This window comes from Lewinella sp. W8, assembly GCF_004375085.3.
Classification (GTDB): Bacteria; Bacteroidota; Bacteroidia; order Chitinophagales; family Saprospiraceae; genus Neolewinella.
The window spans coordinates 115344-173014 of record NZ_SNAQ03000012.1 but is presented as its reverse complement, the minus strand read 5'-3'; the positions used below and the strand labels follow the sequence as shown (position 1 = coordinate 173014).

Below are 57671 nucleotides of genomic sequence, written 5' to 3'. Positions count from 1 at the left end.
TTCCCCATCCCAGCATCCCGCAAGAACATATCCCACGAACCATGCAGCAGCATTACTCCCGTTTATTCCCTGGCCTAGTTGTACTGTTCTTTCTGCCGGCATTGATCAGCGCCCAGAATATCCGAATTTCTCAGGGTGGCCAGGAAAATGCCTGTTCCGGCACCTTTTTTGATACGGGCGGCCCCAACGGGAATACGGTGGGTAACGGACAATTTCAGGAGATCACCCTCTGTGCGGACGGTTCCGGGGCGACCCATATGCAGCTGTTTTTTACGGAACTGAACATTGACGGAGAGATGATCATCTATAATGGTCAGGACGCTACGGCCCCGGAAATCACCCGCATCAACGGAAGTTCCAACGGGCAGAGCTTCTTTGTCGAGGCAAAACTACCCAACACTTCCGGCTGCCTGTTTATTCGCTACAACAGTACGGGCATTGCACCGGGCTGGGCGGCCAACATCAACTGTGTGCCGGCCTGTCAGCCCATTGAAGCCATTCTCGACAGTGCCATCCCCGCTCCGGTGCCCGCCGTTGACGGCTACATCGACATTTGTCCGGGCGAACCAATTACGCTTACGGGCCGCGGCATCTACGACGCCAACAATTCGGTATACGCCCAGAGTGATGCCACCTCCATTTTCACCTGGAACATGCAGGACGGAACCATCCTGACCGGGCAGACCATCACCCACACCTACGAGGAGCCCGGAGGCTACGTCGTGCAGCTCACCATCGAAGACGTTCAGGGGTGCACTAACAGCAACCGCATCAGCCAGCGCATTCGCGTATCTCCTCCCCCAAATTTTAACCTCACGCCTGACTTCCCGACCGAAATATGTTCCGACGAAGCCGTTTCCCTCACGGTAAAAACGACGGGCAATGGCTCCACCGGCGTGGTTACCGAGCCCCAGGAGCTTTCCTTCAACACCAGTCAGACCCTGACGGAACTTACCCTGTTACCGGACGGAGACGGTGCCGAGTACAGTAGTCCGCTGACCTTCTCCAATTTTCGTCCCGGACAAACCCTCGAACGGGGCTCGGACATCGTGCGCATTTGTGCCCGCATGGAACACAGCTACCTGGGGGACCTGGACATGTGGATTGAATGCCCGGACGGCAGCCGGCTCGATCTCCACCGCTACGACGGTAACGACAATGTAGACCGGCAACTGCTCGGACAGGGACGCGAAAACACCACCACGCCAGACCCTCCGGAGACCTACTGCTGGACGGCTACCGCCCCCCGCACGATGGCCGAGCACGTCACGTTCTTCAACGTCGGTGATAACCAAAGTATGCCCGGCATCGATTACGCCGCGGAAGAATCCTTCAACACCCTGATCGGATGTCCCCTGAATGGCGAGTGGACGCTAAACATCCGGGACAACATCCCCCGGGACAATGGCTCGATTTACGAGTGGACGATTGAGTTTGAAAACAGTGTTTACCCCGATCAGGAGACCTTTACCGTCCCCGTATCCACGGTTTCCTTCGTCCCAAACTCTGCCTACCCATTCTACAGTACGGACAGCATTGTGGTGCAGCAGAGCAATCCCGGCAACGTTCCCATCAGAATAGGCTCCGAAGATGATTTCGGGTGTACGTACGATACGACCATTTTTCTTTCGGTGCTTCCGCCCATGGCTCCCCAGTGCGTCAACTGTACCGCTTTGGTGGACCGTCCCCGCCTGGATACCGCCATCTGTGAGGGTTCTTCCTTCGAACCCAACGTGGCCAGTTTACGGTCGGACACGATGATCACCTGGGAGGTGACCGCCGAAGACGAATTCAGCAACGCGCTGTACGAAAGCCTGCTGTCTCCCTACACGAACACCATCATGGTGGATTACCACAATCCAGCGGTGATTTCCGACGCCAGCACCGACATCGTCAGTGTTTGTGTTGACCTGGAAAACAACGGCGATTTACGCGATATTTCTCTGCAACTCGTCGGGCCCAATGGCCGTAGCCTCACCCTGATGGAGGGGGATGGCGGTCCCGGAGAAAGCCTGACCAGTACCTGTTTCAGCCCCACGGCCACCAACCCCATCAGTAGCGGCACGGCCCCGTATACGGGAACCTTCCGGTCGCAGGGCAGCGGATGGACGGGATTCAATACCGCGCCGATTAACGGTGCCTGGACCCTCCGCGCCTGGGACCGCCTGGGCAACGACGTTGGCGAGTTTATCAAGTGGTCCATCACCTTCCGGCACGATCCGGGATACACCTACTCCTGGACGCCCGCTAATGGTGACCTTTCCTGCACGGACTGTCCCAATCCAACCATTACGCCCAGTGCCGCCGGGACCTACACCCTGACCGTAAGCACCCTGGATGGTTGTACCGATCAGGCGAGCGTGGAGGTGACCTTCAATTCCCTGCAGGCTACGGTGGCGGACGACCTAACCAACCCCGACTGTAACGGCAACAGCACCGGAGCCATCGACCTGACGGTTACCGGTCCGGCCGCCAGCTATACCTACCGCTGGAGTACCGGAGCGGTCACCGAAGATATTTCCGGTCTGTCGGCCGGTCCTTACTCGGTGGAGGTGATCAACGCGGATGGATGTTCGGAAACCTTCAATTATACCCTCACCGACCCTCCGGCCCTGACCGTCAGGTTGGATTCCGTGCGTGATGTGAGTTGCTTCGGAGGCTCCAACGGGGAAATTTTTGTGACCACCGCCGGCGGAACCGGTCCCTACACCTACCTCTGGGACGATCCGAACGCGCAGATTGACGAAGACGCCGGCGCCCTGACCGTAGGTACCTACCGGCTGGTGGTGACCGACGCCAATATGTGTACGGCCACCCTGACGGCCATGGTGGCAGAGCCCACTCCGCTGGGCAATTCATTCCGAACCACTGACGTGGCCTGTTTCAACGGCAGCGACGGACGAATTGTCGCCCTCCCTACCGGTGGCAACGGCGGGTACCAGTTCAACTGGTCCAACGGGGGTACCCAGGACAGCATCGTCGACGTTCCCGCCGGAACCTACGAACTGACCATCACCGACCGGCGGGGTTGCCAGACCACCGATATGGTGACCATCACCGAACCGGCCACGGCCATTACGGCAACCATTACCCAGGATCAACAGGGGTGCTTCGGGGCTTCGGCTAATGTGGCGACCGTCATGGCCAGCGGCGGAGCGGGCAGCTTCACCTACGAATGGAACAGTGGAGAAACGGCAGCCACGGCCGTCGCCCTGCCAAACGGCACGGCCACCGTTTCGGTGACCGACACCCGCGGATGTACCCAAGTATTTACCGAAACGGTAAATGACCTCCCGGAGGTCACCGTAAACATCCTGGCCACCCAGCCGACCTGTAGCAACCGGGACGACGGTCAGCTGGGCGTGGTTCCCGGCGGTGGCGCCGGACAGCAAGATTCGGACTACTCCTTCAACTGGTCCACCGGTGCAACGGGCATCGTCATCACGAATTTACCCGGCAACGTCAACTACGGCGTGACGGTGACCGACCCCCGGGGATGTCAGGGAACCGGAGAGCGGTTCCTGCCCGCTCCGCCCCCCATCACCTTCACGGCAACGGAGGACCCCGTCGATTGCTTCGGCAACAGTACGGGCGGGCTCAGCCTCAGCAATATTGACGGGCCCAATCCCGGTACCTTCATGATTCAGTGGGGAGCAAATGCCGGTTTCAGCCAGGCCAACACCATCAGTAACCTGCCGGCCGGAAACTACGGCCTGCAAATCACGGACGTAGACAATTGCCGCCTGGATACCACCCTGGTCATCACCCAGCCCAATCGCCTGCAGGCCGACATCAACCGCCTGGACGTCTCCTGCTTCGGCGAAGCGGATGGACGAATTTCCGCGCTGGGAACCGGTGGGGTTGGTGGCTACCAGTACCTCTGGTCCACGGGCAGCACGGACAACCAGATCACCGGACTGGTGGCCGGAAGCTACGACCTGCAACTCACGGACGCGAACAACTGCGTAAACGACACCACCATCGTGATCGCGGAGCCCACGCCGGTAGGCATCGCCACCTCGGCTCAGGCCGCCCTCTGTGCGGGCGAGGCCACCGGCACCATCTCCATCATGGGGAGTGGTGGTAGGCCGCCCTTCGTGTACGGCCTGGAAAACCGTGGATTTACGCGGAGCCCGGATTTCCTCGGCCTTCCCGCCGGAGAATACATTGCCTTCGTCCGCGATAGTGCGGGTTGCCAGATCAGTGAAAACGTTATCGTCAATGACGGTCCCTTCTTCAGCCTGGACCTGGGGCAGGACACGACCATAATCTTCGGTGACAGCCTGCAACTACAGCCCAGCATTGTTGGTGGAATTGGCATGCTGGAATACCGCTGGCGGGGCGCCTTTGACGGCACCCTTGATTGTACGGATTGCCCGGCACCTACGGCCAAGCCAGAATTTGAGATTGACTACACCCTTTCCCTGACCGACGACAATGGATGTGAGGCCGAAGACCGGGTGCGCGTCAGCGTCCGGAAGATTCGTGAGGTGGCCGTACCGACGGCCTTTAGTCCTAACGGAGACAGCCGCAACGACCGCCTGCTGGTGCACGGAAGGCCGGGTACTCAGGTCATTGACATGATGATCCTGGATCGCTGGGGCAACGTCCTCTTTCATGATGGCCAGTGGGAAGTCAACGATCCGAACCGGGGCTGGGACGGCACCCACGAGGGCAAGGTGCTGAACGCCGGCGTTTACCTCTTCAAAGTAGTCATTGAATACGAAGACCGGTCACAGGAAACCATTGCCGGCGAAACGACCCTAATCCGCTAATTCCTATGAAACGCGTATTCCCCCAGATTATCATTTTTTGCCTGGCGCTGGCTACCTCTTTTTGGACGCAAGCGCAGGATGCCAGGTACGCCCAGATGGCCGCGGCTCCTCAGTTGATGAACCCCGCCATGACGGGCGTCATGAGTGGTCAGCTGCGCATCACGGCCAACTATCGGGAGTTGTACACCTCCCTGCTGAGCACGGAAGGCTACCGGAGTGTGGGTGCGGGCGCCGAATTCCGGCTGCCGGCGGGCAACGGCAATTATTTTGGGCTCGGGCTCCAGCTGCAACGCGACGAAATGGGCTCCAGCGACTTCGTGCGCACCCAGGGGCTCGTGGGACTCAGTTACCAGCAGCAAGTGGGGGGCTCCCGCCGGCGGGGAACCGGGCACTTCCTCGTCGGGGGTGGACAGGTTGGCTTTGGCCAGCGAGGTTTCGACCTGAACAAGGTCTGGTTCTCCCAGCAGTATTTCGTGGATCCACTTACCCGGGAAGCTTACCTGGACCAAACCCTACCCACCGGCGAACCAATCGCCGGCAGTGGCAGTAATCTTTACCTGGACGTGAACGCCGGGATCGGTTGGTTTGCTAACCTCGGCGACCGGACGGGCGCTTATTTCGGTGGCGCCGTGTATCACCTCACCACGCCAAACGTTTCGCCCGTACAGGGAAATGAGGACCGCCTCGACCGCCGCTACGTGATCCACGGCGGCGGAGAATTGCCCCTCGGCCGGGGAGACATGAGCCTGCTGCCCGCCGCCCGGGTGATGTTGCAGGGGCCCTCACAGGAAATTCTCTTTGGCACTAACCTGCGGTATACGGAACGCGCCTGGCGGGAAGTTGCCCTGCGGGTAGGCTTATGGGGGCAAATGAGCAACCAAACCGGTGGCAGCCCCGGCCTAAACGCCCTCATCGTTTCGGCGGCCCTGGAAACCGAGCGTTTGCAGTTTGGCGTGAGTTACGACATTTCCGCCGGCGCACTGAATACCGTATCCGATGGTCGCGGGGGTTGGGAGTTAAGCGTGATTTACGTTCAGCCCGCTTCCTACCGGGAGCGCGTTATTTGTCCAACCTTTTAGGCCTAGGCGGGGGCTTTGCCCCTGCTAATCAGAGGATTGATGGCATCCTGCGCTCCGTCGCCCCCACGACGATACCCTACCGACCCTTTCCGCCCTTAACGGAAATGGGGTGTAAAAACCGTGTTACGCTTGGTATATTTGCCCAATACTTTGAACAACACATCGGGACGACCCCACGACTCACTTTTTGTTGAGGCCAGAATGACTTTTGGTCTCTGTTTTGCGTCTTAAGGCCGAAGTTTCCGGACTAAGCCCCCATGACATGAAATATTCGATCTTCTTTACGTTGCTTTTCGGCAGCTTTACTGCCGTTTTGGGGCAATCCTTTTCACTGAAGGCCTTTGACAAGCCGGATCGGTTCGAACTCACCGTGACCGGACAGGAAGAAATCCAGCTGCGACTGGAAAATCTTGCTTTAGGCGATCAGTACGAGATTTTTATCGCTAACGACCGCCGCGAAAACCGCTATGAAGTAGGCAACTATCCGGCCGGCACCACCCTCATCAATCCCGACCACATTCAGGGCGTCTACGATGGCCGCCCGGTGGAAGTTTGTCTGGTGAATCGGTTACGGATACCCGGCCCACTCCTGGTTTCGGTCCGCAAAAAATCGTCGGCAACCGCAAGTGCGGCCAAGCGCAACGCCCTGACCATCGTCAACAGCAGCAACCTGGATTCTCTGCTGAATACCGTCTTCCGGGACGAAAGTTGTTTTACCCTGGACCCCGTCCAACTGGTGGGCGGCGACCGGATGCTGGGCGGCAACCGCCGGGTATCCCAGACGGGAGTTTTTGGTAACGGCCGGGATTTCGTCGGCATCGAAGACGGCATTATTCTCTCCACGGGATTTGTGGACGACGCTCCCGGACCCAATGACCCCTTCTTCCCGGCCGGTGGCTCTTATCCGGGTCCGACCTACAACGATCCCGATGCCGTAGCGCTCGTCGGAGCAGGTAACACTCCCTTTGACGTCGGCATCATTGAATTCAAGTTCGTGCCCACCACGGACACCATCAGTTTTGATTACGTGTTCTTTTCGGAAGAATACTGTTTCGCCATCGATGCCGCCTTCGGCAATGATGCCTTCGCTTTCTTCCTGGAAGGCCCCAACGTACAGCCAAACGGTCGCAGAAATATTGCCCGTTTGCCCAACGGAGACATCATCACGGCAGCCACCCTGAACCACGTAACCACGCCGGGGCTATTCGTGGACAACAGTCCACCGGGAGGCTTCTCCCCCTGCACCAATGACCCCATTCCGCCAGAGCGGCTGGCGGCGGTGAACTACGACGGGTTTTCCGTCAAATTAACGGCCAAGGCCGCCGTGACGCCCTGCGACACCCACACCCTGAAAATGATTGTGGTCGATGCCGGTGATCCGACCTTTGATTCGGGCGTCATGCTGGAAGCGGGCTCCTTCACGGCTGGTCTGATTGCCGAGCCCGTCCCTTCCACGACGGCCGTGGCCGGAGGCGTTACCCCCGTGGAGGGATGTGACACCGCCACGCTGACCTTTTCGCGCTTATTTTTTGACTCCACGGATCTGGCCGTCCCCCTTTCCGTAGAATACAGCGTAATCACGACTACGGGCCTGAACCGGGCCATTAATGGTGTGGATTACGACCTTCCCCCTTCCCCCTTCGTCATTCCCGCCGGAGACACCACCGGGGTGCTGAAAATCCCGATCAACGCCGACGCCGACCCCAACGAGGGCGTGGAGGCCTTCGTCATCCGGTACGAAGGGACCTGTAATTGCGACGTCAACCGGGATACCTTTTACATTCAGGACGCAACGGCGCTGGAAGTCGAGCTTGGCCCCGACATCGGTACCTGTGCGGGAGCCGAGATCCAGCTCTCTCCTAACGTAATGGGCGGTAACGGGGAATATTCCTACCAGTGGCCGGACAATCAGGATACCAGCACCATCACCTACGTGAGCGACGGGCGGGACACGAGCATCATCGTGATCATTGAAGACGGGTGTGGACTGGTGGGTAGGGACACCATCAACATCGGAGCCCCCACATTTTCCGCCGGAATCGGGGGGACCTATGCCCTCTGTAACGATCCCAGCGTAGACGTTCCCATTACGGTGACCGGTGCCAGTCGGTACGAGTTGACCATCCGGATAGACTCCGCCGGAATTTCGGATACCAACACCTACGTCATCACGGGAGACTCAATCCTGACGATCGACCAGGCGGCTACTCTGGAGATACTGTCGGTGGAGGACGAAAATGGTTGCGGAGGCGGCGTCTCCGGTACGGCGCAGGTAACCGAAACCAGCGTGGTATTTGACTTTGATCTCGTCAACCCGGATTGCCCGGGCGACAACACGGGCTCCATACAACTAATGGGGGCGCCATCAGATGCCGACTATCAATTTGTCTGGGATGACGGATTTAACGGGCCGACAAGAAACGGTCTCGTGGCGGGCACTTACACGGTCAGCATTATCCCCAACGCGGACCCGAGCTGTCCGCAAGACACTACCTTCTCCCTGGTGGACCCCGCCGCACTGCGTCTGGATTCCATCGTATTTGAGGAGCCCCAGTGTCCCGGGGAAATCCTTACGTTGAGCCCGGCAGTTTCTGGGGGACAAGCGCCCTACCGGTTTTCCTGGCCCGACAGTATGGTTACGGACAGCCAGTTGGTTATCACCTCCACCTTCGGCAACCACCAGTATCCGGTCATCATCCGTGATGCCTGTGACGTGGAAGTCTCGGGAAGCGTAACCATCAACCTGCCGATATTCAGCGCCAACGTAGCGGGACGGTATTCGCTCTGCAACCAAAACTCCGTAGACGTTCCACTGATCATCGGCGGACCCGGCGGAACTTACTTTCTGGAAGTGGCCTTTGAGACTTCCTCGGGAATTGATACGACCACCGTGACGCTTAGTCCCGGCACCCTGAATTTGCCCGTTAGTGAAGCCGCTGCCATCCGGTTGCTGGGTATCACCAACGAAGACGGTTGTTCCGGCCTCATCACGGACAGCCTGGCCACGGTCGTGGACCCCCGGATCAATTTTAGCGCTACGGTGAATCAGATTGACTGTCGTGGAGCAGCCACCGGCAGTATTTCACTAACGAATCCCGGCAATGTTCCCCTGACCTTTAGCTGGAGTGACGGAGGGCCAGCGACTGCCACCCGAACGGGACTGACGGCGGGAACCTACGGCCTGACCATCACGGATGCGGCCGACCCGGGATGTAGTCGGGATACCACCTTTACGCTTGCCGAACCCGACGCGCTGACGGGGAGCGCAAATGCGGACAACGTTACTTGCGGCAACCAGCCCCTACGGTTGTTTGCCACGGTGAGCGGTGGCACCCCACCCTATAACTTTGACTGGTCCAACGGTACTTCGACGGACAGCATCCTTAGCGGGATGACCCAGACGGGAATGTCCGTTTATCCTCTGCTCATCACGGATGCCTGTGGAGATACGGTGCGGGATACGGTGCGCTTCGACTTCCCCGACGTACGGGCCTCCATCGGGGGAAGTTATTCGGTGTGTAATCAGCCAACGGTCGACGTTCCCCTTCAGGTCAGCGGCTCTAACCGTTACGAGGTAGTGCTGCTGGAAGACGGTGTGGCCAGGACACTCACCATCAGTCAGGATACCCTCCTCACCTACGATACCGGCGTTTCCCTGACCCTGCAATCCGTAAGCGGAGCAGACGGTTGTCCCGGAGTAGCCACCGGAACCGCCACCATTACGGATGCTGACTGGGAAGTGGCCGTTACGGTAACCAACGTCAGTTGCAATGGTCGGCCGGAAGGGGCCATTACGGTCGTCCCCAACGGGAACGCCGCGGCCTACGATTACCAGTGGAGTCGGCCGGGCGTGAGCGGCTCACAACCTTCCGGCCTGACGGCCGGAACGTATGGATTAACCATCACCGACCGTAGCCCCGATGCCTGTACCTGGGACACCTTAATCCAGATCACCGAACCCGCTACGGCCATCACCCTGGTGGAGGACAGTACGCGGGTGCAGGATTGCGTAGCACCGGCCTACGCCTCCGTCAGCTACACCGGCGGAACGGGTAACCTGACCTATGCCTGGAGTAACGGAACCACCGGCAACGTCCTCGGTGACGTGGATGCGGGAAATTATGAAGTCTCCGTTACCGACGAGAACGGCTGCGAAATCGTGCAGACCTTCAATTTGCCCGATCAGCGCAGTACGGTAGTGGCCCGAATCTCTGCTTCGGCCACGGAATTGAGTTGTAACCTTCCGATGATCACCCTCAGTGCCCAGCAGAACGTCCAGCCGGTGAATTACCAATGGACGGATGAGACCGGCAATGACCTAGGGGCTACGAGGAGTATTCAGATTAGCAGTCCGGGGAAATACTACGTCTCGGCGACGGACCCGGCTAGTGGGTGTAGTGCTTTGGACTCCATCACCATTCAGCGGAGCGACGATCTGCTGGATTTAGAATTGCCCGCAGTGTATACCATTATTTGCGGCATGTCCAGCGTCGACCTACTGGTCAGCCATCCGACCTACACGGATCCGGTTGATTATGAGTGGCGGCTGGGGCCCAATACGGTTGGAGGCAATGCTGCTTCTCTTCCAGGAATTGACGCGGCCGGAACCTACGAAGTCACGGTAACCCGGCGAGACAATGGATGCCCCACCACCATTTCCACCCAGGTGATCATTGACCAGGTGCCCCCGACTGTTTCTGTGCCCAACAGCGTAGTAAATCTCAATTGCCTTTCGCCCGAAGTGGAGCTTCGCGTGCTGTCCTCACCGGACGTCCAGTACGCCTGGTCCACCACCAACGGCAACCTGACGGGAGACGTTTCCGCTGCTACCACGACGGCAGACCAGGAAGGCATTTACGTGGTGACGGTCACCGACACCAGCAACAATTGCTTCGCAACGCAAACCATTACGGTGGTTCCCGATGGTGCTCAGCTGACGCCGGACGCTGGCCCGGACCAAACCCTGGTATGTGACGGCATCGGTAACACCTTAAGGGGTAGCTTCTCGCCCCAACTGGGAGGAGCCACGGGACGGTGGATTGGTCCGGACGGAGTTACCGTATCCGAAGGGTTCACGGCCTTTGGCCGTGAGGCGGGACAGTACGTTTTTGAGGTAATTCACCCGCAATCTGGTTGTTCCAGCTTTGATACGCTGGAATTAATTCTGGAGGCTCCCCGCAGCGTAACCTATTCGCTGCAGCAACCGCCCTGTCCGGAAGTTGGTGGCCGACTTACCATTCTGGACGTTGACGGTGATAACGGTCCGTTTACCTTCAGCAGCCCTTCCGCTACGTCCAGTCCTACGGGCGACGGGCTCCGGGACATATTCACCGGCACCCACGCCCTGGTGGTAACCGATGCCCTGGGTTGCCAGCTGGTGGATACCTTCCAAATGTTCGACCCTGATGTCTTCGTCGGAGAAGCGGATGAGATCACGGTAAGACTCGGTGACGAGGCCGAACTGGGCGTTAATACGAACCGGGATCCGGACGCGCTCATGACCTGGGAGTGGGCCAATCTTCCGGACAGCATGAGTTGTGTTGATTGTCCAAACCCGATGGTACGGCCCCTTGAATCCTTCATTGCGGCCCTCACCGTAACGGATTCAAATGGATGCGTACTGCAACTACGGCAGAATGTACTGGTTGATGAACGTGAACTGGTCTACCTGCCAACTGCCTTCAGTCCCGGAAATCAGGACGGAGTGAACGATCGTTTTGTCGTATTTGGCCGGGAAGACTTCGTACAGCAGGTGAACTTCCTCCGCATATTTGATCGGTGGGGGAACCTGCTCTTTGAGAACGACAACTTCCCCGTCAACGAGGAATCCAGCGGCTGGGACGGGACCATCCGCGGAAAGTCTGCTCCACCGGCAGTGTACGTTTTCAGTGTATCCGTCACCCTATACGACGGCACGACGGAAGTTATTCAGGGAAGCTTCGTGTTGGTGATGTAAATCATTTGTTAGAAGAAAAATTTATTAAATAAGTCATTTTCCAAATTTTTAACTGTTTTCCAGGGAACAAATCCCTATTTTAGGTAGTAGAGAGGATAAAGCCCTTAACCATGGAAACCATCAATCTACAGAACCTGTCCCAGATGGTGTCGTACGCCAATTACGACCCGGGAACCAATGAGTTATTGCTCACCTACCAAAGCGGAAAAACCGTTATTGCCTACCAGGGAGTAGAGCAAAAGTTATTTGAGGAATTGTGTTCCAGTAGTTTTCCGGATGCCTGCATTCGCTTTAAAATTCAGGCCCGACACCCCTTCCGGAGGTTGAATCAATCGGCCGAATAGGTACGAATAAACCACCCGGAGGAATTCCCCTAAAATTACCGAGTAATTGACTTTGCTTCGGGTACTCCCTTGGCACCTGCACCGGCTGAGCCGAGTATTCCGCTGCGCTTCACGCTTGCGACAAAAAGATCAGGTCCCTAGTGCTCTGTATCCGGCTACGCCGAAAGGCCCTGCCCCCAGGAACAAACGTCCGAATCAAACGTCCTCCCACGGCATCACCACCCCAGCACCCACGACCCAACCCCTACATCAAACGTCAAACGTCCTCCCACGGCATCATCTCCCCAGTACTCACGACCCAACCTCTACATCAAACGTCAAACGTCCTCCCACCAGCATCACCTCCCCAGTACTCACGGCCCAACCTCTACGTCAAACGTCCCCATTGACACGCTCCCTAAGCGAAATCGGATTACTCACGTCCGCTTGGAACTGACATTGTACCTTTGCCAGCGAAAGTAATGCAAGCTGTGATGCGCAAAGTATTTTGGATTGTCAGTCTGCTGGGAGGACTCCTGTCTGGCTGTACCGGTGATCAAGCACCCAAGGAGGAAATTCTCTCCGTAGAGGAGACGGGAGGGGAAGAACAAACCAATACCCTGGAACTCAACTACGAAGAGGTTATGCTTCCCGAAAGACATTATCTCGTCTTTCAACAGGAATTATCCTTACTCGACATGGAGGGTTTTCTGGCGGAAGAAAGCAGTGCTCTCCGGCAGGCCGCCAGGGCGGCGGGCGTTGCCCCGCTGGGACCACCCACCAGTCTGTTCTACAAATGGGACACCGACACCGGCCGGGGGGAAGCTGCGGTGGCCCTTCCAGTGACGGCAGAAACGAAGTTACCGCCCTACGTTACCATTTCCCTGCCCGCCACCAAAGCCCTCAGCCTGGAATTTGCGGGTTCCTACGATCGCCTCAGTGCGATGCACTTCGCGCTGGACGCCGAAATGCAACGGCGCGGCTACCGGGCCCAGATGCCCTCGATTGAGGAATACCCCGTTGGGCCCCAGGATTCGGTCGAAGAAGCCGAGTTCCGCACCCGAATCCTCTACCCTATTCAAGCCCCCGTAGAATGACCCGCCAGGAACTTTTTGCCCAGATCAAGCACAAGAACTCCTTTCTGTGCGTAGGCCTGGACCCCGACCCCAGCCGGATGCCGGCTCACCTGAACGGTGACGTACTGGCCTTCAACAAGGCCATCATTGACGCTACCCGAGATCTCTGTGTGGCCTACAAGCCCAACACCGCCTTTTACGAGGCACTCGGGCTGAATGGCATGACCATTCTGAAGGAAACGATTGATTACATCGGCGACGAACACTTCGTCATTGCCGACGCCAAGCGCGGCGACATCGGCAACACCAGTCGGTATTACGCCAGCTCCGCCTTCCACACCCTCGGTGCCGACGCGGTGACGGTGGCTCCCTACATGGGCGAAGATTCCGTGGGGCCGTTTCTGGAATACGACGGCAAGTGGGTGATTCTGCTGGCCCTGACCAGCAATCGGGGCAGCCACGATTTCCAGCACGCGACCCAGGACGGGGGCGCCCCGCTCTACGCCAAGGTCATGCAGAAGGCCGCCCAGTGGGGCAGCCCGGAACAATTGATGTTCGTCTGTGGCGCCACCCAGGCGGAGAAATTTTCGGAACTTCGGAGCCTTGCTCCGGACCACTTCTTCCTCGTGCCCGGCATCGGTGCCCAGGGAGGCGATCTGGAGGGTGTTTGCCGCTACGGAATGAACGACCACTGCGGACTGCTGGTCAACAGCAGTCGGGGAATCCTCTACGCCGGCTCCGGGGAAGATTTCGCGGAAGCCGCCCGAGCTTCCGCCCAGTCGCTGAGCGATAAAATGGCGAAAGCACTAGAAAAATATTTATCCTGATTTTTGCAATTCAGGGGAACTATTTACCTTTGCCGCGCTTTACTACTAAAGTGCTCGAAACTTTGGTTTTTCAAGCTAATCTGGTGGTTGTAGCTCAGTTGGTTAGAGCGCTGGATTGTGATTCCAGAGGTCGCCGGTTCGAACCCGGTCTTCCACCCCAAAACGAAGGCGTCCGTCAATCTTGACGGACGCCTTTTCTTTTTCCCAGAAGGCTCGGCAACCATTATTCCTTTCCCTTGCCCGCATTATTTGCGGGTGCCTCCGCTGGCGTCCCTTCCGCATAAACGAGGCGCTTGATGCAGATATCGTGGAAGTTGCTCAGGCGGCCGGTGGCGGCGGAAACGCCCCAGTAGACGACGGGATTGCCGCCGAAGACGTTGTTAACCAGATCGATGGTGTAGGCTGCCTGTCGTTCCTGATCCAGGTAAATTTCGAGCAACTGGTTGCCGGGGTCCCAGGTAATGGAAAGGGGGTGCTTCTTGCAATCCTCAAGATTGGGCAGCTTCAGCGGCCCCAGGAGGCTCCCGGCGTGGTGGGTCCGGCCGTTGGGCATGATGGCCAGGTGGTCCTCTTCGGGATCGGCCAGGTGGTAGTTGCGGTAGGTATCGAACTCGATGCCCAGGGCCGGCCGCAGGCCGGCGAACCCCATTCCTTCTCCCCGCCAGCCCGTCAGCATCCGGGGGTGGAAGATGAATACCATACCGTCCGCACCGTCGTCGTCCTTGCAGCCCAGCACCAGACATAATTCCATACTGAAGGGGCGGTTGAGATCGATGGGCGTTTTGTACCAGGCCGAGCCGCTGACGTAGGGGGCATCCGGAACCAGACGAATGCACTCCTCGTTTAAGATGCGCGCACTCATGCCCAGGGCGAAGTCCTGGGGACTGGACTGGGCGGTGATCCATCCGGAACAAAAAATGAGTGGAAGCAACAGGAGTAAAGGACGGAGCTGGGTCATGAAATTCGATTTTTCGGGGTACGTGGTTGCTCCTAAAATAGGGTTTACCGCACCGCAGTTCAAGTGCCCACCGAAATTAACCTATTCCTCTTCGCTTTCGGGTCGGTAGACCCGATGGAACTTGGCGGCGGGCATAAACCAGGGATCGTCGTAATCCGGTGCACCTTCCGGGGTGGAATTGTACAGGACGAAGCCATCAGCCGAAGGGTTATCGTAGGTCATCGGTCCGTCGAGGGTGGTCAGCCGGATGGAGGTTTCGCTGCGTTGTTCGGCCCACACCAGGTCTTTTTCAAAGTACTCTCCCTCCACGTGGTGCCAACCCACCGGAGCCTTGCCAGTGCTATTGGCCTGCACGCCGTGGGTCACTTCTCCACGGTCGTTAAGCTGTAGAAAACAGCCCTTCGGAAAATGTTGCACGTTCCCCGGGCCCCAACTACTGCTCTTGTCGAGGGTCATGGGGTGAGGGCAGTAGATGTGCCGGATTCGTCCTTTGCGGGAAACAGCTTTGAACATAAGGAAGTCAGATTTGGGGCAAGATAGGGTAAAGCGAATTTGGCGCAAGCGCAGGTGCAGTGGAATACTCGGCTATGCCGGTGCGGGCCTTTCCCCGTCCATCTGGCCGGGCAAGCCCGAAAGGCGACCGCACCACCAAAGATGGTAAGAGTACAAGATCGATTGGCTACACTTTTTCGCGGAAAGTTAGTTAGTTACCCCAGTCCGATGGGGTTCTCTTTAGGTAGGTAAGCACATTGATTTTTCATAATAACAGCATCGTTTTGCGAAGTTTTTTTACCGGGGAAGGGGTTCCATATCTATGCTGTTCCGTGAATTAATCACCTGGCAATCAAGTCCTTGAATGTTTTAGTAGCGGCAAGGCATGTGTGGGATGGCGTAGAATTATACCTTTTCAATATCTGTAGCTTATCCAGGAATGGTTTCATCCAACTCTCTTAGGTTGTGGGATTTACGAAAATCATGATCACCTTACAGTAGAGATCACTCATCCGAGCGGTAAGTATCTGGTGTCGCCTTTCCCCGAAAGGCGACCACTCCATCAAAGAAGGAAGAATTGTACAAGATCGATTGGCCACATTCTTTCGCGGAAGGTCCTTTAGTTATCCCAGTCTGATTCGGTTTCCTTTCGTGGAAAGGAAACACCACCTGCCTCCAATCATTTGATATTTCCTTAAGTGGGAGTCAGGATAAGTATGTAGTCTGTCAGACTACTGGCCACAAAACTAAAGGTGAAAAAAGGTATTCGTGGGGCACAGAATACAAAGCGTACTACGGTCGTAACTCTACGCCACCGTAAGAGTTACAACTTTGCGCTAACCCACACATGCCTTGCCGCTACCGTTTGCCTCACTGAACTGCCGCGATTCCGCAGGAATCGCTGATGAAACCTGAAGGAATAGCCTAGTCCTAGATACCGTACCATTAGGCGGGAGGTGAAACTCCTTCATCGGCTGAAAAATGAAAGGTCTATTTTGCTATCTAGAGCAAATCTTTTCCGGAAAGATGTTCGGCTTGAAGAATGGCTCGGCGTGGAACGCCTCGACCGGTTTGGGGTGCGTTTCCCCGGGACTTCGAAGCGTGCGACATGCGCAGCGCATAGTTAGTAATCCCAGTCCGATGGGGTACCCTTTCCGAGAAAGGAAACACCATTTCATGTTATACCTATCGGCGTTCCTTCGGCTGGATGCCCAGGCGGACGCTGACGATGTGGCTGTAGGTACTCCGGCCGTCGTCTTCGCCGAGGTCGGTGTATGCGTAGTCTACGAAGAGTTTGCCCACCTTCAGGCCCAGCCCGAGGGCGGGGCGCGAATTGAGGCGTTCTACCTGATCAAAATCCTGGATGCGCTGGAGCTGGGACACTCCGGCGCGGACGAAAATAAAATCATCGTAGCTGGCTTCCAGCCCCAGAGCCGGATCGAGGCTGAAGGGGTCACCGGAGATCAGGGTGTTGCGGCGGCCGTCGGTGGTGGCAATGAGGTTAAACTCAGCGTTGAGTCCGATTTGCTCCGTGATGGAGAAGTTCCGGGCCAGGCCGAGCACCAGGGTTGGGTTGGTGGTTTCCACGCTGTTGATCGGCACCGAATTATTCGTCAATTCCAGCACTTCCCGTTCTTCCTCGGTGAAGTTGAAGGACCATGCGTTGAAGGTGGTGGTGATGTCGCGGGCCAGGAAGGCGAAGGTCCAGTCGCCCCGCTCCAGTTGGGCACCGAGGTCCAGGCCGAAGCCCCAGCTGGTGGCAAACTGGCCAATGGCCCGGTGCACGATCTTGACGTTGCCCCCCAGCCGGAGGTTACCCTTGGCCTTCGGGAAGCTGCGGGCGTAGGTACCCAGGAAGGCATAGTCGGCCGAGGAAAATTCGGTAACGTTATCAAAGTTTATCGTACCGTCGGCTTCGTAGAGGGAAAGGGTGTTGGGTATCTGATCGATGCCGAAGCGGATGAGGCTCACCCCGATGCGTTGGTTTTTGCTGGACAGGGGCAGGGTAAAACCCAGGAAGTCGTAGTTCCCTACCCCACCGAACCATTCGGCGTGCATGGCGCCAATTTCCAGGCCGGCTTCTGCCGGCAGCCCCGCCAGTCCGGCGGGATTCCAGGCCGCAGCGTAGACGTCCTGCTGGCTCGCCACCACGGCGGTGCCCATGGCGTGCGCCCGGGCCCCCACCCCAATGGTCAGGAATTCATTGCTGTACTTTTGGGACACGGCATCCTGCGGTAACGCCAAAAAGAAAAGGGTAAAAAGGAAGAAGTAGTACTTTGGGGACATAAGCATGGGCCGGAGAACGATTTTCGGCTTCTTGGTAGGAACGCCTCAAGTGCGTTCAGCGTCTTTGCGGCGCTAAAATAATGATACCCCGAAGCACGAAGACGTTATCTTGCGACAGAAATCGAATAGTATGACCGAAGCGGTAGTGGACTTAAGGGGAGCAAGCATTCAACAGGGCGATCTGACGATCATCCCTAAGGCTGATCTTCGCATTGCTGCCGGAGAGTTCGTTTACCTCATTGGGAAAACGGGGGCGGGAAAGTCCAGCCTCCTCAAAACGCTCTACGCGGCCCTCCCCCTCCAGCGCGGACAGGGCACCGTGGCCGGTCACGACCTCCGCAAACTCAACCGGCGGCGCATCCCGAAGCTTCGCCGCCAGCTGGGCATCGTCTTTCAGGACTTTAACCTGCTCATGGACCGCTCCGTGGGCGACAACCTCCGGTTTGCGCTGCGGGCCACCGGCTGGAAGAAGGGCAAGGAGGCCGAACAGCGGATCACGGAAGTCCTCACCGCCGTGGGCCTGGCGGACCGCGTGCGCTCCATGCCCCACACCCTCAGCGGTGGAGAGAAACAGCGGATTGCCTTCGCCCGGGCCCTCCTGAACCACCCCTCCCTGCTGATCGCGGACGAGGTGACCGGTAACCTGGACCCCGAAACCAGTCGTGAAATCCTCATGCTCATGCGGCAGCTCGGCCAGGAACACGGCAGCGCCGTGCTGTTCGCCACCCACGACTACCGGCTCATCGACACCTTTCAGGCCCGGGTGGTCAAGTGCGAAGCGGGGAAACTGTTTAATGTGTAGGGAGGATCACGCCCCAATACGCGACCGGCAGATTTTTTTGTACCTGCGGTAAGATTTCCTCGCCGTCCGTAATCGGGAAATGAATACTGGTGGCTAGCGCCCCCCAGCCGGGACTGCTAGCCCCACAAAAACCCGATTACCATGAAAAGCTTTCCCTTCAAATCCCTGTTTCTTCTGAGCGTACCTTTTATCGCCCTGCTGACGCTGAGTTCCTGTATCGACGGATTTATCGGCGATGTCCAATCGATGAACAGTTTACACGACAGCCTGCAGCTGGCTTTCCCCGAGGAAAAGATCGGCGTAAAGATCTCCAACGGAACCCACATCCGCGTATCCTTCACTAATTCGGAACGAAGCGAAAGCAGCAAGTCCGACAAGGATCAAACGGCAATCCGCGTCGGGGAGATCACCCAGCATTTCTTTCCCTCCGATAAGTGGAAAGAGGGCCAGCTCACCTTCGTCACCGACAAAAATTATGGTGTGGTGCAGTACACCGAGGAGAAAAGTGTCCACCCGTTGTGGCCGGTGCGGTAGGGAATGGGTTTCGACGGACTAAAGTCGGTTCCTCATCCTTCGCCTTGCGACCGGCTTGCGGAGCAAGCCTTTTCCGGGCACTTCTCCTCAGCCTGAGCCTTCTCCTCAGCCTTGCGACCGGCTTGCGGAGCAAGCCTTTTCCGGGCACTTCTCCTCAGCCTGAGCCTTCTCCTCAGCCTTGCGACCAGCTTGCGGAGCAAGCCTTTTCCGGGCACTTCTCCTTAGCCTTTCCTGAATCCTCCGGCCTAAATCCTCCATCCTAGTATATATTTGCCGCGAACCATACATCGCGTCCATGACCACCCCCGATTCCCTGAACGACGTTGCGGAATTTCACCGCACCTTTCATCTGCCCGTGCTCGACCATCCGCAAATTCCCGACGCCGACCGCTGTCGCTTACGGATCAATTTGCTGCGGGAAGAACTTAAGGAATTGGAGGAGGCCATCGCGGACAATGATCTCGTGGAAGCTGCGGATGCCTTCGCGGATTTGCAGTACGTCCTCAGCGGCGCCATCCTCGAATTTGGACTGGGGGAAAAATTCAAGGCGCTGTTCGACGAGGTGCACCGCTCCAACATGAGCAAGACCTGCGCCACCATGGAAGAAGCCGAAGCGACCCTCGCACACTATCGTGAGCGCGGTCAGGAAGGCATGATCGAAGCCTCCGGCGACGTCTTTCTGGTCTACCGCCAGGCCGACCGGAAAGTGCTGAAAAACGTACATTACAGTCCGGCAGATCTTGCCGGTCAACTTCAGTAGCGCCAGCAGGCAACTATCCTGCAGTACAATCGAAAGACACGGAATGGACGAATTTCACTTTCGGGGAAAACGCCGACAACTCATCGAGAGCCTGCGCCAGACGGGCCGCTTTGACGAGAAGGTACTTCAGGTTATGGAGAACCTCCCCCGGCACGTTTTCCTGGAATCCGGTTTTCACGCCTACGCCTACCAGGACGAAGCCTTTCCCATTGATTGCGAGCAAACCATCTCTCAGCCCCGGACCGTAGCCTGGCAGACCACCGAACTGGAGGTGCTGCCCCGTCAGCACGTGCTGGAAATCGGCACCGGATCGGGCTACCAGGCGGCCGTCCTTTCCCTTCTGGGCGCCAGGGTATTTACGGTGGAGCGGCACAAGCCCCTTTACCAGAAGGCCAAACTGACCTTCAAGCGGCTCAAGCTGGACCGTCGCATCCGCACCTACCTGCGTGACGGCTCCAAGGGGCTGGCGGAAATGGCTCCCTTTGATCGGATCATCGCTACGGCCGGCGCGGCGGCCGTGCCGCCGGCCCTGCGGGAACAACTCAAGGTGGGTGGGATTATGGTCATTCCCGTCGGTCCCGAAGACGCCGACCAGACCCTCCTTAAAATTCGGCGGGTTTCGGAATCGGAATGGACGGAAGAGGATTTAGGAACTTGCCGGTTTGTGCCGTTGGTGGAGGAGTAGATCGCCTATTCCTAAAGCGTCATCCCCCAACTTCCCAACGCACCATATACCGCCCGGTGGGTCCGTCCGCGGACGTTCATTTTGTTGAAGCGTTCATTCTTGGGGTCGGGGTGAATCCGGTTGGTCAGCAGCACAAAGACCAGGTCATTATCCGGATCGGCCCACACCGCGGTACCGGAAAAGCCCAGGTGACCGAAGGTATTCGGCGAAGCCCCCGACCGTACAACGGAGCGCCAGCCCCCGACAAGTCGATCGAAGCCCAGGGCCCGGTAATTGTAGGTATTCTTGCGGGTAAAGCGTGCGATCGTTTCGGGGGAAAGCAGTTGCTGACCGGCAAACTCTCCTTCGTCTACGAGGAGCTGAAACAGCCGCCCGAGGTCGTGGGCGTTGGCGAACAGCCCCGCGTGGCCGGCAACGCCGCCCATCAGCGCGGCTCCCTCATCGTGCACGTAGCCCCGCACCACGCCGCCACGCATCCAGGTATCCCGGGCCGTGGGAACGGTCTGTACGTCCGGATACTTCTCGTGCGGCCGGAACGTCAGGCGCTGCAATCCAAGGGGCTCGTAGAACTCTCGGCTAACGAAATCGTCCAGGGTTTCTCCCGTAATGCCCTCCACCACGTACTGCAGCAGTACGTAATTGATGTCGCTGTACTGGTACTTCAGTCGCCGGGTATACTGCAGTCGGCGGCCCAGCTGGCCGCGAATGAGGTTGGGCACGGTACGGTCCAACCAACGATCCGCCGCAATGGGCAACAGAAAATCCCCGTTCTCCGTAGTGGATACGTACTGGCGGCCCAGGTAATCGTAGAGGGGCAGGTCCGACTGCAACCCCGTATGGTGGGCCAACAGGTGTTCAATTTTATAGCGCCCGACGATGGACTCCGCAAATTCCGGAAGATAATCCTTTACCTTGGCGTCAAGTTCAATCCGCTGCTGATCGTAGAGTTTCATGACCGCCAGCGTGGTAGCGGCCGCCTTCGTCACCGAGGCGAGGTCATAGAGATCACCGGGATCAACGGCCTGGGAGCGGTAGCGATGGTGCCCGTAGGCCCGTTCGTACACCAGATGGCCGTCCTTGAAGATGGCCAACTGGGCTCCCGGCGTAGCGCGGTACCGGATGGCCCGGTTAACCTGATAGTCGACCCGCTCCAGATTCATTCGGTCGATCCCGACTTCCTCGGGCATCCGAAAGCCATCCCGGACGGCATCGAGACGCTCTCCTTCCCCCGCCGAGAAGAGGGCCGTGCCGGTTTCCAGGCGACCGTCAATGGTCTGGGCACCAAAGAGCGCCTGGGCGGTAAGGTGCTCCGTTTCCGGGGTACGCATGGGGGTATTGAGCACCGCCCAGGAAGAACGCAGTTCCTTCAGGAGGGCGGGATCACCGAAATGGACCAGACTGGTCTCGCTACCGGTCCGGCTTTTCAGTACCCGGTACCAATCGGCGTTGAAGGGCGACTGGTTTGGGGGATCGTCGACCATGATGATCGTCGGCAACTCCGCTGCAATGGCAAACAGCGGAAGCACGGATTCGTCAAAGGCCACTTCCTGAACGTCGGCAAATCGCCGGGCCATCCGCAGAAAATGCACCGGCCGCTGGTCGTATCGGTACACCACCCGCACCGCCGGCACCCCGAAATAAGGGAGCTGATCGGCGGGGTTACGCAGCAGCACCGTCTGGGAAAGCATCCGGTTGTGCCGTTCCAGGGTTCCGGCCACATCGACGGTAGCCCGGGGCCAGTTTGCCCCGATCAGCAGCGTATCGGAAAGGGGTATCTCCAGGAGGTTAGCCCCCTGCGGCGTTAGCCGCAGGCTATCCATCTGCCGATCGGTATATTCTTCCGTATAGACTGCATCCTCCCGACCAAAAAGTCCGGAAAACCAGTCCCATAGCGTATCCGCCCAGCCCTCCGCCGCAAGCGGGGAGCTGAATAGAAACAGCACCAGTACGATAACTGAGGTTACTTTAGTTTTCATGGAGTTGGGGTAAAAACTCGCGGGTCCCAGGCTAATATCCGTCAAAAAAGGTCCAAGTGTAACGGCCCAAATAACCCGGTATTGTACGTAAAGTTTAATTCAATCTCCTAAAGTCCAGTGCCTTGTCTGCCCTCAGGCAAGGAAGCACCCGAGTATTTATTTGTTTTATTTTAACCAAGTAAAAACAAATTTGTATTTTGGCGCAAGCGCAGGTGCCGCGGTTTTTCCGCTAAGCCGTGCTACCGTACGTTTGATTCGGCCCCGTATCCACCCCTTGACAAACGATGGGTGCACTGGGCCACAAGATAGCGTACTATTCCTCCACTATCCCTTCTGAAGGCAAGCCGCTGCAAACACCCAATATGTCGCTCGAGCTCGTTTTGCTACTGTTCCTGATTGCGCTGGTGCTCGGCGGACTACTCAGTTGGCTATTCCTGCAACTCCGCCTCCGCAAGACCCACCTTCCTCTGGAGCAGATCAAGTCAGACTACGTGCTGCGGGAGCTCTACCAAAAACTGGAACGTGACGCGGACCTGCACTACGAGAACCTGCAGGAAAAACTGGTGGCCGAAAACCGACTAAACGCCGAACTTTCTGCGACCAGAAAAGACCTGGAACACCTCCGGGAAAAGCTTGATGGGCAGCGGGAAGAAATGGCCCGGCTGCAACAGGCGAGTTTGGCGCAGTTCGAGCAAACGGCCAACCGCTTGCTTCAGGAAAAGAGTCAGCACTTTACCGCCCAGAACGCCACCCAGATCGGCAATCTACTTACCCCCCTGCGGGAGCGCATTGAAGGGTTCGAAAAGCAGGTCGAAAGGCGTTTCTTGGAGGAAACGCGTGATCGGGTGAGCCTGCGCCAGGAAATCAAGCATTTGCAACAACTCAACGTGCAGATCAGCGCGGAGGCCAATAACCTGGCCGGGGCACTCCGGGGCAGCAGCAAAACCCAGGGAGACTGGGGAGAATGGCAGCTGCTCACCCTCCTGGAAGCCAGCGGACTGCAGGAGGGTATCCACTTCACCAGTCAGGGAAGTTTCCGGGATGAAGACGGCCGTCAAAAGCGCCCCGACTTCATCGTCAACCTTCCCGAAAAGAAGCACCTCATTATTGACGCAAAGGTTTCCCTGACGGCCTACGAACGCTTTTGTGGTCTGCCCGAGTCTGACCCCGGGCGTCAGCTTGCCCTTAAAGAGCATCTACGCTCCGTTCGTCAGCACATTCTTGATCTGGCGGGCAAAAATTACACCCGGCTCTACCAGATAAATTCTCCCGACTACCTCCTCCTCTTTATCCCCATCGAGCCGGCCTTCGGCCTGGCCCTTAATCAGGACAAGAACCTTTTCCTCGAAGCCCTGGAGCGCAACGTGGTGCTCGTGACGGCCTCTACCCTGCTGGCCACTCTGCGCACCGTCAACTACATCTGGAAACAGGAAAATCAGAAGCGCAACGTCCTCGAAATCGCCCGCCAGAGTGGGTTACTGTACGATAAGTTCGTGGCCTTCACCGAAGACCTGCAAAAGGTGGGCCATCAATTGGACCGGGCACAACAGGTCTATGGGGAAGCCATGGATAAACTACACACTGGTGCCAAAAAGGGGGCAACTCTGGTCGGCAGAGCCGAACGCCTACGGACCCTGGGGGCCAGAACGCGCAAGCAACTTCCCAAATATTTACTGGAGGAAGAATAAGCAGGCCCATCCATCAAAAGGTGCTTCCTTCCGGGGAGGTGACTTCCCATCCCGGTCAACGTCTAAAGCTGTATCTTCATCGCTGGTGTAAATCCCCTGGATTTCCCCGGTATGTTTTCTTTTGTTGTCAGAACTGCTCAGAATATGAAAGGCATTGTTTTTACCGAATTCTTGGACATGGTCGAACGGGAGTTCGGCGAGATCACCGTTGAGGAAGTGATCGACGGGGCCGAAGTACCCAGTGGCGGTGCCTACACCGCCGTCGGATCCTATCCCGCTTCGGAAATGGTTCAGCTGGTTTCGACCCTGAGTAAACACCAACAAATTCCCGTATCTACCCTCCTGGAAAAGTTCGGCCACTCCCTCTTCCTCGGCTTGCACCGTAACTATCCTCACTTCTTTGAATCCGGTGACTTGTTTGAGTTTCTGGCTTCCATCCACACCTACATTCACGTTGAGGTGAAAAAGTTATATCGGGATGCTGAGCTTCCGAGCCTGGTCGTACTGGATCACCAACCCAACCGCCTGGTGCTGCTCTACGAATCCCCCAGGAAAATGGCGGATCTCGCCCGCGGCTTGCTGCAGGCCTCCATTGACCACTATCCGGAGCAGGAGGTACAATTGGAAGAAGAATGGCTCGATGATACTGGTGGAAAGGTACAGTTTACCCTAATCCGATAAGCCCAAATGGAGGAAGCTGATATTTTTCGTCGGAAAATTGCGCGGGAAAGAGCCGCCAGGCAGGAAGCCGAAAGGCTACTGGAAGAGCGGGCGCTCGAACTCTACAACGCCAATCAGGCCCTCCTTCGACTTAACACGAACCTTGAGGACGAAGTCCGCAAAAAAACGGCCGAATTAGCCCAGCAACACCAGCGCTACCAAATGCTGGTCAATTCCGCGCAGGACATCATTTTCGTGATTTCCCGGGAGGGTTATTTCAAATACGTCAACCCCATCGCCATGAAGGTGACGGGCTACGCAGAAGCGACCCTGAAGCGTCTGCACTTCAAAGAAATTATCCGCCCGGATCATCTGGAGCGGGTTACGGATTTCTACCGGCATCAGGTCGCCCAAAAGACCGAGATTTCCTATCTGGAATTCCCCATCCAGACGGCTTCCGGCGAGTCCATCTGGATTGGGCAAAACGTCAGCTTACAGAGTGCCGAAGGGGAAGTCATGGAATGGACCGCCATTGCCCGCGACATCTCCGATCGCGTAATCAGTGACCGGAAGATTGCCGAGCTCAACCTTCGCCTCAGCACCATCCTGCAGAATCTTCAGGAAGGCATCCTGGTGGTGGACGAAAACCAGGTCATCATCCTGGCCAATCAGCTGTTCTGCGAGCTCTTTCAGATTGAGGAAACCCCCGCTACCCTCATCGGAAAGCCCATCATTGATCTGGCTCCGGACGTACAGCGGCATTTCCGGGAACCCCTGGCATTCGTGCAACGGGAAGCCGCCATTTTGAAGGATCGGAAGGTCATCACCGGTGATCTCCTGGAATTCAGGAATGGTTCCCTGATCGAACGCGACTTCATCCCCATCTTCGAGGGAGACCGCTACGTGGGGCACGTTTGGAGGTACCAGGACGTCACCCAGCAACGTCAGGCCAACTTAAAGATTCAGCAAAGCGAAGAAAAGTACCGGGGCATTATCGAAAACATGCGATTGGGCCTCATGGAGGTTGACCCCGATGGCGTGATCGTCAAGCCCTACCCCAGATTCTGCGAAATGACGGGCTACGCCCCCGAAGAACTGATCGGCAAAAAAGCTAACGACGTATTTCTTACGCCCGAGTTCCTGGCCCTTATGCAGGAGCAGGACAGCAACCGGATGGAAGGTCAGGGGGATGTCTACGAGATCAAACTAAAGCTTAAAGACGGGCAATTCAAGTGGGTAATGATCAGCGGAGCTCCCTTTTACAACATTGAGGGCGAAGTAGCCGGGTCCATCGGAATTCACTACGACATTACCCACCAGAAAGAGCTGCAGGAACAACTGGAGCTCGCCCGCGAAGAAGCCGAACGCGCCCGCGACGCTGAGAAGGGTTTCCTGGCGAACATGAGTCACGAAATCCGTAATCCGATTAATGCCGTGGTCGGCATGACCAACTTGCTGTTCGATACTCCCCTGAATCCCGAACAAAAGGAGTACCTCAATACCATCAAATATTCATCGGACTTGCTCCTGGCCCTCATCTCCGACATCCTTGACATTTCAAAAATCACGGCCGGACAACTCGAAGTAAACCTGCAGACTTTCGATCTGGAAGGGCTGGTGACTGCGATCAGCAATGCCACCAAGTTCAGATTATCGTCCTCTGAGGTAGACTTTAAACTGGATTACGACCATCGAATACCCTCTCCGCTCCTCACGGACACCACCATGGTTAATCAAATTCTGATGAATCTTTTGGGGAACGCCACGAAATTCACTCACCAGGGTGAAGTCGGGCTTCGAACCGAGCTGATCGAACAGAACGATTCGGCCGTAGTGGTCGGCTTCGAAATCTGGGATACGGGCATCGGCATCGCCCAGGATCAGCTTCCCCACATTTTTGATCGTTTCAATCAGGCCGGAAAAGCTACCGCCAGTCAGTACGGCGGGACCGGTCTTGGCCTGCCCATCACCAAAGAGTTGATTGAGCTCCTGGGTGGGGAAATTTCGGTCAAAAGTGAACCCGGGCAGTACACGCGCTTCAACTTCGCCCTGGAGTTCAACCTAAGTCAGGAACAGGTGTACGCCAGGCAACTCCCCGGCATCCCGTCACCCAACGGCAGTGAGGAAAATCTTTCCTTCCTCATCGTGGAGGACAACGACATGAACCGGCTCTACCTCGAACGTACCCTTTCCCGTTGGGGCTACCGTTTTCACTCCACTAAAAATGGACAGGAAGCTCTCGATGCCCTCGATCGGCATAAGTACCATATGATTCTTATGGACATCCGTATGCCCGTCATGGACGGCTACGAAGCAACCATCAGGTTGCGGAGTAAGTCCGAAAACCCTAACCAGCAAGTCCCGATCATTGCCCTGACGGCCTCGGCCCTTACGGATGAAAAAGCCAAAGCCCTGAAGGCTGGCATGAATTACCATCTGACCAAACCTTTTAGTCCCGAACAACTCAAAGAAGCCATTCGGGAAGTTACTTCCCTCCCGGAGGAGACTACTCCAGTAAACGAAGTTGGTTTCTCCTGCCCACCCATTCTGAACGAGGAAGAGCTGCGGGAACTCTACGACGATGATCAGGAACACGCCATGATGATGTTGGAAATGTTTGCGGAGGAGATGCCCGAGCAACTTGAAAGTCTGACCGCATACATCAAAGCACAAGACCAGGAAGCCCTGGGCAGTCTCCTGCATCAGATCAAACCGCACTTCAGCATGGTAGGGAGAAAGGACCTTACGGAGATGGTCCAGCAACTGGAAGATCATTGCCGTGGGGGCAAGCCGTTGGAGGAAGCCCCCTTTCCCGGAATGTTCGAACAATTACTGACCGTATCAGCCGAGATTACTTCCGGCATTAACGAATTCGTGCAAGAAAAAAATACCCCATGAACCTAAAAGGACTGATTGTCGACGATGACAAACTTTCACGGGCTTCCCTGCAGAAGTTCTGTGAAAAAATTGATGACCTGACGATCGTTGGCACCTGCGCTGACGGCCTGGAGGCACTGAAATTCCTTAAGGACAATGACGTTGACGTACTTTTCCTGGACGTAGAAATGCCCGGTCTGACCGGAGTGGACCTGATGCAAAGCTCCCGGAACCTGCCCATCATTATTTTTATCAGTTCAAAAAGGGAATACGCCGCCGAAGCCTTCTCTTATCGCGAGTTGGTGGCCGACTACATCCCCAAGCCCGCTACCCTGCCCCGCTTGCTCAAGGCCATGGAAAGGGTCCGCAAAAAACTACAACCGGAAGAGGGTATGCAATCCATGATTAAGGATTATATCTTCATTCGCTCTGACGGACGGTTTATTCGGATCAACCTACCGGAACTTCTCTACGTGGAAAACGTCGGCGATTACGTACTATTCAAAACCGAGAGCAATCAGTATCTGGTGCACGCTACCCTTCGGAGTATCGCCGAAAAACTCCAACACCCCAATTTTCTGAAGGTCCACCGTTCCTACATCATCAATCTGGCCAAGATTGTGGACATTGAAGACAACAGTGTACTGATCGAAAAAAAAATCATTCCAGTGAGCAGAGCTCACCGGAATGCCTTATTAGAAAAAATAGATCCGCTATAAAAATACCTGTATCCCAATACACTAAACTCTAAGCGACACTTTAATGCACCCTAAAGGTTTTGCTTCGGGTTTACACCCGAAAATTTCTTCTAGCGAGCGGCACTCATCATTATCTTTCCGGAAAGCAAATTTCCGTCCGACAAACTGACCCGGTAGTAGTATACCCCCGGCAAGTAATCATCATTCTGAAGAAGGATCTGGTGATTGCCGGCAGCACAAGCCCCGGTTTTTGATTGTAACACCCTTCCCCGGGGATCAATAAGTTGGAAATGATAGGTTCCGGCGGTATTCGCCTGGAAAAAGAGGGAGCCCTGAGCTTCCATTGGGTTAGGAAAAACCCAGGACTCCTCTGAACCCATTTCCATCAATTCAAAAAACCGCTCTTCCTTATGCGAGAAGGTTGCTTCTTCAATATTCAGGAGTAACTGTTGCCGATCCTGACCGTTTCCCTCCTGAGTAAAAACGATCATCGTTACGTCCGACCAGTCCAGTTCCGCCGTTTCGCCGGCTGAAAAGGCCCGGAGGGGCAGGGAAATGTCCCGGGCATCCGGTTCCAGCCGGACCCGCGTTTTCATTTGCTTATCCCAGTCCTGAATGCCGGCGCGAACCAGGGTGACCGTCAGGTCTCCCACTCCACTGGCCCGGAAGGATAATTCGTTGAAGGCGCTAAGGTCTACGGAACTAAAGGCCGGATTAAAGGACCGGTACACATTTACGTAGTCCCTCAATTGTCCCATGAGGTGGACGTTGCGCTCCACCGTAAATTCTCCCTCTTCCCAGGACGTTTTCCCCGGAGAAACCTCGTAGTCGTAAATCATGGCACCCCCAACGGGATAATCTACCGCCCAGGTCCCATCCGCTACAAAAATCCCGTCGTACACCACGTCCACTACGTCCGTGCTTACCTTCAGGCCGGCATTGTACAGTCCATTGATGGGCACCGTCACGGTCTCCTGCTCCCGCCCACTTAGGGCAATGGTTTCGAACATCCAGTTGGGCTGTTCCGTCTCCGTTGGCAAGTATTCTCCACTCAGGATAAGTTCTTTAGCCCCGGAACGATTCAGGACTTTCAATCTGAGTTCCTCACCCAGATAATCCATACGCTTGATGAGTACCCGGGGAGCTTCCGAAAATCGAAAGGCTTTGACGTTACCCTGCTCCATCAGCAGTTCCTTCAGCTCCATCACGAGTGCCTCCAGATTGGCCAGGTTATTGGACCACAGCTGAAAATTTCCGTAAGTCATGTCCGGCGTGTAGTCCGAAAGGTTCCAGTGGCTCTCGACCTGAAAGGATCCGTCAGCGTACCGGAAGAAGGAAAAGTTCGTCGCGTATTCTACGGTACCGTCGGCACGGGAGAACCGGGTAATGAGGTATTTTTCGTCTCCGCCGATGGGGTGCTCCCACACGGCATCAATACTCGCGCCGTGCAACCGGTCACAGACCAGCTTGGTGTGCTCATAAACACCATCAGTAGATTTTGTCGCAAAGACTGAACCTACTCTCAGATCCCGGCGGAACACATCCACACTTAAAACTTCCACGGCGTTGGTGATGTCCACGATATCGTCGGGGGTACTCACGTACGTTTGGGTTTCCGCGATGGCTCCTTCGGGGATAAAGTCCGCTAACGAAAAGTCGTTGGATTTGGTTACCACTCCCCGCTTCAGCCGCTCGTGATCGCGTTCGAAAAGTCGTTCGTTTACGTTGATTGCCCGTGGGGAAGCATTCCGGCTACGCTGGTAATTTCTCCGGGCGATTTTCTGGGATAACCGACGGTTACTCTCTAACCCGCCGTCCTCTCCACTGGAGGTGGTGGTGTACTGGGCACTGCAATTGGTATCCAGGCTACAATCCGCATCGTCGCAGTCAATGAAGCCATCCAGATTGTCGTCGATGGCATTAAGACAATTTTCCACGCTGGAACAACTAACCCCGAAGGAAAAGTCCCGCCGACCGGCATTACCGCCGTTCTTACAAACCATCACCTCGAATTGACCGGAACTCGGAAACCCACTGATGGCTCCGCCACCGGTAATGACGAAATCGGGATTGCCGCAATCGGTCAGGTCACAGCCGGCTTCCAGTAAATAGATGGAAAAATTACCGGATTCCTGGGTGGAAAAAATCAGGCTACACGACGGATCGTTCGGATCAAAATAAGGGTTAAGCGTCATGTCAATCTCCACGTAGGCACACGCTCCCCGGATTTCCTGACCACAGCCGCAGTTCCGGGAGGTCTGCACGCCGTCCGCGGGAGATCCATCGTCACAGGCATTGCCGTCACAAACCATGACGTTACAGCCGTCACACTGCGCACTAGCACGATCACTCGCTCCCAAAAGGAAGAAAACGAGCAGCAGGCAGGTATGGAGAATTGAGTTTTTCATCATTTAATTTTCATCAAAATTGGGGGGTTCCGTCCGGGCATTCCCCTTTTTTCGATTTTTGGTTGCCCCTATTCGGTTTTTGACCGATCCAGCCCGTTTTTCTGCTTTTTCGTTACGGGCAAGTGGTAGCGCAAGGCCAGGCCGAAGCGCTGGTAAGCGTAGCCCGAAGCGACGGATTGCACCGTATTGCCTACCGAAGCTTGCGCCAGCAGCTCAAGCGTTTGGGTGGGCCGGAAGCCCAGGTCCAGATTCCCGCGAACGGCCATTTCTGCAGCATTTTCTTCCACCCGTTGGTTCCCGGCAGCCAGCAAGAGATCAAAGAAGAAGCGCTTACCCGGAGCTTTGTCGCTATTCAACTGCAGGAAAATCTCTGCTCCCCGGGCTGCCCGGGGGCTGAAGTACAGACTTGGCACCTGTTCTTTGAACCCAAATTGGTTGTAGTTCAGTCCCACCTTAAGCCAGGGAGACTCCATGACCTGCCAGTAGAGCGAAAGGAACAACAGGGAGCGCTGGTTTCCGTCCGATTGAGCCGTGCGGATGTACTGGGCGTACAGCCCCAGGGGCCCCTGGCTGGAGAAATTGTAGGTTGCCGTCAGGTGATTACGCAATATTCCCGCCCGCACCAGACTGGCCGTATAGTTGTGCAGATCACGACTCGCGGCTACGTCCAGCGAATGGTATTTTCCCAGCCGGAAGTTTACCCCCGCTTCTCCCCGAAGGACGGATTGCCGCAGGCTATCTGCAACGGCAAAATTGGTCACTCCTCCACTTATCCGGGCTTCGGTAGTGGCGTTCACGCGGTACCTTCCTCCCGCCTCGATGGTCAGTTGATCGGCGGGAGGGCCATCGCCGTTTATACTCTGGGCTTCCCACTGATCCACCCCGAAGTGGGGACGAAATTTCCCGTAGCGAGCAAAGGTGATCCGGGCGTTTTTGCCCAATCCACGGTTTCCACCGTTGTCTTCCAACATATTGGCCCCCAACGCTACGGTTGGCCGGTCCTCCTGCAGCAGTTGCCGCCACACCCGGAAGGCATCAGGTGATTCCGGACGGAGGTTTCTGGCCTCCGTCAGCAGGTCGATGGCCCGGTCCAGCTCGTGATTAGCCCGCTGGGCGTCCGCCGCCCCCATCAGGAGGTCGAAGTCAGGTTTGGTGGCGAGCAGAAGGGAATCATACAGCCCCTTGCTGTCCCGAATTTCCCGGCTCCAGAGCAGCATCCTGGCCCGGGCGAGGCGGACCTTTTCCAGTGCCTCGGTGGTACTTTCCAATGAATCCAGCAGGGCAAAAGCTTCCCTGAACCGCCCCGCAAAACCCAGGGCGTTGACCAGTTGCAGCTGTGGAGATACGTCGTCCCCCTGATGATGCTCCAGGGCCAAACGGGCAAACTTGATGGCCTGTTTTTTCTGCCGCTTCAGCATACTGGTGTAGGACAATCCTCCGTAGGCGCGGTCGAGCGCCGTGCTGTCCGCAACCATGGTAGAAAAATGCCGGGCGGCGGCCCCAATCTTTTGCTCCGCTAGCAAGACGTCACCCCGAATAAGCAGGGTATTCAACTCCCCCGGATAGAGCAACTCCAGGGAATCGAGAATGCGGTGCGCCGCCCGATAATTCCAGTCTTCCTTTGCCTTTCCCGCTCGCCCGAACAGGATAAATTTTCGTGATCGCAACGCACTTTCATGGCGAGGACGCAGGTGCAGTGCCCGACCAATCAGGTGCCACGCCTGTGGGTAGTTCCTGACCGAAGCCTGGGCGTTAGCGCCCCCCAGAATCGCCGTAAAATTATCGGGGTGGGAAGCGATGAGTTCTTCGTAATGCGTAACCGCAGTACCGTAATCCTTTTTCCACATGAAAGCTTCCGCCAGGTTCAGGGCCACTTCCAGGTTCTCCGGATGTACCTCCCGCAGCTTTTTGAATCGGTCAACGGCTACGTCTGCCCGACCATTAAGCCCAACCGCCCGGCCGTAACAGATGTTGGCCGTCAGGTTATCGGGCTCCTTTCGAAGGACCTCACCAAAGAAGGTTTCGGCCTCCGCTACCTCGCCGGCTTCCAGCATCGCGAAGCCAGGCTCCAGCGCAAGCTGAGCGAATAAACCCGAGTAAATCAGGGTAAATGCGAAAAGAAAAATGAAAGGTTTCATGCTAGTGTCTTGCGGATACGTCCACAAAACTACCGGCACTTATTGGCTCCGATTGCAGCGGAACAACCAGTTAACCGCCCTCAATAACCAAAAAACGAAGCCATTGGCCCAAACTCAGAATTTCTGCTGCCAAACGCATAATTTCCTGCCCGTTCCCCACCTCATTCCACCGTCAGCTCTTCCCGGACCACCTGGGCAGCGGGCTTCTCGTGTTGCCGGTCTTCCAGCAACCCGAAGCGCTGTTGTATCCGTTTACGCCAGAAAGGCCCGCTGAATACTCCATCGGGCAATCGCGGGAAATCATACAGGGTCCAGCAGGCAAAACTTACTCCGGGAGTTTGCTGCATAACCTCCAGTCCCCGCCGGTAATAGACGGCCTGATCCTCCCGGGAGTGACCGTAGGGGAACCAGAACGGGTTATAGGTTGACATTCCGAACTCACTCACCATAATGGGTCGTCCGGGCACTTTCTCCTTTACGTTTTCAAGCACTGCGGGCAGGTCATCAATGGCCTCGTAGTAGTGGAAGGACGGGAAGTCGACACCCGCAGACAGTAAATCAGCTTCCCCGGCGGTAGACCAACCAATGGTTACGGGGTGCCCGCCATCGTAATGCCGAACCCGCCCCAGCATGTAGTCCAGCCAGTTGATTACGTTACGCCGCCCCTGTCGTTCGAAATCCAGGTCGGGTTCGTTTTTGAGGTCCCACGCAAAAAGTGCCGGGTGATCCCTGAGCTCCAGAATGATGCTCCGTAAGTGCCTTTCGTGTGCTCCGTAGTGCAGCAATCGGTATTCCGGCAGAAAGTCGAAAAGCGTGACCATAACCATGACTCCCTGGTCCTCAGCGGCGTCCAGCAGGTCCCGGAGTTTGGCTAATTCGCCAGGAAGTACCTCCGCCCCGCCGAACAATTCATACTGCACAAAAATCCGGACCACATTAAATCCGAGGCCGCGAATGATGGCCAGGTCCTCCCGCACCGTACCCGGATCATATGCTTCCCAGAACTCAAACCAGGCCGCATCCTGCGCGTAGTAGTTGATGCCTTGGGGCTCAAACCGATTGCCGTTCAGGTAAAAGGACTGACCGTCGAGGGTTACCGGACCAGTTAGGGAGTCCTGCTGAGCCATCGGAGCAGACGCCACGTTTTTCCGCCAGTGGCGGATACGCCAGCGGCCATCATCAAGAGTCATGACCACCTCGTAGTCAGCCGTATCCTGGGCGCGATGGAGCAGGCTTTGGGTCTCAGAATCCCGGACCTCCCGGACAACCTTGACGCCCACGTCCTTCAGCGCCACCGTCTGCTTATCGAAGGCAATGGTGTGCAGGTCCAGGGCGTGGTTCAGGTCAACCTGCTCAACGGTATAGTCTTCTTCCGCCGCCAGCATAAGGTTTAAGGATGGCCATAAATTCTCCGCAAAATGGTCCTTCAGCAGGGCAGAATCCCGCTGGACCGTCGCCAGATTTAGCGCGGACCAGGCCCGGAGATACTCCTCCTTGATTTCCCGCAGCACGTAGTTTCCCGGCCGGGGCTCTCCGTTTTCCGGCACCGTATCCACCCAGGTGGTCACCGGAGAAAATTCCAGTAGATAACTGCCCGATTGTCCAAAAGGGATTCCCCAGGTGGCCCCACTTCGGAAGTACACCAGCACCATACTCATTACCCAGATGGTGAGGGCCAGCAACAGGGCCGTGCCCAGTGCCATCAGGGTCCTTCGCCCCGCAATATTTCTTGCTCTAGAATCCATTCCGCGGGATTTCTGTCAGGGTTATCCGGAGGGGTTTGATCAGTCCTCCCGCGCGTAGCTCGCCGGTGTACTCACCGGGAGGAAGATTGGCGGGAAGCTCAAAGGTACATTGGCCCTCGTAGGTCAGTTTTTCCGCAGCATATTGCTGCCCACCTCCCGCTATTTGCAGTGACACCGGCAAATCATCGCCAACCACCTGCCCCATGACCGCCCCCAGGGGACCTACCTCAACCCTTCTCGCATCGGGTTCGACCCGGAAGGGCATCTGCGTCACGTAGGCGGCAAACTCCAGCGCCAAACTGTTGGACGTTGCGCCGCCCGGTACGTTGGCCGATAACCGCAAGTTGGTCGGCGCTACCGGATTCAGTAGATGAGCCTGCGCGACCCCTCCGGTGGTAAAGGCACGATACTTTCCGTACAAACTTCCGTCTCCGTTGCGCAAGACAAATTCTACTACCGTGCCGTCGGCCACGGGGTTGCCGTATACGTCCATCACGGGCGCAGTGCTCACCCAGTATTCCTGGCGACTGTCGGCAAAGGGATAGAACTGATCGAGTTGGATCACGGTGGTTTCGGGCCAGGCGGGAGTCAGTTCAATGTTCTCTTCTACCGTCCGGGAAGCGTCCGCCGAAGCGGCCAGCAATATCTTGCCCGTTTGGGGACCCGCGGCCAGTTCGTAGCTGCTCACGAGATTGGTCGTTCGCAGTTCCCGAGAGATCGTTTCCCGACCGGGATACTTCACTTGCTGCGTCACCGACCGTTGATTGTCCACCGGATTGCCGAAGGTATCCAGGGGTACGGTGATCATCATGGCCGGTTGCTCACTGTTGACCACCAGGGTTTTGGGGCCGACGTAGGTCTCCATAATCCCCGTCGGGGGGCCAGGGCGGATAAGCAGATTGTGGGTAGCCAACACGCTTCCGTTATGCGCCAGGACCAGATCCACCTTTCCCGCAACCCGCAGCAAATCCTCGGGGATTGGCCATGCGTAAATTTCTCCTTCAGCCTTCAGGCTACCCCCGGGGATTACCCGGATCCCGAACACATTGGTCCAGGTAAGCAACGAATGTTCCACCCCGCTTCCCCGGGCAGTTACGGACAGTGGTGTGCCAACGGATAATCCCCGGGGGGCATTGACAAATTCGGCCACCACCGTGGGGATGTCTTCCGGGGAAGGCTCCCCGCCCCGGCAACCCAGCAGCCCGCTCAGGAGTAGTAATCCCAGTATGTTGATCTTCCACCTACTCATCACTGAAGCTTGCCATTTGTGCCGTTATGCTCAGGTCAAGCGAGCCTTCGCCCGGAAGGCGGAAGGTATGCCGACGGTAGGCGTCCGGTGAAGCGGGAAAGTTCAGGGCTTCCCGGTATGCCCGCCGGGACACACCGTTTACCCGCAGCCGGTCATCATTTCCCCGTTGGACGATGCGGAAGTCCGTTAAGTCCTTTAGGGAAAAGGTGAAAGCTTTTCGCCGCTGGGGACGGATGCCGCCCTCCAGAAAAAAAGCGTCGGCCCAGACCATATCTCCCCCCTGATCGTAATAGTTGATGATGCCCTGCGGGACGATGATTTGTCGGGCACCATAATTGAGCAATTCTCCGTGCAAGCGGCGGTCCTGGTCCAGTCGGAGCCCCTGCACGCCCGTGCGTTTATAGGTTTCGTTCGCAGCGACCATGGACCTAACCGATAGGTCGAAGCTCGCGGGAACGGCTCCGGCGTCGAGCATTCCTTCCTCCACGTCCACCCGGAAGCCCGTATGTTCTTTCGGGTACAGGATGTGCTGCACAACATCGCGGGCATTGTACCGCCCGATTTCCTGCCCCAGACTATCGTATACGGTAGCCTCTACCGTCAGGTAGGCGGGGTCATTATCCACGTTCAGGATCTGCCCGGTAACGGCAAAAGTGCCACCGCCATTGACCAGTGCTGCCGACAGGACATATACGTCGGGGCGGTCCCGAACGTCTCGTTTCTCCACCGTGGTGGCCACCGTGCGGCGTTTTCCCTGGGAGTGAAAGTCCACGCTAGGTAAGCGAACGAACTGGTCGGGAGGAGTACGTTGCTCCAGCGTGAAAGGGCGGAGATACCACCGCAGTCCCCGACGAACCAGCTGAATATCGTGCACCGACCGATAAGTGCGAATCGCCGTGAGCCAGGTGGCGGTAACCATGGCGTGTTTTTCTTCAGCACCTTCGGTAGGCAACCACTCCACTTCCAGAGTATCAAGTTTTGCGTAGGAAGACAGAATACCGCCCTCAACCGATAACTCGAGCAGGTACTGCTCCAGACTCGGACGGTTATCCGGGTCAAAACACTGGTGGGCCGCCTGGAATCGCTTGAAGTCAAGATGACCAAAATAAGCATCGATTAATTGCTCGGGGGTGGCGTGATCATAATGCTGGTAGGCGGCAACCAACGAAGTCCCGCTGACGACCGCAAAGAGCAGGACGGCCCAAATCAGGTTGACGGTCCAGAGCTGCCGTTCCCCGCGGGGAAGAACAACCTGCTTTTCCATGAGTGACCCGAAGCGCAGCCGCACCACGACGTTCAGGAGCAGCCCGAAAAGGAGGCAACTGATGGGCAAGATGCCCCACATCAGCCGGTGAACACTGGATTGGTTCTTCCTGGGCAGCACGGAAGGAAGCGTAGGAATATCCGGCTTCTCCCAAATGACGATATTATTCTCTAGCTGCTGCACCCGGTTCCAGCCGCAAAAGAAGAGCAGGGGGTCGTAAAACTTGTCGTTCGAGAAAATGTACTTGAGGTGATATTTTTCCGGAACCGTGAGGAATTGCTGCAGGGAGCTGATGCCGTCAGCTCCGAGATACTTGGCGTTCTCTAATCGCTCGACCGCCCGGGAGGTCAGCTCCGGAAGGCGGCGCACGGAATGGTAGTTTCCGTCTACGCTCAGGGCATCGGTCTGGGAGGAAAGCCAGGCCATCTGGTCGCCAAACCCGAGGGTGAGAAAGCGCCACTTGTGGTGCTGGTCGCGTTCCAGAAAGCTGACGATGGGGTCCATGTCGATGGCCGTGGGTTGCGTGGCCCGGAAGTTCTGAAAATTTACCACTACCAGTGCCGAGATGACCGTGCCCCCGATAAAAAAAGCCAGGCAAAGCCCGTGGATTACCCGGCCCCATTGCCGTACCAGATATTCCCGGCACCTGCCTTCGGCCAAATGATAAAAAAAGTAGCCCCAGAAAGGCAGGGATAGCAGGGAGGCCCAGTAGGTGAAGCGATCAAGGGTGAGGATGTTGAAGGCCGTCTCCCCGAGCATCATTCGGGGCAGGGGCGTCGTTCCTCCCGTCCCCAGCAGGAAGGCCAGCCCGATGCTGAGCCCCAGGAAAATATTCCGCTTGCGGAACAATTCCCGAAACAGGAAGGGCAGGAAAAAGAGCATCATGCCCCAGGGAATCAGGAAGAAAACCAGCCCGGAGGAGGTGACCTCCAGGAAGTTATCCCGGGAGCCGTGGGGGATGGAAACCTGGGTGATGGGATCGGATTTAGACCAGTACCAGTAAGGGAATATTACGATGGCGGTGATGGTGATGACCGCGATTCCGAAAAATACGGCCCGGGGCAACACCCGGATCACCTCCGCGAAAATATCCCGAAAGTGAATATCATCGTCCCCCGACCGATCCGCGGCGCGATTCATTACCGCCAGGCCGAGGGTGGGCAGAACGAAAAAGACCATGCCGAAAATGGTCGTGACGTGATGAGCGGAGCTGGTGATGGCCAGGATCGACAGGCCGGTAAATAAGCGCCAGCGCTCATCGTGGCGTAACCAGGCGTAGAGTTCCGGACAGGCATTCAGCAAAAAAGCTACCCCGGTAATGCTGGGCAGCTGGCCGAAGATGTGTAGTGCCTCGCCGAAGGAAGTAGAAAACACGGCCAGGATAGCGGCATAGGCCGCCGCTTCCTCCCCCACCCAGATGCGAGAAAACTGAAACACTCCGCGGATGAAGACCAGAATGACAAAAAAGGACCAAAGCAAAAATCCGGCCTTGAGGCCGACGACTTTTGACAGGAGCGCAATGACGTGATGCACCAGGGGCGGGTAACTCGTAACCGTAAAGCCCGTGTACCACTGGTAGTTCCAGGTCTCGAACCAGTGGGAAGCGTAGTGGTCCGCAAAGAACAAATGGACGAAGGCATCGTAAGTCCCCTCGAAGGTGAACAGTAACGTTCCTCCGTGAAGCACCAGGCCACCAAACAGGGCCAAATAGTAGTACTTACGAATGTTCCGGGACATAGAATTGCTTACGATCAGGGGCTAAAGTATTACAAATAATTCGGCCGGAAGCGGCCGCGAAACGGCCCCAAAGCCGGAAAAAACCAAAAAAAGAAGCAATCTCTCCAATTACAGGGAGGAAGGGACAGAACATCGAATTACGGCGATTCCGGGCATTGACTCACGGCAAATTTGTGAGCAAATGATCCAATTATGATTAACGGAATCGTCATCCCCTGCTACAATGAAGCCAAACGTTTACGCTTCGACGCCTTCGCGGAATTCCTGAACAATAATGCCCCGTTTCAACTGTGTTTCGTTAATGACGGCAGCACGGACAGCACCCTGGAGGAGCTCCAGCAATTTCAACAACTGTACCCCGAACGGGTAATCGTGCACGATATGCCCCGCAACCGGGGAAAGGCGGAAGCCGTACGGGCCGGCACTTTACGGTTGGTGGCCGATCCAAAAATCCACAACGTCGGCTTCATGGATGCCGACCTGTCGACCAGCTTTGAAGATTACGCCACGCTGGTGGACATTCTGCGGTCCCCGACCGGTCCGAAGAAACTGGTTTTCGGTTCCCGCAAGATCAGCGAAGACAGTAAGGTGGACCGGTCACTGTTCCGCACCATCGCCAGTGGCGTAGCGGGCACCATGATCCGCGCCATCCTCCGCCTTCCCGTGCAGGACACCCAGTGCGGCGCCAAGGTGTTTGATGCCGATCTGGCCCGCAGCTGTTTCCGGCAAGGATTCGTGACGCGGTGGCTCTTCGACGTGGAGTTGTTCATCCGGGCCCGGAAGCAGTATGGACGCCGTAACATCATGTACCGGATTCACGAACAGCCGCTGCGGGAGTGGGTCCACGTTGAGGGCTCCAAACTCACCCTGAAGGACTCGGTCATGATTCCCGTACAACTCATGAAAATCTTCCTGGCCTATGATCTGCGTCCGGCCCTGACGCTGTCTCCCCAGCGCATCAACCGCTGGTCGTACCGCCTGCGGGCCAGCCTGAACCTGCTCTAACCAAAAAACGGGCGATTCTGCCAAAAAACGGCAGCGGTCTACCATTCATCGAGAATTCCTCGGGCCGGCTATTTCCGGCGATAGATTTGTGTCAACAAAGGGAGAAAGCTCCCCAAGATCTAACTGTTCAATTGTGTGTCTCTCTCAAAACTGTGGCTGTAAACCACACTCTCATTTTTGCAAATAGACCTGTCTCAGTGGCGCTCCTTCGGGAGCGCCACCTTTCAAAAAAAAACCATTGACCAATGTCAACGCTACAAATAGAACTTACCCTTTCCGGTCCCTGCGAAGTGAGCATGCTGCGCCTGAGTGGTAACCTCAGCGGCCTGGAGGCCATCAACTTCAAGAAGGGCATCCTCGAGACCCTCCGCAACCGTCCTCAGCCCCTGATTATCGACCTGAGGGAGATCGAAAAATTTGACCTAGCGGGCCTGAACGCCCTTACGGTCATTGCCCGTGAGATGCGGCAACGCCAGCGGCAACTGAGCCTGATCCTGTCAGAAACCAGTCCCCTGGATGAACTCATCAACCTGACGAAACTGCACACTTGCCTGCCGATTCGCAGAATGCAAGCCGCCTAATCTCCGGTCATGAAGATTCGCAACCTCACCATCCCCGCCTCGACGCTACTGTTTGCCGCCATTGTGGTGGTGAACGCCGGGAATTACCTGATCAACTTGCTCCTAGGGCGCATCCTTGGACCCGAAGCCTTCGCGGAGGCTGGCGTACTGGCCACCGGCGTGCTGATGCTGTCCTTCGTGGCCCTGGGCTTTCAGCTCACGGCCGCCAAGTTTGGCGCACAGGATTCCGCAGCCGGGTTTAAAAAGTGGCTGCTCCACCGGGCCACCCTGGTGGGTACGGTCATTAGTCTGGTGATGGTGCTGGGCAGCGAAATTCTCCGGGACTACCTTCAGTTCAGCTCGGTCGTCCCCTTTCTGGTGCTCGCACCCGCCATCCCCCTCTACCTGCGGATGAGCGTTGGGCGGGGACTGCTGCAGGGCGATCTTCAATTTGGCCGCTTGGCCGCCAGCTACCTACTGGAAATGCTTGGCCGGCTGGTCATCACCTGCCTACTCATCGGTCTGCTCATCACCCTGGGCGGCGACTGGGCTACGCTGGCGGTTACCCTGGGTTTCCTGGCCGCCTTTGTGGCGGCTTACGTGCCCACCTTCAAACTGGAGAAATCACTCCCCACCGGGCTTCCTTCCCGGAAGCTCCGTCGCGGGATGATCAACTTTATCCTGGTGATGGGAGCCTATGAACTCAGTCAGATTCTCATCAGTCACAGTGACGTCATTCTGGTAAAGCATTACTTTAATGCCGAAGAAGCCGGACTGTACGCAGCGCTGGCGCTCATTGGACGGGTGGTATTTTTTGCCACCTGGTCGGTCGTAACGCTGCTTTTTCCCAAGGTAATCCAGGCCGAGAAAGCCGGTGAGCCCCACCGCCACCTGTTCTACCGCTCCCTGCTCATCGTGATGACGATGGGCGTGGTCATCACGATGACCTGCTTCGGGGCTTCGGATCTGATTGTCCACCTGCTTTTCGGACAAGCGTTTCACAGCATTGGCCAGGTGCTCTGGCTCTATGCCCTGGCGACAACCCTGTTCGCCTGCGCGAACGTCTTCGCCTACTACTACCTATCCCTGAACTACTACCTCCCCGTGGTGCTCTCGGGCATAACGGGAATCCTGCAGATCATTCTGATCTCCTATTTCCACGACAGTATTATTTCCATCATATACCTGCAGATCATCCTGATGGGAGGACTCTTCCTCACCATGACGGTGGTTCATGCCCTTAAACAACGAGAAGATGCACAAGCAAAAAATCGCCCTTATCTCACCCTATCCACCAAGTAAGGGTACCCTCAATGAATATGCCTACCACCTGGTGGCACAGTTCCGGGAAAAGGAACAGATTGAAGAAATTGTCCTGATTACGGACCAGCTCCCGGAAGGCGAACAGTACGAGATTCCCGAGGGAAAAGTTCCGGTGAACCTGCAGGACGTTTGGAAATTCAACAGCCTGAGTAATCTATTCAAGATCCTCAAAGCAGTTAGGACCTCCAAAGCCGACGTTGCCTTCTTTAATATTCACTTCCTCTCCTTCGGAGATAAAAAGCTGGCGGCAGGATTAGGACTCCTCACGCCCCTCTTCTGTCGCCTGATGGGCGTCCCTTCGGTGGTGCTGCTGCACAACCTGACCGAAACGGTAGACCTTTCCTCCGCAGGAATCACGAATAACCGTCTGTTGCAATCCATCTTTGGCCTGATCGGGACCCTGCTGACGTTCATTCTGCTGCAGTCCAATTTGCTCACGGTAACCATCTCCAAGTACGTCAACATCCTGGAGAAGAAGTACGGCGCCAAGAACGTGGCCCTGGTTCCCCACGGCACCTTTGAGACCACCGAAACGCCCGATTTCCGGCTCCCGGCCGGACCGCGGCAGATCATGGCCTTCGGGAAATTCGGCACCTACAAAAAGGTGGAAGAAATGATTGAAGCCGTCGAGCTCGTGCGCAGCCGCACCGACGAGAACATTGAAATCGTTATCGCCGGTACGGACTCCCCCAACCGCGTCGGATACCTCGAGGAGATCAAGCAGCAATACGCTAAAGTGGACCAGATTCGCTTTACGGGCTACGTGGCCGAAGAGGACGTCCCGACGGTATTTGGTGATAGCGCCATCACGGTATTCCCCTACACGAGTACCACCGGAAGTTCCGGCGTACTTCACCAGGCGGGCAGCTACGGCTGCGCCTGCATCCTGCCCAACATCGGCGACCTGAAGACGCTGATTGAAGAGGAAGGATACGCCGGAGAGTTCTTCCAGCCCGGATCCGTGGAAAGCCTGGCCGACGCCATTCAGAAGCTGCTCGAAAACGAGGATCAGATTCTGGACCTTGCCCAGAAAAACTACGCAGCTTCCGCCGGCCTGCCGATGGCCGACATCGCCGACTGGTACCTGCTGCACTTCGAAAACCTGATGCCCGCACCGGCTTTCCAGCCGGTGCCCGCCCTGGCGTACTAGCACCTAATCTTCTCAGGCATTTCGCCGATCAGTGGAATCCTCCCAGGAAGCCAACAGCTGCTCGATGATCTCGTCCTGATGGGGACCGCCCATAAGACGCAATTGCTCCAGAACCCGTTCTCGGTCGGCCGAACGGACCGGATAGGACGGCGAGGCCAACAGCTCTTCCTTCGGGGCCAGGGAAAAGAACAGCTCATCGGTCCAGGAATTTCTCAGACCATCAATTACCAGGTGCACCCGATCGGTAGTGCCACGGTTGACGACCCGGTGCAGGTGATTGACGTTGGTATACCAGCAGCTACCCGGTTCCATTACCAATTGCTCTCCCGCCAGCACAAACTCTACCCCATCGTTCGTTTTGACCGGAATATGGAGCCGAAAGTTGCCGTCCTCGTAGCCCATCTGCCCGTCGGAATGCTCCTTGATGATGGCTCCCGGACGAAGCCAAAGCAGCCTCGCACTGGTCAGCGTACACTTAAAGGTGGACAATACGGAAGCGAAATAGGGGCACCGGTCCAATAACTCGGTAGCCTTTAGTGGCTCCTCCACGTTCGGGTTACCGAGCGTAATGTCCTGAAATTGGCCGGAAGGGGAAAGGAAAGAAATGCCCCGCCAACTTCCGGAAAAGCACTCTTCGTTGTAGTGAGCCTTCCAGTCAAGACGCAACAGGTCATCCAGTTCGGACACCATTCTGGCCACGTCAAACTGATATGGCAGTCGCAAAAAGGGAGTCGCCCTGACGATAATCGATTCCATGCTCTGGGCTTTACGCTAGGAGATGATGCTCAGCGGCTGGGTATCCACCCAGTTACCCCGGGTGAAATCCGGGAAGGGTTGCGGAGCCCCCCCGCTGGCCACCGATCGTTCACTCAGCGGGGCCACCGCGCTCCACAGGCAGCCCTCATATACGTTCTGGTCCAGGGGTTGGCCTTGCTGAAGGCATTCCACAATCCGGTACATCATCATACCGTCCATTCCTCCGTGGCCACTGTTTCTGGTCTTATCGTTCAGTCGCTTGTAGAGGGGGTGATCGTATTTTTCGTAGACCGCCGCCAGCTTCTCTCCCTGCACCCAACGATGGTGGTCTTCCGTAATCCCCATAACGCCTCCCTCCAGGGCCACCCGGGTCGGAAATCCGGCCAGGGCTCCTTTGGTTCCCTGGATGAGGTTCAGCCGGGAATAGGGCCTGGGGCTGGTTTCGTCCCACTGTACCATAATGGTTCGTCCGAGCTGGGTCTTAATGATGGAAGTGTTCAAATCTCCCCCCTTGAAATCCAGGGCATTCCACTTATGATCTTCCGGGTAATTCTTCTTGGCGTAGGCCTGCCGGCCCAGGGCCGGCGTCGAGAAGGACACCAGGCTACCGAAGGTATCCTCTCCCCGCCCCAGGTTCATGTACTGGGCGACCGGCCCCAGTCCGTGGGTAGGATAAAGATTACCGTTCCTTTTGGCGTAGTGATGGGTCCGCCATGAGCCCGTTCCACGCTCCTCCTCCGCCATCTGCCAACGCAATTCGTGGATGTAGGCGGCCTCGGCGTGGAGTAAGTCCCCCAACAGCCCCTGCCGGCACATGTTCAGGAACATCAACTCATCCCGACTGTAATTGACGTTCTCCATCATCATGCAGTGCTTGCGGGTGCGTTCCGAAGTATCCACGATTTGCCACATCTCATCGAGGGTCACGGCAATGGGCACTTCCACAAAGGCATGAGCGCCGGCTTCCATCGAGGCGATCGCCATCGGGGCGTGGTTGTGCCAGTTGGTAGAGATGAATACCACGTCCGGTTTTACCTCTCGCAGCATCGTACGCCAGAGGTCTTCCTCTCCGTGATAGGTTTCCACGTTGGCGTGCTGTCCGGGCTCCCCGGTTTTACCGGCAACGGACTTCCATTTCATGACGTTGTCCTCATACAGGTCACTGATGGCCACCACTTCCGTGCCGGGTAGCCCCGCAAAGAATTGCAGGTGGTAGCCCCCACGGGCCCCCACCCCGATGAAGGCCGCACGGATTTTTTCTATCGGAGGTGCCGCAAAATCCCCCATGTACTGGGCGTTCTGTGGACGTGACGAAGGAGTATCGGACTGTCCCGCCAATCGGGCACCCGCCGCCAGGGCGGCAGCCCCAAGCGTAGATTTTTTCAGGAATTTTCTGCGATCCAGACGAGCCATAATGTGCATTTACTTGAGGGTAAAATACACTTCGACCCCGCTCCCCCCAAATCGACCACAGGATAAATGTCAAACTTCCTGCGCCAGTGTCACTGACGTCTACTGGTATGGGGTAAGGTTTCGGTCAGGGACCGCTTTTACCCCAGCGCCATTCTGATTAGGGTACCAAAAACGTAAACCAGGGGAAAAAAGGTGATACAGGCGACGCAGACAAACGGGCGATTGCGATTTTCGGACATGATATAGTGTGTAAGGTGAACTGCCCCTTAATTTAGGGGAAATTCAGTTTGTTACACCTGTATCAAATTATTTTTTCCCTAACCCTCGAAGTTGATTGTCAATTTACCAGTAACCTAAGATGGCGTTTGGTCATCCAGAAACAAAGTAACTTCTTCCAGGCTGAGGTTAACGGCCTGAATGATGCCCTCCCGATCGAGCAGATAGTTGAAGGGGATGACCTGTATTCCCATCTCCTCCTGAAGGATTTGTTCATCGTCCAATAAATTGAGCCAGGGCAGTCCGTCTTCCCGAATGGCTTTCTCCCAGGCTTCCCGGTCCTCGTCAATGGAAATGCCGATGATTTGGAGCTGATTGGCCGCCTCCGTCGCCAGCGCCACCATTTCGGGGTGCTTCTTCCGGCAGGGACCGCACCAGGACGCCCAGAAATCAACCAGGGTCAGGGAGGCCGATGGATTGGGCGTAACCGGATGATGGGCCGGCAAATCGGCGTAGGCTGGGAAGGGTTTCCCTACCTGGTATTTCCCCATGGCCGTCAATCCGGTTCGAATCATCTTCAGATCCCCGGCCTGCTGGTGCGCCGTATCCAATTTGGCCGCCAGTTGTTCCAGCTGCGGAAAGGACAGGACGCTGCTTCCGGCACACTGATCGGCCAGAAGTTTACCCACCACGGAATTTTCCGGGTGCGCATCCACGAGAGTATTGAGTCGCTCGTAGAGAAGGTCCGGGTAGAGGGAAGAATCACGGTGTTCCTTCACAAAGTCGCTGAATTCATCCAGTACCCGCTGAGCCACCGAGCCCTCGATGCTCTTGAGATTGTAAATATTATACGTTTCGTTGTTCTGTTCGGAAGTCCAGAAGTCTCCGACCACGGAAATCTCTCCGTTTTCCAGGTAAATCCAGGCGACGTTAGCCGGTGGTTCGAGGGTGAGCCAGGCCTGCACGGGCTTGTCCACCGAGCCCGTAAAGGTATAGGCTCCATCCACTACCTCGGCGGTGTCCCGGAAGTCACCGTAGCTGAGGTAAATGTTACCGGAATAATCACCGTTCACCGCACCGGAAATGTGGTAAGTCGGATCGACGGGATCTTCCGGGGCGCAGGCAAAAATGGCCAGGCAAAAAACTGCGGAAAGTAAGATTCTCAAGGAGGTGGTTGATTGCAGGGTCGATGGAATTTTGGTGATGCCTCCGGGTTCTAGATTAAGTCGCGGGGCATCGAGTTATTACAGCAGGCGACGAGCGCAGGTGCCGGGCAATTTCCAGTCAAGCTGGCACCTGCGCTCCGTCGCCCCGATAATCTAGTTTTTAATCGCCGGTTTTGGGTAGGGAGGATTCTTCACCTCCGTCTTCTGCTGGGCCTCCAGCATTTTAAGGACTTCCCGCACCCCGCGTTCCAGTTGGGGATCCCGGCCGTTACTGAGCGACTGGGCATCCTGCCGCACGGCAATGTCGGGAGCAATACCGGTGTTTTCTCCGATGTACTGCCCCTTCGCCGGATCGAATACCGCGTTGTCGGGAGCGGTGAGTGCTCCCCCATCCACGAGTCCGTAATGCACCGAAGATTTCACCAGCCCACCCCAGGTAGTCGCCCCGATGAGGGGGCCGGCCTTCTGCTGGCGGAAAACCCAGGGGAAGAAGTCTCCCCCCGATCCGGCACGTTCATTGATCAACAGCACCTTGGGGCCCAGAATGCCCGCGGGAAGACGGAAAGGTTTACCGTTCGGGACTTCATTGGTGATCGCCGCCCGCAGCGATCGGGTCATGAGATCAACCATGTAATCGTCCAGCAGTCCACCACCGTTGAAGCGTTCGTCAATGACGGCCCCTTCCTTGTCCTGCTGGGCGAAGTAGTAGCGGTTAAAGTTCACGAATCCCGGTCCACCGGTATTGGGTACCCAGATGTAGGCCAGCCGGCCACCGGAGAGTTCATCCACCTTGCGGCGGTTGTCTTCCACCCAGCCCCGCTGCCGCAGAGCATTCTCACTCCGGATGGGCTCCACGACAATTTCCCGGTGGCCATCAAAGCTGGCCGCGGAATTCACGTGCAGAATCGTCTGCTTCCCGGAAGTTCCGTCTAGCAGCGCAAAGGGATTCATGGTCGCCGTCAACTCGGTTCCGTTGATCCCCACCAGGTAATCCCCTTCACTTACCTCAAGTCCCGGTCGGTCCAGCGGACTGGATAGGCCGGGGTTCCAGCTCTCGGTGGTGTAGATGCGGGTGATCCGCCAACGGCCGGATTCGATGGCCAAATCTGCTCCGAGTAACCCTACCTGGGAGGGCTCCGTGTCGGGGTAATCGCCTCCGAAAACGAAGCTATGCCCCACACTAAGTTCTCCGTTAATTTGATCCAGCAGGTAGGTCAGATCCGCCCGGTGCCGAACGTAGGGCAAGAGCGGAGCATACCGGGCGTACACTTTGTCCCAGTCCCGGCCGTGCAGGCCCGGATCGTAGAAATAATCGCGTTCGTAGCGCCAGGCTTCGTCAAACATTTGCTTCCACTCGGCCATGCGGTCGAGCTTCATGCGTAACTTGGGACTGAAGGAATCCCCGTTCTTGCCACTGGGGCCACCGGTCTTCACCCTTTTCCATCCCGGGCCGCTGCGCAGAATCATCTGCTTGCCGTCGGCGGAAACCGCCAGTCCCCGGACTCCCGCAGCGAATTCCTTGGCCTCACGCTCCTTGAGGGTGAATTTATGGAGGGTCAGTCCCGGAGAACCGGGTTTCCGTTCTCCCAGGAAGAGGCTACCCGGTCCACCGGTTGCCGTCAGCCGGTAATTGGCCGTGGGCACCGGCAGGGCAATGGTGCGACGGTCCAGCCGGTTAAAGTCAATGGTGACGCCATCCTTCTTCTTTTCTTTAGCCTCTCCCTCTTCCTTTTCGTCTTCTTTGTCTTCTTCTTTTTCGCTACTGTCCCCTTCCTTCTTTTCCTCTTCTTCCACTTCCTCCTCGTCGCTTCGGGGAATGAAGGGGGAATCCTCGTCCGAAGGCAGCACGATCACGTAAGCGGCGTAGGTGGGGTCCGCCTGGATGGCGCTGGTATTGGCCCAACCCGAGCCGAGGGCGAGGTTGGTACTGGCCAGGAAATAGAAATGCTTTTTATCACGGTCCCAGGAGGGCGCAAAGGAATCAGCGAAGGCGTTCGTCAGGGGGCGCACTTCATCGTCTTCCTGGTCCCAGGTCATGATCCGCCGAAAATTATTAGCCCCCGACTTCACGTAGGCCAGATAACGGGAATCCGGAGACCAGGTCAGGCTGGTACCGCCACGGTCGAGGTTGGTACCGCCGACGTCCACGGTTTTCAGATCTCCCGTCTCCACGTTAATGACCCGAATCCGGACGTCATCATCCGTGAAGGCAATGTGTTTCCCGTCCGGACTCCAGGCCGGGTCCCAGGCCATTTTGGAGGCACCGATGGACAGGACCCGGGGCGTGCCTCGTCCGTCCTGATCGTTCAGGTACAGGCCGTATCCGTTCCCGCCGGCGTCCGAAAACCAGGCGATCTGGTCGCCTTTGGGCGACCAGAGGGGTGCTCGATCCGCGGCCCCGGAGGAAGCAGTAAGGTTGCGTGCGTCGCCGTATTCCACGGGCACGGTAAAGATGTCACCGCGGGCGGCCATCAGCGCCCGCTTGCCGGTGGGCGACAGGGACACGGATCCGGCACGGCTACTGACGTCTTCCCACTTCGTTTCCGCCCAGGGGAAATCACCGATGACCGTAACGTTCAGTTGGGTGACCTGCCCACTGCCGGGTTCCACCGTGTGCAGGTATCCATTTTGTTCTACAATCAACTGCCCCCCGTGAGCGGAAAGCCACTTCGCGTCGGTTTCCCGGAAATTGGTCACCTTCCGGAGGTCGCCCGAACGCACGTTATAACTCCAGACGTTCATGGTCCAGTCGCGGTCGGATAAGAAGAATACTTCATTGCCCACCCAGGTCGGATGAATGTCCGTAGTCCGCTCGTTGGGGATCAGGGTTTCTTCCTGGGTATCGAGATCCAGGAGAATCAGGGGCGTATTCTGTCCTCCCCGATAGGCCCGCCATTCGACGTCCCAGCGGCTCATTTTATCAAGGGCCATCTGCTTTCCGTTCCCGGAATAGCTGCCATCAAAGCCCCACTGTTCACTCAGCAGCTTGGCGGGGCCACCCGCTACTGGTACCGTCCACAGGCGGTTGAAGCCGACCGGTGCGGTTTCCCGGGTGCTGGCGAAGAGCACCGACTTTCCGTCGGGCGTCCACCCCCGGACCGTGGCCGAAGAAGGGTGCCAGGTGAGGCGGGTGGGTATCCCTCCCTGCGCATCCACGACGTAGACGGCATTACTGCCCTGACGATTACTAGTGAAGCCAATTTTCGATCCGTCAGGCGAAAAATGGGGGGTTGATTCTACGGCCGGCGTGCTGGTAATTCTCCGCACATTATTACCGTCCTTATCGGCGGTCCAAACGTCGCTTCCGTACACGAAGACGATCGAGTTGTCGCTCATGTCCGGCTGCCGAAGCAGGCGGGTGCCCTGGGCACTGAGCATTTGGCATGAGATGAAAAAGCCTCCCAAGAGGAGGAGACACCGAAACACACTAGACTGGTGGGGTAACATAAGGTGAGGTTTTATTGGGAGCAGTAAGATAAGTCCAGCAAGCTGAAATTGCCTTACTGCTCCCGGAATGCTGGCCGTATCGGTTCCCCACCCCACGCTAAAATTCCCGCTCTACCGCATCAGGACGAAATCTCCCTTCACGTAGCGGGTAGACCCATCGGTCAGTAGCACCTCCGCCTGGTAAACGTAAACGGCACTCGGAGCACGTTGGCCGTTGAGCATTCCATCCCAACCTTCCGTCCCCTGGTACACCATAACTCCCCAGCGATTATAGATCTGGAAAGTAAGCAGAGACTCCACGGCGGGACCAAGGCCCAACTGATAGATTTCGTTCATCCCGTCTCCGTTGGGGCTGAAGGCAGTAGGACCGTAAACCGGCGTCCGTTCATCCACCGTAACGTCAACGGTTTGGACGAAAGTGCAGCCCGGTTCCGTAATCAGGGTCAGGGTGTAAACCGTACTCTGCAGTGGTCGAATACTGGTGGCCTGCCCACCTACACTACCGACTCCAATGTCCGGACTCCACCAAAAAGTATCGACGCCAACGCTGATGTTGGGGTCGAGTACCAGACTGTCTCCCAGCAGTATGGTGGTATCGGCGGGGAGGTTGAATTCCGGGCGAATGGCGGGTGGGATAAAGACCCGGACCTCAGCGGAACAGTCCGTGGCATCCTGCACCATAATATCCACGATACCCGGCTCCAGTTGGAAATCGGCGATCTGTTCTACGGGGAGAAAGAAGGAGCCGTCCACACTCATCTCGTAAAAACCGTTACCGCCAAAAATCGTGTCCACTTCAAGTCCGCCCAGCCCACCGATACAGTCGGGTGCCAGTGGGGCAAAGCGCGCGATGAGGGGGGTACGACCGCGGAGCATCACGGAGTCAATGTAGGTGCAGCCGTCGGCGTCCGTGGCCGTTACGGCGTAGGTGCCCGGAAGTAAGTTTAGATTAGTCGGTACGTCGCGATCATTGCTCCAGGCAAAAGTGTAGGGCTCTACCCCACCACTGAGGGTCACCCTTGCCCTACCCAGCGTATCGACGCAAAAATCTCCCGGGTCGGTCAGTACTTCTACCTCACCGGAAAGGTCATTGACGACTACGGAAGAACTTCCCGCAAAACCCGCCGGACAACCACCGATGCCCGCATCAATGAGTTGATAGCTGGTGGAGGCATCGGGGAATAGGGTTACCCGACTACCGTTCCTCAACCCGTTGAGGTTTTGGGTCCGGCCGAAACCGTCTCGCAGTACGGCGTTTACGCTGCCGGGGCCATCGTAGGTAAACCGCAGGTCAATGCTATCCCCCGGGCAGATTTCAAAATCTCCAAAGAGGCGAACTTCTCCGGTTCGGCGGAAATTGACGTTCACGAAGACCAAAGAGTCGCAGCCGTTGGCTGCCTGACCGGGCAGCACCGCCAGACCACTGCTGACTTCATCCGTAAAGAATCGATCGCCGTAGAAGATGGTGTCGCCGGCGCAAGCCCCGGTAGAAAACTCCCCGAGTGCTTCGGGAGGAAAGTCCAGGCGAACGTACACGACGCTGTCACAATCTCCCGGTCGAGGGTAACGCACCAGGCCTTCCGGACGATTGGCGTCAAACTCTTCTCCGTTCTCCGTGTAGGTTGATCCGGGGCAGGTGAAGACCACCGAAGTATCCGGACGGTTACCGGCATTGAAGGTCAGGTCCACCAGGAACCGCTGGCCGCAGAGGCTACCGTCGTCCACGAAAAAGGTATCTGAAGGAAAGGTGGGCGTAAAGAATCGACCGGCGATCTCCACCGAATCCACTCCGCAGTAGGTTTCCGTACGCAGAATGGTGTCCTCACGGCTAAGGTCAAGTGGAAAATTGACGGCCAGCGGAAACTGGCAGCGGGCGTCAAACAACTGAAATAGAGTTACCGTAGCCGCGGTATCGGCCACGTCACCCGGAGCGATCCGCAGGGTATCCGTATTCGTGAAAAAATCCAGGGGGAAGGTATCCCGTATCCCCGACGGGTATTCCAGATAATATTGCAGGACAAAGGGGGCCTGACCGGAAAAACGCAACGGGATTTCCAGACTATCCTGACCGCAGGTTGGCAGCGAGGAGGGGGTATTCAATAATCGCGGCCGATCATCGATTTCGTTGACCTGAATGCTCGTGTCCACCATACAACCCAGGGCATCTTCCACCGAAACGGCGTACAAGCCGGGAGTGACGGGAAATACCGTGTCACGGTCGTCGGGTAAGGCCGGGTCACTCCAGCGTAAGGTGTAGGGGGCCTGCCCTCCCGTGATCCCGGCAACGATACGTCCCGTAGTGGCGCAGGTGATGGGAAGGGTATCCAGGCTCACCGCCAAATCACAACCGACGGCGTTGATGGTAAAAGAGCAGGCCGTCGATCGGCATCCGTTGGCGTCAATTGCGACCGCCTGATAAAGCCCCTCCGGGAGGTTTCGGAGGGTATCCTGCCCGGCCTGAATTCCACTGAATACCTCCGTGCTGGCGTTTACCGTCACTTCAATGCGGTAGGGACCCAGGCCATCGGACGTGGTCACGGCCACGCTGCCCAACATTCCGGCGAAGGCGTCCACCGTATTGCCGCAGACCAGACTCGGCTGCCCGCCGTCGGGGAGGTCCACCCGGGCCGTGTCCATGCATCCACTCGCGTCGGTAATCTCCACGCCGTAGGTACCGGCAATCAGATCCGTGAGGGTAGCAACGCCGACATCCGCCGGGATGCTGGCGGCGGGAGGGAATTCAATCCAGCGGTAGTCGTAGGGCGCCGTTCCACCACTAGCACTCACCGTGATGCTGCCATCGTTACCGCCGGTGCAGGTTACGGGGACGATGGTCTGATCCGCCGGCGGGAGGGTAAGCGAAGGAGCCGGAGAAGAAACGATGGGGATGAAGGTAGTATCCAGAGCACAGCCCAATTGGTCCGTGATGTAAACGTAATAGTTGGCGGTCCCATCTCCTCCGGAAAGGCCCGTAAAGGTAAAGGACTCTCCTTCGTCCCGGTTGGGACTCATGGCCAGTTCCGCGTCCGTATTGGCGTCGTGGAGGAAGGCCCGGAAGGGCGGCGTTCCGCCGCCGCTGGGTGTAACGATGATGAAGCCATCCGACTGACAGGGGGAGGTCATAAAGTCCCCCGCTACATCGTAGGTGGGTAAGCCCGGATTGCTGACCGTAATCGGACCGGCCATCTCGGGCGGGCAACCACTCATGTCGCTCACCGCCACAAAATACGAGCCGGGCGGTAGCGGTCCGGCCTCCTGCTGGCCGTTGAAAATCTCAATGCCGTTTCCGCCGCCCCACTGGGTCATGATGGCGCCCTCATTTCCACCGATGGTGAGCCGGATGATTACGTTATCCGAACCGGTACAATCGCTGGTCAGGAGTTGGGTCTCCAGAATGTTTAGGGGGCAGGCATCCAGGATGATGTTTCGACTACATTGTTCGGTCTGCCCGAAGAAATCCGTAACCGTAATGGTGTACTGCCCGACGGGCAGATTGGGGAAAGTGTGGGTTCCGCGATCGAGGTTGGGGAAGGTGCTCGTATTACCGTTCTGATCGGACAATACGACGGTGAAGGGCTCCGCCCCATCGTCAATTTGAATCCGGAGGGCTCCGAGTACCGTCGTTCCGTTGCTGTTGTTGAGGACAAAGCAACGCAGGTCGATGGGCTCCACAAACAATACGGTCGTCGTGCAGCTGGCACTGTTACATCCGTTGGTGTCTTCTACCGAAAATGAGTAATCTCCGGGCAATAGGTTATCGATTAAAACCGTGCGACTTGAGGTGGTCACGGCACCTGCGTCCGCGCCACTATACGAAACGATAAAGGGAGGATTACCCTCAGCAATTGTAATGCTCACGGCTCCATCGGCGGCCATCGGGCCACTTGCTCCCCGCACCGTAGTGCAACTGATGGACACAGAATCCGCCGCCGGTACGCTGACGGCTACCGGTAATGCACAACCGTTCGCGTTGGTGACGGTAAGGTTGTAAGATCCGGCGGCAAGTCCCGTTCTTTCGTCCTGTCCGTCAAAGGTCTCGCCGGGCCAATCGTAATCGAAGGGTCCGTTGCCCGCAGGCGTAACCAGTATTTCGCCATCATCCACGTCCGGACAACTCGTCGGACTCACCTGAGTATTGGCCGTCGGGCCGCGATCAAACGCAAGCGGAACCTCCACAATATTCCCCTGACAGGTTCCCAGTCCGGCCCGCGCGAAAACGCTCTGGTCACTGCCGGAGTAGGCCGTCGGGTCGGAAATTTCGTTAGTTGCTCCCGAATCGGTGAAGTAAGTAACCGGAGCTCCGCCGCCAATTTCATCGTCAAGCGTTCGAAGATTGAAGGTGCCAAAACCCGTGAACGAAGGGTCACAGGCCACGGCCGGCATGGAGGGAGGAGTGGCCACGTTAGCCTCGTCCGGAAAATTGATTACCAGACGCCCCACCGTAATGCAGAGATTTTCCTGGTAAATCAGGCGGGCATAAAGCGTATCCGAAGCATTGGTGGGGCCAGCATACGAGCTCAGGGCATTGGAATTGCCCTCCGCTTCCACCGCACTGTTGTGAAAGGAAATACTGAGAATGTTATTCGGGTATAACTGACGGGCAAGATCGAGGTCAAAAGGAGGATCGACCGTCGGTCCCTGGTTGCAAATACTCAGGGTGGTATCCAGGGGCGGACAGGTCTGCGGGAGCACCGGAAAATCACAGTTCAGGTTCCCTACTTCGTTCAGTCCGACGATGTAGTAGGTGCCATCAGCCGGATCAATTTCCTGAGTGTTGTAGGTGAAACCCCGCAGTCCGCAAAAGGAAACCACCGTGATGGTGCGCAGCGGGTTTCCGCTTCCCGGAGGCCCGTTGGCGAAGGCACCGGCGGTGCGTTCACAGGCGTTCTGGAGGACGTAGATGGGCACACCGGCTTCACAGAGGTTGCTAAAATCGGTGTCCAGTACATCGGCCGTAACGGTAGTCCCCGTGATGAAGGCCACCACGACGGCGTTGGGGGGAATCATGTCTCCCGGCCCTAAGGGTATTACGTTATCGCAGCCGGGCAGGGCGGTTACCGTGGGCTCCTGGAAGGTGCATCCGAGAGGGTCCCCATTCAGGTCAACACCAATGTCGGCATTATCCGGACCGAATCCATTGAAGGGAAGATCAAGCCCGATCTCATTCACCGGAATTGGCACCAAACCACTGCGCATCACCAGGATTTCGGACTCGACGTCCAGATTGGAGCCATTCGGATTGGGGTGCTCAATACAGCTGTTAATCATGGCCAGTTCCGGGGTCAGGCACTGGCCCGCTATTTCAAAAGGAAACAGCCAAAAGATCAAATAAAACAGGAACGATGCACGAGTTAACATCGGCAAGCGGTGCTGCAATGAGCTACGGGTCATTCTAGTAAGTGGTGTGTGGGGTTTGCGTCGTCCGGTCGTCCTAAAAACATGAAACCATAATCACAGCCAAGACAGATTTGGGCCAATCAATAAGTAGAACTGATTACGGTTCGGATTATTGGCTAAAGATCACATATACCCCGTTAAAAACCCCCGCAATGCGAAATTTTCTGATTTCCGGGTCTTCGGCCCTCAATTTTGCCCGCTCATCCCCGCAAATTGTCAATCAGGAATGACTAAAAAGATTTCGCCGTACTAACGGATGAGGACCACTCCGCCCTTGAAGGCCTGCTCATCTCCACCAACGTCCGTGAAGCTGACGTCCCACAGGTACCCTCCTCCGGGACTATCCGAACCCTTATACCGACCGTTCCAGCCAATCTCGGGTTCGTTGGAGGCAAACACCAGTTCCCCCCAGCGATTCCAGACCCGAAACTGATAGTTCGTGGCACCAAAGAGGACGCCCTCGGGGAGGAAAATGTCGTTGAGGCCATCTCCATTGGGCGTGAAGGCATTGGGCATGAAGAAGGAGTTACGAAGCTTAAGCTTGATTTCCTGCGTCAGGGTATCGACACAACCACTGGGGTGGGTAACGAACTGGGAGATGAGGTAGGTGGAAGAATCGCGCAAACGGAAGTCGAAATCTGGGGTAGGCGTGGTGAATACTTGTTCCCCCATGGAGTTCACAATCTGATACCGCAGCTGCGTGGCTCCGCGGCTTCGGTCAAAGACCCGGAAGTCCGGAAACAAGTTGGTAACCTCATCCGGCGTCCAGAAGAAGTCTGCTTCGGGGGCTTCCCGGACGTCGACCAGACGCTGAAAAACGGTATCCACAAAGCATCCGGTCGGACTGGTGATCCCCAGATACACGTCGTAAACGCCGCGAGATTCGTAGACGTGGGTAGGGCTGGCGACGTCGGCCGTTCCGCCATCCCCGAACTCCCACTCAAAGGTGTAAGTATCGTCGATCGGTCGACTGCGGTTAATGAATTCTTTGGTGTAGGGTACGCAACCAAAACCGTCTTCCGGCTCGATGATGATCGTTCGCGGACTCGGGAAATAGGGCACCTGATTGGTCACCGAGGCCGTGCAGCCGTTGTCGTCGGTAATGGTCAGCTGGACGGGAAAATCTCCCGGGATCAGATACTGGTGTACGGGGTTTTGCCGGGTAGCTCCGGTGGAGCCATCGGCGAAGTCCCACGACCAGCTGACAATCTGGTTCGTTCCGGCGGTAGTGGACATATCCGTGAACTCCACGGGTTCATCATCACAGCCTACCTCAGTGGCCTCAAAGATGGCCTCAGCTTCGGGGAAGACACCCAAAAGGAATTCCGCCGTATCCCGGCAATTTTCGGCAAAGGAACCCCGGTTGAGGATCATGATTCCCTCGTACACCCCAACATCGTTAATCGTGGAGGTAAAGTCCCGGTTGGAACCGGTGATGAGTCCACTAGGGCCCATCAGTTCCCAATCGTACTCCGTGATGAAGTTGACGTTGGTACTTTCGTTGATGATGGTATTCGTACCGGGGCCACACTGACGGATGAAGAAGCGTCCCTGGTCGTCCAGTTCCGTTTCCAGCAAATCGGCGTTCACCTGATTACCGCAGAGGCTTACGTTCAGCTGAAATTCCCGCTTGGTTTCACTCAGCAGAATAGGATTTGGGCCGCGGGTCCATTCCTCCACGCACACGCCCAACACAAAGGTTCCCCGGAAAATGGGCTCTCCGGCCAGTAAGCCCGTGAGGGAATCGATGGTCAGCGTACTCCCGACCCCGAGCTGGTCAAAAATGGAGAATTGCGGCCCCCGGAAAACGATCGGCGTGTAGGGGGGAGGAGACTCGATTCTAGGAACTATATCGTCAAAAGTAGTCGTGGTTTGTGCATTAGGCGGCCCCGGGTCAGTCCCTCCTCCAAGCAGGGGAAAGCAAAATTTATAGGCCAGACTATCGCCATTGGCGTCGGTGGCCCCCAGGTCAATCTGGAAGGGCTCATTGACGCAGATCGCGATGGGTGGATCGATGTTAAAACGGGGGCTGGTGTTACAGAGTTCCTGCGCCTCCGGGGTGATGTCAATAAAGTAGGTAGTGCCGCGCTGGCCGCTGTTGGTCATATTGGTAATGGAACTGTTACGGCAACAGCGCTGATAGACCAGGGTGTAGGTCTCGTCGACTACGGGAAGCTCGACGGTAAATTCGTAGATACCGATTTGCTGGCAGATTTCGTCCGAAATCACTAAGCATGGATTCCCC

Annotated in this window: 33 protein-coding genes and 1 tRNA gene (1 of these 34 only partly in view); 19 read left to right on the top strand and 15 right to left on the bottom strand. The window is 56.7% G+C overall.

Annotated elements, in window-relative coordinates:
• The first annotated feature begins 41 nt into the window (after positions 1 to 41).
• The 7 genes from E1J53_RS14610 to E1J53_RS14580 all read left to right on the top strand — a co-directional run bounded on the left by E1J53_RS14610 (position 42) and on the right by E1J53_RS14580 (position 14196).
• Positions 42 to 4775, top strand: coding sequence for a PKD domain-containing protein (locus E1J53_RS14610; protein ID WP_173021500.1), 4734 nt, complete (start codon positions 42 to 44; stop codon positions 4773 to 4775).
• A gap of 5 nt (positions 4776 to 4780) precedes the next feature.
• Positions 4781 to 5854 carry a PorP/SprF family type IX secretion system membrane protein gene (locus tag E1J53_RS14605; protein WP_134272167.1) on the top strand — a complete coding sequence of 358 codons (1074 nt, stop codon included), beginning with the start codon at positions 4781 to 4783 and terminating at the stop codon, positions 5852 to 5854.
• A 262-nt stretch (positions 5855 to 6116) separates the two neighbouring features.
• Positions 6117 to 11810, top strand: coding sequence for a choice-of-anchor L domain-containing protein (locus E1J53_RS14600; RefSeq protein ID WP_134272166.1), 5694 nt, complete (start codon positions 6117 to 6119; stop codon positions 11808 to 11810).
• 110 nt (positions 11811 to 11920) lie between these two features.
• Positions 11921 to 12154, top strand: a complete 234-nt coding sequence (locus E1J53_RS14595) for a KTSC domain-containing protein (protein WP_134272165.1) — start codon at positions 11921 to 11923, stop codon at positions 12152 to 12154.
• Between the two features lie 473 nt (positions 12155 to 12627).
• A complete protein-coding gene (locus E1J53_RS14590; RefSeq protein ID WP_173021499.1) occupies positions 12628 to 13230 on the top strand; it encodes a GyrI-like domain-containing protein in 603 nt (200 codons plus the stop codon).
• Positions 13227 to 14036: an orotidine-5'-phosphate decarboxylase gene (pyrF, locus tag E1J53_RS14585; RefSeq protein WP_134272163.1), complete on the top strand. Its 810-nt coding sequence runs from the start codon at positions 13227 to 13229 to the stop codon at positions 14034 to 14036. The genes E1J53_RS14590 and pyrF overlap by 4 nt, the downstream gene beginning before the upstream one ends.
• A gap of 83 nt (positions 14037 to 14119) precedes the next feature.
• A tRNA-His gene (locus E1J53_RS14580) sits at positions 14120 to 14196 on the top strand.
• A 63-nt stretch (positions 14197 to 14259) separates the two neighbouring features.
• Here the strand turns inward: E1J53_RS14580 and E1J53_RS14575 are convergent.
• The 3 genes from E1J53_RS14575 to E1J53_RS14565 all read right to left on the bottom strand — a co-directional run bounded on the left by E1J53_RS14575 (position 14260) and on the right by E1J53_RS14565 (position 17778).
• Positions 14260 to 14994 carry an L-type lectin-domain containing protein gene (locus E1J53_RS14575; protein WP_134272162.1) on the bottom strand — a complete coding sequence of 245 codons (735 nt, stop codon included), beginning with the start codon at positions 14992 to 14994 and terminating at the stop codon, positions 14260 to 14262.
• A gap of 81 nt (positions 14995 to 15075) precedes the next feature.
• Entirely contained in the window at positions 15076 to 15507 is a 432-nt protein-coding gene (locus E1J53_RS14570) for a hypothetical protein (protein ID WP_134272161.1), read from the bottom strand.
• Between the two features lie 1164 nt (positions 15508 to 16671).
• Positions 16672 to 17778 carry a hypothetical protein gene (locus tag E1J53_RS14565; protein WP_253931798.1) on the bottom strand — a complete coding sequence of 369 codons (1107 nt, stop codon included), beginning with the start codon at positions 17776 to 17778 and terminating at the stop codon, positions 16672 to 16674.
• A gap of 124 nt (positions 17779 to 17902) precedes the next feature.
• Here E1J53_RS14565 and E1J53_RS14560 point away from each other — a divergent pair, with 124 nt between their 5' ends.
• The 4 genes from E1J53_RS14560 to E1J53_RS14545 all read left to right on the top strand — a co-directional run bounded on the left by E1J53_RS14560 (position 17903) and on the right by E1J53_RS14545 (position 20553).
• Positions 17903 to 18574, top strand: coding sequence for a cell division ATP-binding protein FtsE (locus E1J53_RS14560; protein WP_134272160.1), 672 nt, complete (start codon positions 17903 to 17905; stop codon positions 18572 to 18574).
• 141 nt (positions 18575 to 18715) lie between these two features.
• A complete protein-coding gene (locus E1J53_RS14555; protein WP_134272159.1) occupies positions 18716 to 19108 on the top strand; it encodes a hypothetical protein in 393 nt (130 codons plus the stop codon).
• Positions 19109 to 19403: 295 nt separating this feature from the next.
• On the top strand, positions 19404 to 19868 hold the full coding sequence (locus E1J53_RS14550) for a nucleoside triphosphate pyrophosphohydrolase family protein (protein ID WP_134272158.1): 465 nt from the start codon (positions 19404 to 19406) through the stop codon (positions 19866 to 19868).
• Positions 19869 to 19911: 43 nt separating this feature from the next.
• On the top strand, positions 19912 to 20553 hold the full coding sequence (locus tag E1J53_RS14545) for a protein-L-isoaspartate(D-aspartate) O-methyltransferase (RefSeq protein ID WP_134272157.1): 642 nt from the start codon (positions 19912 to 19914) through the stop codon (positions 20551 to 20553).
• 11 nt (positions 20554 to 20564) lie between these two features.
• Here E1J53_RS14545 and E1J53_RS14540 read toward each other — a convergent pair whose 3' ends face one another.
• On the bottom strand, positions 20565 to 22529 hold the full coding sequence (locus E1J53_RS14540) for a serine hydrolase (RefSeq protein WP_134272156.1): 1965 nt from the start codon (positions 22527 to 22529) through the stop codon (positions 20565 to 20567).
• Between the two features lie 362 nt (positions 22530 to 22891).
• On the opposite strand from E1J53_RS14540, the gene rmuC reads away from it, so the two are divergent.
• The 4 genes from rmuC to E1J53_RS14520 all read left to right on the top strand — a co-directional run bounded on the left by rmuC (position 22892) and on the right by E1J53_RS14520 (position 28473).
• Entirely contained in the window at positions 22892 to 24217 is a 1326-nt protein-coding gene (gene rmuC, locus E1J53_RS14535) for a DNA recombination protein RmuC (RefSeq protein WP_134272155.1), read from the top strand.
• Positions 24218 to 24361: 144 nt separating this feature from the next.
• A complete protein-coding gene (locus tag E1J53_RS14530; RefSeq protein ID WP_173021498.1) occupies positions 24362 to 24898 on the top strand; it encodes a heme NO-binding domain-containing protein in 537 nt (178 codons plus the stop codon).
• A 6-nt stretch (positions 24899 to 24904) separates the two neighbouring features.
• Positions 24905 to 27775 carry a PAS domain-containing sensor histidine kinase gene (locus E1J53_RS14525; protein ID WP_134272153.1) on the top strand — a complete coding sequence of 957 codons (2871 nt, stop codon included), beginning with the start codon at positions 24905 to 24907 and terminating at the stop codon, positions 27773 to 27775.
• The gene (locus E1J53_RS14520; RefSeq protein WP_134272152.1) at positions 27772 to 28473 is read left to right on the top strand and encodes a LytTR family DNA-binding domain-containing protein; all 702 of its coding nucleotides are present in this window, start codon (positions 27772 to 27774) and stop codon (positions 28471 to 28473) included. The genes E1J53_RS14525 and E1J53_RS14520 overlap by 4 nt, the downstream gene beginning before the upstream one ends.
• Before the next feature lie 89 nt (positions 28474 to 28562).
• On the opposite strand, the gene E1J53_RS14515 is transcribed toward E1J53_RS14520, so the two are convergent.
• The 5 genes from E1J53_RS14515 to E1J53_RS14495 form a co-directional block, all read right to left on the bottom strand.
• The gene (locus E1J53_RS14515; RefSeq protein ID WP_134272151.1) at positions 28563 to 30863 is read right to left on the bottom strand and encodes a T9SS type A sorting domain-containing protein; all 2301 of its coding nucleotides are present in this window, start codon (positions 30861 to 30863) and stop codon (positions 28563 to 28565) included.
• A 65-nt stretch (positions 30864 to 30928) separates the two neighbouring features.
• Positions 30929 to 32998: a tetratricopeptide repeat protein gene (locus E1J53_RS14510; RefSeq protein WP_134272150.1), complete on the bottom strand. Its 2070-nt coding sequence runs from the start codon at positions 32996 to 32998 to the stop codon at positions 30929 to 30931.
• A 161-nt stretch (positions 32999 to 33159) separates the two neighbouring features.
• The gene (locus tag E1J53_RS14505; protein ID WP_134272149.1) at positions 33160 to 34743 is read right to left on the bottom strand and encodes a cellulase family glycosylhydrolase; all 1584 of its coding nucleotides are present in this window, start codon (positions 34741 to 34743) and stop codon (positions 33160 to 33162) included.
• Entirely contained in the window at positions 34733 to 35992 is a 1260-nt protein-coding gene (locus E1J53_RS14500) for a hypothetical protein (RefSeq protein WP_134272148.1), read from the bottom strand. The genes E1J53_RS14505 and E1J53_RS14500 overlap by 11 nt, the downstream gene beginning before the upstream one ends.
• Positions 35985 to 38993, bottom strand: coding sequence for a hypothetical protein (locus E1J53_RS14495; RefSeq protein WP_134272147.1), 3009 nt, complete (start codon positions 38991 to 38993; stop codon positions 35985 to 35987). Before E1J53_RS14495 ends, E1J53_RS14500 begins: the two co-directional genes overlap by 8 nt.
• Positions 38994 to 39185: 192 nt before the next feature.
• On the opposite strand from E1J53_RS14495, the gene E1J53_RS14490 reads away from it, so the two are divergent.
• From E1J53_RS14490 to E1J53_RS14475, 4 genes are all read left to right on the top strand, one after another.
• Positions 39186 to 39998 carry a glycosyltransferase gene (locus tag E1J53_RS14490; protein ID WP_134272146.1) on the top strand — a complete coding sequence of 271 codons (813 nt, stop codon included), beginning with the start codon at positions 39186 to 39188 and terminating at the stop codon, positions 39996 to 39998.
• 245 nt (positions 39999 to 40243) lie between these two features.
• Complete coding sequence (locus tag E1J53_RS14485) at positions 40244 to 40579, top strand: STAS domain-containing protein (protein WP_134272145.1); 336 nt, start codon at positions 40244 to 40246, stop codon at positions 40577 to 40579.
• A 9-nt stretch (positions 40580 to 40588) separates the two neighbouring features.
• Positions 40589 to 41860 carry a sugar isomerase gene (locus E1J53_RS14480; protein WP_134272144.1) on the top strand — a complete coding sequence of 424 codons (1272 nt, stop codon included), beginning with the start codon at positions 40589 to 40591 and terminating at the stop codon, positions 41858 to 41860.
• A complete protein-coding gene (locus tag E1J53_RS14475) occupies positions 41814 to 43031 on the top strand; it encodes a glycosyltransferase (protein ID WP_134272143.1) in 1218 nt (405 codons plus the stop codon). Before E1J53_RS14480 ends, E1J53_RS14475 begins: the two co-directional genes overlap by 47 nt.
• A 12-nt stretch (positions 43032 to 43043) precedes the next feature.
• Here E1J53_RS14475 and E1J53_RS14470 read toward each other — a convergent pair whose 3' ends face one another.
• The 6 genes from E1J53_RS14470 to E1J53_RS14445 form a co-directional block, all read right to left on the bottom strand.
• Positions 43044 to 43787, bottom strand: coding sequence for an aspartyl/asparaginyl beta-hydroxylase domain-containing protein (locus tag E1J53_RS14470; RefSeq protein WP_134272142.1), 744 nt, complete (start codon positions 43785 to 43787; stop codon positions 43044 to 43046).
• Between the two features lie 15 nt (positions 43788 to 43802).
• On the bottom strand, positions 43803 to 45200 hold the full coding sequence (locus tag E1J53_RS14465) for a Gfo/Idh/MocA family protein (protein ID WP_134272141.1): 1398 nt from the start codon (positions 45198 to 45200) through the stop codon (positions 43803 to 43805).
• A gap of 353 nt (positions 45201 to 45553) precedes the next feature.
• Entirely contained in the window at positions 45554 to 46582 is a 1029-nt protein-coding gene (locus E1J53_RS14460) for a TlpA disulfide reductase family protein (protein WP_134272140.1), read from the bottom strand.
• A 153-nt stretch (positions 46583 to 46735) separates the two neighbouring features.
• Entirely contained in the window at positions 46736 to 49960 is a 3225-nt protein-coding gene (locus E1J53_RS14455; protein ID WP_134272139.1) for a S41 family peptidase, read from the bottom strand.
• Positions 49961 to 50140: 180 nt separating this feature from the next.
• Positions 50141 to 55297, bottom strand: a complete 5157-nt coding sequence (locus tag E1J53_RS14450; protein WP_216650053.1) for a gliding motility-associated C-terminal domain-containing protein — start codon at positions 55295 to 55297, stop codon at positions 50141 to 50143.
• Positions 55298 to 55675: 378 nt separating this feature from the next.
• On the bottom strand, positions 55676 to 57671 hold the 3' portion of the coding sequence (locus E1J53_RS14445) for a PKD domain-containing protein (protein WP_134272137.1). It continues 368 nt past the right edge of the window; 1996 of the gene's 2364 nt are visible here — the last part of the coding sequence; the start codon falls outside the window, past its right edge; its stop codon occupies positions 55676 to 55678.

Excerpts from the sequence above, each read along its gene's own strand:
- E1J53_RS14470 (WP_134272142.1), bottom strand. The coding sequence starts at position 43,787 with ATGGAATCGATTATCGTCAGGGCGACTCCCTTTTTGCGACTGCCATAT.
- E1J53_RS14545 (WP_134272157.1), top strand. The coding sequence starts at position 19,912 with ATGGACGAATTTCACTTTCGGGGAAAACGCCGACAACTCATCGAGAGC.
- E1J53_RS14465 (WP_134272141.1), bottom strand. The coding sequence starts at position 45,200 with ATGGCTCGTCTGGATCGCAGAAAATTCCTGAAAAAATCTACGCTTGGG.
- E1J53_RS14455 (WP_134272139.1), bottom strand. The coding sequence starts at position 49,960 with ATGCTCAGTGCCCAGGGCACCCGCCTGCTTCGGCAGCCGGACATGAGC.
- E1J53_RS14570 (WP_134272161.1), bottom strand. The coding sequence starts at position 15,507 with ATGTTCAAAGCTGTTTCCCGCAAAGGACGAATCCGGCACATCTACTGC.
- E1J53_RS14490 (WP_134272146.1), top strand. The coding sequence starts at position 39,186 with ATGATTAACGGAATCGTCATCCCCTGCTACAATGAAGCCAAACGTTTA.
- E1J53_RS14560 (WP_134272160.1), top strand. The coding sequence starts at position 17,903 with ATGACCGAAGCGGTAGTGGACTTAAGGGGAGCAAGCATTCAACAGGGC.
- rmuC (WP_134272155.1), top strand. The coding sequence starts at position 22,892 with ATGTCGCTCGAGCTCGTTTTGCTACTGTTCCTGATTGCGCTGGTGCTC.
- E1J53_RS14525 (WP_134272153.1), top strand. The coding sequence starts at position 24,905 with ATGGAGGAAGCTGATATTTTTCGTCGGAAAATTGCGCGGGAAAGAGCC.
- E1J53_RS14595 (WP_134272165.1), top strand. The coding sequence starts at position 11,921 with ATGGAAACCATCAATCTACAGAACCTGTCCCAGATGGTGTCGTACGCC.
- E1J53_RS14590 (WP_173021499.1), top strand. The coding sequence starts at position 12,628 with ATGCGCAAAGTATTTTGGATTGTCAGTCTGCTGGGAGGACTCCTGTCT.
- E1J53_RS14485 (WP_134272145.1), top strand. The coding sequence starts at position 40,244 with ATGTCAACGCTACAAATAGAACTTACCCTTTCCGGTCCCTGCGAAGTG.
- pyrF (WP_134272163.1), top strand. The coding sequence starts at position 13,227 with ATGACCCGCCAGGAACTTTTTGCCCAGATCAAGCACAAGAACTCCTTT.
- E1J53_RS14480 (WP_134272144.1), top strand. The coding sequence starts at position 40,589 with ATGAAGATTCGCAACCTCACCATCCCCGCCTCGACGCTACTGTTTGCC.
- E1J53_RS14530 (WP_173021498.1), top strand. The coding sequence starts at position 24,362 with ATGAAAGGCATTGTTTTTACCGAATTCTTGGACATGGTCGAACGGGAG.
- E1J53_RS14565 (WP_253931798.1), bottom strand. The coding sequence starts at position 17,778 with ATGCTTATGTCCCCAAAGTACTACTTCTTCCTTTTTACCCTTTTCTTT.
- E1J53_RS14610 (WP_173021500.1), top strand. The coding sequence starts at position 42 with ATGCAGCAGCATTACTCCCGTTTATTCCCTGGCCTAGTTGTACTGTTC.
- E1J53_RS14605 (WP_134272167.1), top strand. The coding sequence starts at position 4,781 with ATGAAACGCGTATTCCCCCAGATTATCATTTTTTGCCTGGCGCTGGCT.
- E1J53_RS14575 (WP_134272162.1), bottom strand. The coding sequence starts at position 14,994 with ATGACCCAGCTCCGTCCTTTACTCCTGTTGCTTCCACTCATTTTTTGT.
- E1J53_RS14550 (WP_134272158.1), top strand. The coding sequence starts at position 19,404 with ATGACCACCCCCGATTCCCTGAACGACGTTGCGGAATTTCACCGCACC.
- E1J53_RS14555 (WP_134272159.1), top strand. The coding sequence starts at position 18,716 with ATGAAAAGCTTTCCCTTCAAATCCCTGTTTCTTCTGAGCGTACCTTTT.
- E1J53_RS14495 (WP_134272147.1), bottom strand. The coding sequence starts at position 38,993 with ATGTCCCGGAACATTCGTAAGTACTACTATTTGGCCCTGTTTGGTGGC.
- E1J53_RS14505 (WP_134272149.1), bottom strand. The coding sequence starts at position 34,743 with ATGGATTCTAGAGCAAGAAATATTGCGGGGCGAAGGACCCTGATGGCA.
- E1J53_RS14500 (WP_134272148.1), bottom strand. The coding sequence starts at position 35,992 with ATGAGTAGGTGGAAGATCAACATACTGGGATTACTACTCCTGAGCGGG.
- E1J53_RS14520 (WP_134272152.1), top strand. The coding sequence starts at position 27,772 with ATGAACCTAAAAGGACTGATTGTCGACGATGACAAACTTTCACGGGCT.
- E1J53_RS14600 (WP_134272166.1), top strand. The coding sequence starts at position 6,117 with ATGAAATATTCGATCTTCTTTACGTTGCTTTTCGGCAGCTTTACTGCC.
- E1J53_RS14475 (WP_134272143.1), top strand. The coding sequence starts at position 41,814 with ATGCACAAGCAAAAAATCGCCCTTATCTCACCCTATCCACCAAGTAAG.
- E1J53_RS14540 (WP_134272156.1), bottom strand. The coding sequence starts at position 22,529 with ATGAAAACTAAAGTAACCTCAGTTATCGTACTGGTGCTGTTTCTATTC.
- E1J53_RS14515 (WP_134272151.1), bottom strand. The coding sequence starts at position 30,863 with ATGATGAAAAACTCAATTCTCCATACCTGCCTGCTGCTCGTTTTCTTC.
- E1J53_RS14450 (WP_216650053.1), bottom strand. The coding sequence starts at position 55,297 with ATGATTAACAGCTGTATTGAGCACCCCAATCCGAATGGCTCCAATCTG.
- E1J53_RS14510 (WP_134272150.1), bottom strand. The coding sequence starts at position 32,998 with ATGAAACCTTTCATTTTTCTTTTCGCATTTACCCTGATTTACTCGGGT.